Origin of the sequence: Candidatus Microthrix subdominans (assembly GCA_016719385.1) — a bacterium.
Classification (GTDB): Bacteria; Actinomycetota; Acidimicrobiia; order Acidimicrobiales; family Microtrichaceae; genus Microthrix; species Microthrix subdominans.
Window position 1 is genome coordinate 230687 of record JADJZA010000007.1, and the last position, 57671, is coordinate 288357.

The 57671-nt window shown below is 68.3% G+C and carries 50 protein-coding genes and 1 pseudogene (2 of these 51 running past the window's edge); 36 read left to right on the forward strand and 15 right to left on the reverse strand.

The genetic code is table 11. The annotated features are described in order from the left end of the window. From guaA to IPN02_11215, 6 genes are all read left to right on the forward strand, one after another. Window positions 1-790: the 3' portion of a glutamine-hydrolyzing GMP synthase gene (gene guaA / locus IPN02_11190; GenBank protein ID MBK9297373.1), read on the forward strand. Its footprint begins 788 nt before the window's first position; the window shows 790 of its 1578 coding nt (coding positions 789-1578); its start codon lies beyond the left edge, outside the window; the stop codon is at window positions 788-790. A gap of 258 nt (window positions 791-1048) precedes the next feature. Further along, on the forward strand, window positions 1049-2296 hold the full coding sequence (locus IPN02_11195) for a C40 family peptidase (protein ID MBK9297374.1): 1248 nt from the start codon (window positions 1049-1051) through the stop codon (window positions 2294-2296). Window positions 2297-2610: 314 nt separating this feature from the next. Then, on the forward strand, window positions 2611-4107 hold the full coding sequence (locus IPN02_11200; GenBank protein ID MBK9297375.1) for a C40 family peptidase: 1497 nt from the start codon (window positions 2611-2613) through the stop codon (window positions 4105-4107). A gap of 190 nt (window positions 4108-4297) precedes the next feature. Continuing rightward, window positions 4298-6628 (forward strand): DNA helicase PcrA, encoded by a 2331-nt coding sequence (gene pcrA / locus IPN02_11205; GenBank protein MBK9297376.1) that lies wholly within the window; start codon window positions 4298-4300, stop codon window positions 6626-6628. Further along, a complete protein-coding gene (locus IPN02_11210) occupies window positions 6625-8196 on the forward strand; it encodes an AMP-binding protein (GenBank protein ID MBK9297377.1) in 1572 nt (523 codons plus the stop codon). The genes pcrA and IPN02_11210 overlap by 4 nt, the downstream gene beginning before the upstream one ends. A 68-nt stretch (window positions 8197-8264) precedes the next feature. After that, the gene (locus tag IPN02_11215; protein MBK9297378.1) at window positions 8265-9203 is read left to right on the forward strand and encodes an LLM class F420-dependent oxidoreductase; all 939 of its coding nucleotides are present in this window, start codon (window positions 8265-8267) and stop codon (window positions 9201-9203) included. Window positions 9204-9206: 3 nt separating this feature from the next. Here the strand turns inward: IPN02_11215 and IPN02_11220 are convergent, their stop codons facing one another. Further along, a complete protein-coding gene (locus IPN02_11220) occupies window positions 9207-9758 on the reverse strand; it encodes a hypothetical protein (protein ID MBK9297379.1) in 552 nt (183 codons plus the stop codon). A gap of 179 nt (window positions 9759-9937) precedes the next feature. Between IPN02_11220 and IPN02_11225 the strand changes: the two genes are divergently transcribed. Next, complete coding sequence (locus tag IPN02_11225) at window positions 9938-10714, forward strand: alanyl-tRNA editing protein (GenBank protein ID MBK9297380.1); 777 nt, start codon at window positions 9938-9940, stop codon at window positions 10712-10714. Between the two features lie 97 nt (window positions 10715-10811). Here IPN02_11225 and IPN02_11230 read toward each other — a convergent pair whose 3' ends face one another. Both IPN02_11230 and IPN02_11235 read right to left on the reverse strand, forming a co-directional pair. Next, a complete protein-coding gene (locus IPN02_11230; protein ID MBK9297381.1) occupies window positions 10812-11585 on the reverse strand; it encodes an SDR family NAD(P)-dependent oxidoreductase in 774 nt (257 codons plus the stop codon). 321 nt (window positions 11586-11906) lie between these two features. Continuing rightward, on the reverse strand, window positions 11907-12848 hold the full coding sequence (locus IPN02_11235; GenBank protein MBK9297382.1) for a type IV toxin-antitoxin system AbiEi family antitoxin domain-containing protein: 942 nt from the start codon (window positions 12846-12848) through the stop codon (window positions 11907-11909). Between the two features lie 303 nt (window positions 12849-13151). On the opposite strand from IPN02_11235, the gene sucC reads away from it, so the two are divergent. The 3 genes from sucC to IPN02_11250 all read left to right on the forward strand — a co-directional run bounded on the left by sucC (window position 13152) and on the right by IPN02_11250 (window position 15909). Beyond that, window positions 13152-14297: an ADP-forming succinate--CoA ligase subunit beta gene (sucC, locus tag IPN02_11240; GenBank protein ID MBK9297383.1), complete on the forward strand. Its 1146-nt coding sequence runs from the start codon at window positions 13152-13154 to the stop codon at window positions 14295-14297. 23 nt (window positions 14298-14320) lie between these two features. Beyond that, window positions 14321-15217, forward strand: coding sequence for a succinate--CoA ligase subunit alpha (gene sucD / locus IPN02_11245; GenBank protein MBK9297384.1), 897 nt, complete (start codon window positions 14321-14323; stop codon window positions 15215-15217). A 122-nt stretch (window positions 15218-15339) separates the two neighbouring features. Continuing rightward, window positions 15340-15909, forward strand: coding sequence for a phosphoribosylglycinamide formyltransferase (locus IPN02_11250; protein MBK9297385.1), 570 nt, complete (start codon window positions 15340-15342; stop codon window positions 15907-15909). Between the two features lie 23 nt (window positions 15910-15932). Here the strand turns inward: IPN02_11250 and IPN02_11255 are convergent, their stop codons facing one another. Further along, the gene (locus IPN02_11255) at window positions 15933-18539 is read right to left on the reverse strand and encodes an acyltransferase (GenBank protein MBK9297386.1); all 2607 of its coding nucleotides are present in this window, start codon (window positions 18537-18539) and stop codon (window positions 15933-15935) included. Between the two features lie 942 nt (window positions 18540-19481). On the opposite strand from IPN02_11255, the gene purH reads away from it, so the two are divergent. The 12 genes from purH to IPN02_11315 all read left to right on the forward strand — a co-directional run bounded on the left by purH (window position 19482) and on the right by IPN02_11315 (window position 33361). Beyond that, on the forward strand, window positions 19482-21032 hold the full coding sequence (gene purH / locus IPN02_11260) for a bifunctional phosphoribosylaminoimidazolecarboxamide formyltransferase/IMP cyclohydrolase (GenBank protein ID MBK9297387.1): 1551 nt from the start codon (window positions 19482-19484) through the stop codon (window positions 21030-21032). A gap of 32 nt (window positions 21033-21064) precedes the next feature. Further along, on the forward strand, window positions 21065-21946 hold the full coding sequence (locus IPN02_11265) for a bifunctional 5,10-methylenetetrahydrofolate dehydrogenase/5,10-methenyltetrahydrofolate cyclohydrolase (GenBank protein MBK9297388.1): 882 nt from the start codon (window positions 21065-21067) through the stop codon (window positions 21944-21946). Window positions 21947-22085: 139 nt separating this feature from the next. After that, window positions 22086-22973, forward strand: coding sequence for a methylenetetrahydrofolate reductase (locus IPN02_11270; protein ID MBK9297389.1), 888 nt, complete (start codon window positions 22086-22088; stop codon window positions 22971-22973). A 19-nt stretch (window positions 22974-22992) separates the two neighbouring features. Beyond that, window positions 22993-23481 (forward strand): DUF4262 domain-containing protein, encoded by a 489-nt coding sequence (locus tag IPN02_11275; GenBank protein ID MBK9297390.1) that lies wholly within the window; start codon window positions 22993-22995, stop codon window positions 23479-23481. A 77-nt stretch (window positions 23482-23558) separates the two neighbouring features. Then, the gene (locus IPN02_11280; protein ID MBK9297391.1) at window positions 23559-24479 is read left to right on the forward strand and encodes a DUF2236 domain-containing protein; all 921 of its coding nucleotides are present in this window, start codon (window positions 23559-23561) and stop codon (window positions 24477-24479) included. Window positions 24480-24608: 129 nt separating this feature from the next. Then, window positions 24609-26039, forward strand: a complete 1431-nt coding sequence (locus tag IPN02_11285) for an aldehyde dehydrogenase family protein (GenBank protein MBK9297392.1) — start codon at window positions 24609-24611, stop codon at window positions 26037-26039. 133 nt (window positions 26040-26172) lie between these two features. Continuing rightward, window positions 26173-27969, forward strand: a complete 1797-nt coding sequence (locus IPN02_11290; protein ID MBK9297393.1) for an ABC transporter ATP-binding protein — start codon at window positions 26173-26175, stop codon at window positions 27967-27969. Continuing rightward, window positions 27966-29783: an ABC transporter ATP-binding protein gene (locus IPN02_11295; GenBank protein ID MBK9297394.1), complete on the forward strand. Its 1818-nt coding sequence runs from the start codon at window positions 27966-27968 to the stop codon at window positions 29781-29783. Before IPN02_11290 ends, IPN02_11295 begins: the two co-directional genes overlap by 4 nt. 222 nt (window positions 29784-30005) lie before the next feature. Further along, window positions 30006-30998, forward strand: coding sequence for a malate dehydrogenase (locus tag IPN02_11300; protein ID MBK9297395.1), 993 nt, complete (start codon window positions 30006-30008; stop codon window positions 30996-30998). A gap of 95 nt (window positions 30999-31093) precedes the next feature. Then, window positions 31094-31465, forward strand: coding sequence for an SCP2 sterol-binding domain-containing protein (locus IPN02_11305; GenBank protein MBK9297396.1), 372 nt, complete (start codon window positions 31094-31096; stop codon window positions 31463-31465). A gap of 54 nt (window positions 31466-31519) precedes the next feature. Continuing rightward, a complete protein-coding gene (locus tag IPN02_11310; protein MBK9297397.1) occupies window positions 31520-32374 on the forward strand; it encodes an Fpg/Nei family DNA glycosylase in 855 nt (284 codons plus the stop codon). Between the two features lie 63 nt (window positions 32375-32437). Further along, a complete protein-coding gene (locus tag IPN02_11315) occupies window positions 32438-33361 on the forward strand; it encodes a hypothetical protein (GenBank protein ID MBK9297398.1) in 924 nt (307 codons plus the stop codon). Window positions 33362-33391: 30 nt separating this feature from the next. Here the strand turns inward: IPN02_11315 and IPN02_11320 are convergent, their stop codons facing one another. Beyond that, window positions 33392-33748 carry a hypothetical protein gene (locus IPN02_11320; protein MBK9297399.1) on the reverse strand — a complete coding sequence of 119 codons (357 nt, stop codon included), beginning with the start codon at window positions 33746-33748 and terminating at the stop codon, window positions 33392-33394. On the opposite strand from IPN02_11320, the gene IPN02_11325 reads away from it, so the two are divergent. Continuing rightward, window positions 33735-33911 (forward strand): hypothetical protein, encoded by a 177-nt coding sequence (locus IPN02_11325; GenBank protein ID MBK9297400.1) that lies wholly within the window; start codon window positions 33735-33737, stop codon window positions 33909-33911. The two genes, IPN02_11320 and IPN02_11325, sit on opposite strands and share 14 nt — an antisense overlap. Before the next feature lie 327 nt (window positions 33912-34238). Then, window positions 34239-35321, forward strand: coding sequence for a hypothetical protein (locus tag IPN02_11330; protein ID MBK9297401.1), 1083 nt, complete (start codon window positions 34239-34241; stop codon window positions 35319-35321). Window positions 35322-35424: 103 nt separating this feature from the next. On the opposite strand, the gene IPN02_11335 is transcribed toward IPN02_11330, so the two are convergent. From IPN02_11335 to IPN02_11355, 5 genes are all read right to left on the reverse strand, one after another. Next, window positions 35425-36204: a succinate dehydrogenase/fumarate reductase iron-sulfur subunit gene (locus tag IPN02_11335; GenBank protein ID MBK9297402.1), complete on the reverse strand. Its 780-nt coding sequence runs from the start codon at window positions 36202-36204 to the stop codon at window positions 35425-35427. A 47-nt stretch (window positions 36205-36251) separates the two neighbouring features. Next, window positions 36252-38180 (reverse strand): fumarate reductase/succinate dehydrogenase flavoprotein subunit, encoded by a 1929-nt coding sequence (locus IPN02_11340; protein ID MBK9297403.1) that lies wholly within the window; start codon window positions 38178-38180, stop codon window positions 36252-36254. Between the two features lie 16 nt (window positions 38181-38196). Beyond that, entirely contained in the window at window positions 38197-38955 is a 759-nt protein-coding gene (locus tag IPN02_11345; GenBank protein MBK9297404.1) for a succinate dehydrogenase cytochrome b subunit, read from the reverse strand. Between the two features lie 86 nt (window positions 38956-39041). After that, window positions 39042-39914, reverse strand: a complete 873-nt coding sequence (locus IPN02_11350) for a hypothetical protein (GenBank protein ID MBK9297405.1) — start codon at window positions 39912-39914, stop codon at window positions 39042-39044. 13 nt (window positions 39915-39927) lie between these two features. After that, a complete protein-coding gene (locus IPN02_11355) occupies window positions 39928-40500 on the reverse strand; it encodes a murein L,D-transpeptidase (protein ID MBK9297406.1) in 573 nt (190 codons plus the stop codon). A 296-nt stretch (window positions 40501-40796) separates the two neighbouring features. On the opposite strand from IPN02_11355, the gene IPN02_11360 reads away from it, so the two are divergent. The 3 genes from IPN02_11360 (at window position 40797) to IPN02_11370 (ending at window position 44892) form a co-directional block, all read left to right on the forward strand. Beyond that, a complete protein-coding gene (locus IPN02_11360; protein MBK9297407.1) occupies window positions 40797-42296 on the forward strand; it encodes a sigma 54-interacting transcriptional regulator in 1500 nt (499 codons plus the stop codon). 10 nt (window positions 42297-42306) lie between these two features. Further along, window positions 42307-44322: a hypothetical protein gene (locus IPN02_11365; GenBank protein MBK9297408.1), complete on the forward strand. Its 2016-nt coding sequence runs from the start codon at window positions 42307-42309 to the stop codon at window positions 44320-44322. Window positions 44323-44604: 282 nt separating this feature from the next. Continuing rightward, window positions 44605-44892, forward strand: coding sequence for a WhiB family transcriptional regulator (locus IPN02_11370; protein MBK9297409.1), 288 nt, complete (start codon window positions 44605-44607; stop codon window positions 44890-44892). Here the strand turns inward: IPN02_11370 and IPN02_11375 are convergent. Further along, entirely contained in the window at window positions 44889-45575 is a 687-nt protein-coding gene (locus tag IPN02_11375) for a hypothetical protein (protein MBK9297410.1), read from the reverse strand. The two genes, IPN02_11370 and IPN02_11375, sit on opposite strands and share 4 nt — an antisense overlap. A 15-nt stretch (window positions 45576-45590) precedes the next feature. Between IPN02_11375 and IPN02_11380 the strand changes: the two genes are divergently transcribed. Further along, window positions 45591-45806, forward strand: a complete 216-nt coding sequence (locus tag IPN02_11380; protein ID MBK9297411.1) for a twin-arginine translocase TatA/TatE family subunit — start codon at window positions 45591-45593, stop codon at window positions 45804-45806. A 161-nt stretch (window positions 45807-45967) separates the two neighbouring features. On the opposite strand, the gene IPN02_11385 is transcribed toward IPN02_11380, so the two are convergent. Continuing rightward, entirely contained in the window at window positions 45968-46198 is a 231-nt protein-coding gene (locus IPN02_11385; GenBank protein ID MBK9297412.1) for a WhiB family transcriptional regulator, read from the reverse strand. A 183-nt stretch (window positions 46199-46381) separates the two neighbouring features. Here IPN02_11385 and IPN02_11390 point away from each other — a divergent pair, with 183 nt between their 5' ends. The 4 genes from IPN02_11390 to IPN02_11405 all read left to right on the forward strand — a co-directional run bounded on the left by IPN02_11390 (window position 46382) and on the right by IPN02_11405 (window position 51591). Beyond that, entirely contained in the window at window positions 46382-47686 is a 1305-nt protein-coding gene (locus tag IPN02_11390) for a trypsin-like peptidase domain-containing protein (GenBank protein ID MBK9297413.1), read from the forward strand. Between the two features lie 121 nt (window positions 47687-47807). Then, window positions 47808-48089: a hypothetical protein gene (locus tag IPN02_11395; GenBank protein MBK9297414.1), complete on the forward strand. Its 282-nt coding sequence runs from the start codon at window positions 47808-47810 to the stop codon at window positions 48087-48089. Between the two features lie 23 nt (window positions 48090-48112). Next, on the forward strand, window positions 48113-50215 hold the full coding sequence (gene ppk1 / locus IPN02_11400) for a polyphosphate kinase 1 (GenBank protein ID MBK9297415.1): 2103 nt from the start codon (window positions 48113-48115) through the stop codon (window positions 50213-50215). Beyond that, complete coding sequence (locus IPN02_11405; GenBank protein MBK9297416.1) at window positions 50215-51591, forward strand: hypothetical protein; 1377 nt, start codon at window positions 50215-50217, stop codon at window positions 51589-51591. Before ppk1 ends, IPN02_11405 begins: the two co-directional genes overlap by 1 nt. Here IPN02_11405 and IPN02_11410 read toward each other — a convergent pair. Continuing rightward, a complete protein-coding gene (locus IPN02_11410) occupies window positions 51572-52081 on the reverse strand; it encodes a carbonic anhydrase (GenBank protein MBK9297417.1) in 510 nt (169 codons plus the stop codon). The two genes, IPN02_11405 and IPN02_11410, sit on opposite strands and share 20 nt — an antisense overlap. 80 nt (window positions 52082-52161) lie before the next feature. Continuing rightward, window positions 52162-53634: a zinc-dependent metalloprotease gene (locus IPN02_11415; protein ID MBK9297418.1), complete on the reverse strand. Its 1473-nt coding sequence runs from the start codon at window positions 53632-53634 to the stop codon at window positions 52162-52164. Between the two features lie 18 nt (window positions 53635-53652). Here IPN02_11415 and IPN02_11420 point away from each other — a divergent pair, with 18 nt between their 5' ends. After that, window positions 53653-54804, forward strand: a complete 1152-nt coding sequence (locus tag IPN02_11420) for an NAD(P)-dependent oxidoreductase (GenBank protein MBK9297419.1) — start codon at window positions 53653-53655, stop codon at window positions 54802-54804. Here IPN02_11420 and IPN02_11425 read toward each other — a convergent pair. Continuing rightward, complete coding sequence (locus IPN02_11425; GenBank protein ID MBK9297420.1) at window positions 54779-55933, reverse strand: hypothetical protein; 1155 nt, start codon at window positions 55931-55933, stop codon at window positions 54779-54781. The two genes, IPN02_11420 and IPN02_11425, sit on opposite strands and share 26 nt — an antisense overlap. Window positions 55934-56045: 112 nt before the next feature. On the opposite strand from IPN02_11425, the gene IPN02_11430 reads away from it, so the two are divergent. The 3 genes and pseudogenes from IPN02_11430 to IPN02_11440 all read left to right on the forward strand — a co-directional run. After that, the gene (locus tag IPN02_11430; protein ID MBK9297421.1) at window positions 56046-56558 is read left to right on the forward strand and encodes a molybdenum cofactor biosynthesis protein MoaE; all 513 of its coding nucleotides are present in this window, start codon (window positions 56046-56048) and stop codon (window positions 56556-56558) included. Next, a complete protein-coding gene (locus IPN02_11435) occupies window positions 56555-56755 on the forward strand; it encodes a hypothetical protein (GenBank protein ID MBK9297422.1) in 201 nt (66 codons plus the stop codon). The genes IPN02_11430 and IPN02_11435 overlap by 4 nt, the downstream gene beginning before the upstream one ends. 174 nt (window positions 56756-56929) lie before the next feature. Beyond that, window positions 56930-57671 (forward strand): annotated as a pseudogene (locus IPN02_11440) (rod shape-determining protein) (it continues 242 nt past the right edge of the window).

Below are 57671 nucleotides of genomic sequence, written 5' to 3' on the forward strand. Positions count from 1 at the left end.
CAACGGGCTGATGCGGGAGGGCGAAGGTGAGCAGGTCGTCGAGACCTTCCGTCGCCATCAGGGCATGGAGCTGATCCATGCCAAGGCGGGGGAGCGCTTCCTCGAGCGGCTGGCCGGGGTGATCGACCCCGAGGCCAAGCGCAAGGCGATCGGCGAGCTGTTCATCCGGGTCTTCGAAGAGGCGCGCGGCGGTGTCGTCGACGCCAGGTTCCTCGTTCAGGGCACCCTGTATCCCGACGTGATCGAGTCGGGCTCGGCCACCGCCGCCACGATCAAGAGCCATCACAACGTGGGCGGCCTCCCGGACGATCTCGACTTCGACCTGGTCGAGCCGCTGCGCAGCCTGTTCAAGGACGAGGTGCGTGAGCTGGGACGGGAACTCGGATTACCCGACGAGATCGTCTGGCGCCAACCGTTCCCGGGACCGGGCCTGGGTGTCCGCATCGTGGGCGAAGTGACGCCCGAGCGGGTCTCACTCGTCCGGGCCGCCGATGCCATCGTGCGGGAGGAACTGCGCATCGCCGGGCTGGAGCGCGAGATCTGGCAGGCGTTCGCCGTGTTGCTCGGCGACGTGAACAGCGTGGGCGTCATGGGCGACGAACGAACCTACGGCAGCCCGATCATCGTGCGAGCGGTCACATCAGAGGACGCGATGACCGCCGACTGGGCCCGGATCCCTGCCGAGGTGCTCGACCGGATCTCCGGTCGGATCATCGCCGAGGTGCCCGGGATCAACCGGGTCGCCTACGACATCACCTCCAAGCCGCCGGCCACGATCGAGTGGGAGTGAGTCGGGCGGCCCAAGCGCCGCGGAAAGCCCCGGGATCGGGCAGCTGGTCGGCCATCGGCTGTGAGCCGGTCGCATGACCGTTGTGTCGCCCGTATGACGTTTCTCACCGATTCACCCGAATCTCGCAACGTGGTTGTAACAAACAGCAACGTTTGGTAATCTTTGTAGCTCATGCGCTGGAACCCCCCTCCCCATGGCCAGATCTCTGCACGCATCCCCTCAGCACCTCGCTTCTCGACGCGACGTGCGATGGCCGGCATGTTGGCAGCGATCACGGTCCCCGTCATCCCCCTCCTCGCCTCCGGGTCGGTGGGAGCGCAGGATTCCTCGGATCTGGCCGCTCAGGTCGACCGGATTCAGGCCCGCCGCGCCGAGCTTGACGACAAGCTGTCGATCCTCGATGAAGAGGCCAACCAGGCCAAGCTGAAGTTGGCCGACCTCGAGAAGCGGGCCGCCACAAACCAGGCCGATGTGGACTCGGCCAAGGGTGAGATGGCCGGCGCCAGCAAGGACGTGCGCTCCTACGCGATCAAGACCTTCACCGCCAGCCCGGGCACCGAGATGATGGGCGGCGAGGTCGACCCCAACTCGGCCCTCGTGCGTCGCACGCTGCTCCAAACCGCTCGCGGTAACCGCGAGGAGGCGATCGACCAGGTGCGCGCTGCGCGCAGCGACCTCGCCACCAAGCAGAGCTATCTCGATGACACCTCAGAGGAGATCGCGGCCCAGAAGGCCAAGGCCGACAAGGCTCGTGAGGAGACCAAGCAAACCGAGTCCACGCTGGCCAAGGAAGAGCAGCAGGTGAAGGGCGCCCTCAAGGAGGCGCTTGAGCGCGAAGAGGCCGCCCGTCAGGCTGCGGCCAGAGCCGAGGCAGAGCGTCGTCAGGCCGAGGCGGAGGCCAAGGCCAAGGCCGAGGCGGCGGCCCAAGCCGAAGCCTCCGCTGCGGCTGCTGTCCAGCGGCAGGCCGTTCGCGCCGCGGATTCGGGTGGGTCCTCCGGCCCGTCCGGTGGGTCGTCCGGCGCAACCGGTGGATCCTCCAGCGCAGCAGCCCCCTCGTCGGGTGGATCCTCCGGCCGCTCCAGCGCAGCGCGTGCGCCGGCGCCCGCCCCGGCCGCCGTCGCCCCCTCTGCTCCGGCGCCCCCGCCGAGCCCCCCGTCCGGCGGTGGAAGTGCCGTCGCAGCGGCCCTCTCCATGCGCGGCACGCCCTACCGTTGGGGCGGCGAAAGTCCCGGTGGCTTCGACTGTTCCGGGCTCGTCGTCTGGGCCTTCCGACAGGCCGGCCGTGGTGGCCTGCCCCACTCCTCGGGAGCGCTGGTCGGCATGGGTCGGCGCATCAGCGTCGGTGAACTGGTGCCGGGTGACCTGGTGGCCTACGGCTCGCCGGTACACCACATCGGCATCTACATCGGTGGCGGCCAGTACGTCCACGCACCCCGCACCGGCGACGTGGTCAAGGTTGCTTCGATCTACCGGAGCAACGGTGCGCCCATTGCGGTTCGCATCTGATCGACGCTAGGACCCGGTGCTGCCTCTGGCCGAGAGCCGAAGCGACTGACGTCCCGAACCCGATCTGCGCCGACCTGAACTCGATCTGCCCGACCTGAGCGGTCGGAATCGGTGTGGCCTCCCCGACCGTTCCCGAGCCGAGTTTCCGTCATGCGCTCAGCGATCACGTGGCGCTGTTCACGCCACCTCCTGGTTCATTCTCCGATGGAACGGACCGGGTGTCGGGGCCCGGACCGTAGCTGGCCGGATGTGTCAACTGCGGCACATTTCGACACCTACTTGTAACAATCGTCATCGTCTGGCAAGCTAGGCGGATGCGGCGGAACGCTCCCCTTCCCCGGTCGCGGGTGAACTCACCCGATCGTCCCTCCCTCAAACGTGTGCTGACCGTCTTGGCGGCCACCCTGATGGCCTCGTCCGTGGTCATCGTTGCCACGCCGGCTTCGGCACAGGGCAACGACTCACGGGAGCTGGCCGCCCAGGTGGACCGCATCGTCGCCCGGCGTGCCGATCTGGGCGAGAAGATTTCGGTTTTGGAGGAGCGGGCCAACTTGGCGAAGGCCGAACTGGTCGACATCGAGGCTCGGTCCAAGGTGACCGAAGCGGATGTGTCCTCGGCTGAGAAGTCGATGAAGGACGCCCAGGGTCAGGTGAAGCGTTACGCAGTGCGGGCCTTCACCGGTGGCCTGGGGACGGGCAATGCCTCGGCCCAGGACAACCCGACAGATGCGATCCGCTCGCGCACGTTGTTGGCGACGGCCCAGGGCAACCGCGAACAGGCGGTTGAAGAGGTGCGAGCCGCCCGGTCCGACCTCTCCTCCAAGCAGGAGCTTCTCGACGAGACCGCCGTTGCCAAGGCGACGGCCCGCGAGCGCATCGAGTCGTCGCGTGCGGAGATGAAGACGGTCGAGGGGGAACTCGCTGCCAGCGAGGCTCAGGTGAAGGGCGACCTGGCCGAAGCGTTGGAACGCGAGGAACGCCAGCGCTTCGAAGCCGAGCGGGCCGAGGCCGAGCGGCGACAGGCCGAGGCGGAAGCCCAGGCTCAGGCCGAGTCGCAGGCAGAGGCGGACGCACAGGTCCAGGCCCAGGCCGAAACCGCCGCCGGAGCAGGGGAGACAGCGGCTGGCGAGAGCGCCGAGACCGAGGATGGCGAGTCGGCGGCCTCATCGTCGGGTGACGGTTCTGGGTCCGCCGCCGATACGTCGCCTGCGCCCACGCCGACGGCGAAAGCCAAGGCCAAGCCCAAGGCGGGATCGGCCGCCAAGGCATCACCGACGTCCAAGTCCAGCGCCCCGAAGCGAGCGGGAGCGGCAAGGGCTGTGGCCCCGGCGCCGAAGCCGACGGCTGCCCCGACCACTCGGGCACCGCGTCCGACGACCACGCGTCCGACGGCCCCGCCCCCCACCACGCCCAGGCCGGTAGCACCGCCACCGCCGCCACCACCGCCACCACCGCCCTCGTCCTCGGGGCAGCGGGCCGTGCAGGCTGCGCTCTCGATGAGGGGCACGCCCTACCGGTGGGGCGGCCAATCGCCCGGCGGCTTCGACTGCTCCGGTCTGGTGCTCTGGGCGTACGCCCAAGCAGGTCGCGGTGGCCTACCCCACTCGTCCCGCATGCAGGTGGCGATGGGCCGCCGCATCAGCGTCGGCGAGCTGGTGCCGGGCGATCTGGTCGCCTACGGCTCGCCGGTGCACCACATCGGCATCTACATCGGTGGCGGCCAATACGTGCACGCACCCCGCACCGGTGACGTGGTCAAGGTCGCCTCGATCTACCGCTTCAACGGTACCCCGATCGCCGTGCGTATCTGAGCGGAGCCCGACCTGCCCGGCAAACCGCCGGCAACCGTGGAGTGTGGAGTGCGCTGGGGGTGGCTTCGGGCTCCCGGCATCGCCGGCAACCGGGGGAGTGTGGAGTGTGCTCGGGGGTGCCTCCGGGCTCCCGGCTTCGGTGGCGGTCTCGTCGGTGAGTTGTCGGTCGGTCGCCATAGGATGGGCGGGTATGTCACCCCACCTCCTCGACGGCCTCAACCCAGCCCAACGGGAGGCGGTGCTGCACGGTGAGGGGCCACTGCTGGTCGTGGCGGGGGCCGGCTCGGGCAAGACCCGGGTGCTCACCCACCGCATCGCCCGGCTGATCGAGCAGGACAACGTGTCGCCGTTCGAGATCCTGGCGATCACGTTCACCAACAAAGCGGCCGACGAGATGCGCTACCGGGTGGGCGCGCTCGTTGGGCCGGTCGCCCAGAAGATGTGGGTGTCGACCTTTCACTCCGCCTGCGTCCGCATCCTGCGACGCGACGGCAGTCGGCTGGGATATCCGAGCTCGTTCACGATCTACGACCAGGCCGACGCCACCCGGCTGATCGGCTACGTCCTTCGCGACCTCAACATCGACACCAAACGGATGCCCGCCCGTTCGGTCCAGTCCCAGATCTCGCTGGCGAAGAACGAGCTGCGCACGCCCGAACAAATGGCCGAGGAAGCCGGCCACATCATGGAGCGCAAGGTCGCCGACGTGTACGCCGAATACCAGACGCGTCTGCGGGCTGCCGGCGCGATGGATTTCGACGACCTCCTCGGCGTGACCGTCGAGCTGCTGCGCACCGAGCCCGACGTGCTCGAGCAGTATCAGCGACGGTTCCGCTACCTGATGGTCGACGAGTACCAGGACACCAACCGGGTGCAGAACGAGCTGGTGATCCTCTTGGCGGGCGCCCACCACAACGTGTGCGTGGTCGGCGACTCCGATCAGTCGATCTACGCCTTTCGGGGTGCCGACCTGCGCAACATCTTGGAGTTCGAGTCGGCCTTCCCCGACGTCACCCAGATCGTGCTGGACCAGAACTACCGCTCCACTCAGAAAATTCTCGACGCTGCCAACGCGGTGATCGCCAACAACATGTCTCGCCGCCCGAAGGATCTGTGGACCGACGAGTCGGGGGGTGCCCAGATCGTGCGCTACGTCGGTGACGACGAGGGCGACGAAGCCCGCTACGTCGCCCAGGAAATCGCCCGCCTGGTCGACTCGGGCACGGTGAACTACCCCGACGTTGCCGTCTTCTACCGTGCCAACGCCCAGAGCCGCGTGCTCGAGGAGGCGTTGTTTCGCCAGGGGGTGCCCTACCGGGTGCTCGGCGGGACGCGGTTCTACGATCGACGTGAGATCAAAGACGCGCTGGCGTACGTGCAGACGATTGTCAACCCGGCCGACGAGGTGTCGGCCAAGCGCATCGTCAACGTGCCCAAGCGGGGCATCGGGGACACGACGATCGGTCGGGTCGACGCCTACGCACGGGCCCATTCGCTGAGCTTCGTCGAGGCGCTTCGCCACGCGGACGCCGCCGGGGTGTCGTCCCGGGCGCAGCGGGGTGTCGAACGGTTTCTGGAGATCATCGATGGCTTGGCGCCGACCGGCGACGGCGACGGCGACGGCGACGGCACGGGCACCGGGGGTGGGGGGTTGGCACCGGCTCCGCTGCTCGAAGACCTGCTCGAGCGCACCGGCTATATCGCCGAGCTGGAGGCCGAGCACACGATCGAGTCGGAGGGGCGCCTCGAGAACCTGGCCGAGCTGGTCGGCGTCGCCGCGGAGTACGACTCGATGCCCGAGTTCTTGGAGCAGGTCAGCCTGGTTGCCGACACCGACAACCTGCCCGACGAGGACGATCCCACCGCCGGGGAGATGGTCATGATGACGCTGCACTCGGCCAAAGGGCTCGAGTATCCGGTCGTCTTCCTCATCGGCATGGAGGAGGGCGTCTTTCCTCACATGCGCTCGATTGGCGAGCCGGCCCAGCTCGAGGAGGAACGTCGTCTGGCCTATGTCGGGATCACACGGGCGCGCGAGCGTCTGTACCTCACCAACGCCTGGAGTCGAACGTTGCACGGAGCCACCAACTACAACCCCCCGAGCCGGTTTGTGGGCGAGATCCCCGAAGAACTGATCGAGGATGCCGAGGGATCCTCGACCCGTGGTTCCCGCCGTCCAGGCACGTCGGGCAGCTGGTCCGGAGGTGGGCGGACCTCCCTCGCCGGCAGGGACGCGCGGCGAGAACGGGCCTCATCGTCGGGGGTGGTGGGGGTGCGCTCCATCGGCGTGGGTGCCGGATCGGGGTTGGGTCCACGAGCGGGCGCCGACGAAGGCCCCCGGTTGGGCGACGATTCGGGTTTGCGGGTGGGCGACGATGTGCTGCACGCCACCTTCGGTGAGGGGGTCATCCTCGACATCGAAGGCCGGGGAGACAGGGCGGAGGCGACGATCCGCTTTCCCAGCGAAGGCGAAAAGCGCCTGCTGTTGTCGTGGGCCCCGCTGGAAAAGGTGGGGCGATGATCGGGCCGATCATTCGTATGGGGCGCCGTCAGGCCGCGCGTGTCGCCATGGTTCGCTCCAGGCAAACGCTGGGCTCGCTCCTGGCACGGGCCGCGGCCGTCCACGGTGGCTCGGTGCTGGTCGACCAGGCCGCCGAAGCCCGCACGGGCGTTCCGGCGACCAAGCTGACCGTGGCCGGCGCCGCCAAGTTGGTTGACCGTTGGGCGGCGGCGCTGGTCGAGGACGACAAGATCAGCTCCGGCGACCGGGTGGTGCTGGCGATGCCCAACTCGGTCGAGCTGTTCCTGGCCACCCTGGCGGTGTCCCGGGCCGGTGCCATCCCGGCGCCGGTCAACGATGCGATGCGCGACGACGAGATCGCCCACGTCGTCCTGGACGCCAACGCGCCGCTCGTGATCCGCGGTGTGGACGAACTCGACGTGCTGGCCGAGCACCTCGGCGTGAGCGCCGGCCTCGGCGAGGACCGTGGCGCTGACGAGCGGGTGGCGGCGCTGTTCTACACCTCCGGCACGACCGGCAGCCCCAAGGGAGCTGCCCTCACCCACCGGGCGTTGGTCGGCGAGCTGAGCCGCCTGGCAGCTTTACCCGGCGGCCTGCTGATCTGCGAGTTGCTCATCGCTCTCCCGGTGGCCCACATCTTTGGCTTCGCAGCCCTGGCGGCGGCGGCCTCGGCCGGGGTGCCCGTGCGGTTCCGCCCCCGTTTCAGGCCGACCGAATGCCTCGACGACATCGAGGAGCGCCGCTCTGCGGCCTTCGCCGGCGTGCCGACGATGTACCGCATGCTCGAGGAGGCGGGGGCCGACATGCGCGACCTGTCGTCGATCCGTTTCTGGGTGTCGGGTGCCGACGTGATGCCGCCGGAGTTGGCGCACCGGTTCAAGCGTCGGGGCGCCGCCTTTGCCTTGCCGGGTCTGGGTTCGATCGGCGAGGCGACGTTCGCCGAGGGCTATGGCATGGTCGAGACGGGCGGGGGTGCGGCGGCCAAGTTGTCGCCGCCGTTCGTGCCCTTTGGCCTGGGTGACCAGCTGGGTATCCCGATGCCCGGCTATCGCTTCCGGGTGGTCGACGATGATGGGGACGAGGTGCGGGTCGGTGCAGTGGGCCAGCTGTTGTTGCGTGGCCCGGGCGTGCTCGAGGGCTATTGGAACGACAGTGCCGCCACCGAGGCGGTGCTCGACGCCGGTGGTTGGCTGTCGACCGGGGACCTTGTGCGGCGGGGGCCGATGGGGACCTTCTCGTTCCAGGGCCGGGCCAAGGTGGTCATCAAGTCGGGCGGTTTCTCGGTGTATCCCCCCGAGGTGGAGCGGGTGTTCGAACAGCATCCCGACGTTGTCGAGGCCGGGGTGGTCGGGCTTCCCGATGACACCTTGGGCGAGGTCCCGGTCGTGGGCCTGCGGATGGCGAAAGGTGCCACGTCGACCCCCGATGAGCTTCTGTCGTGGGTGGGGGAGCGGCTGTCGACCTACAAGGTCCCCCGTCGGGTGTACTTCGTCGACGATCTGCCCCGCACCGGTACCAACAAGTTGCAGCGGGACGAGCTGATCGAGCGCTTGTTGGATCTCGACTGATCGACCCTGGTCCGAGGTCGGGCGTGCCGGCCGTCGCAGCCAGGAGATGGTCACGGTACGTTGCAGACATGGAACTCCGCATTTTCACCGAGCCTCAGCAGGGCGCCTCCTACGACGACCTTCTCGGGGTGGCGATCCGGGCGGAGCGCCTGGGTTTTGGGGCCTTCTTTCGAAGCGACCACTACGTGGCGATGGGCGACGGCTCGGGTCTGCCGGGCCCCAGCGACGCCTGGATCACGCTGGCCGGCCTCGCACGCGACACCTCGACGATCCGGTTGGGCACGCTGGTCACCTCGGCCACGTTTCGCCTGCCCGGCCCGTTGGCGATCTCGGTCGCCGGGGTGGACGCCATGTCGGGCGGTCGGGTGGAGTTGGGCCTGGGCAGCGGCTGGTTCGAGGACGAGCACGACGCGTACGGCATCCCATTTCCGTCGCTCGGTGAGCGCTTCGACCGGTTGACCGAGCAGCTGGAGATCATCACCGGTTTGTGGGCCACCCCAGCGGGGGAGACCTTCGACTTCCATGGCGACCACTATGCGCTGACCGGATCCCCGGCGCTTCCCAAACCGTGGCAGAGCCCACCGCCGGTGATCGTCGGCGGTGCAGGGCCGAAGCGCACACCCAACCTGGCTGCACGCTTCGCGGCCGAGTACAACACCCCGTTTCTGGGCCTCGACGACGTGGTCGCGGCCAACGAGCGGGTCGACCGAGCCTGCGAGAGCCTCGGGCGTGACCCGTCAACCCTGGTGCGCTCGGCCGCCCTGGTCGTGTGCGTCGGTGGTGACGAGGGCGAGTTCGAACGCCGCGCCCAGTCGATCGGACGTGAGCCCGGCGAGCTCCGCGAGAACGGCGTGGCGGGGTTGCCCGCCGAGGCGGTTGAAACCCTGGGTCGCTTCGCCGGGGCGGGAATCGAGCGGGTGTACCTGCAGGTGCTCGACCTGTCCGACCTCGATCATCTCGACCTGATCGCCGCCGAGTTCCCCTCCGGGGTCACGCCCCCGAAGTAGGGCTCAGGGTGCGGTGGTCGTGGTGGCCTCGTCGCCGGAATCATCACCCAGCTTGACGAACAGGATGCCGTCATCGGAGACCTCCCACGGAAGCTGCTTCAGCCCGGCTCCGTTCATCGGGAACGTCGCGTCGTCGCAGCGTTCGCCGGACGAGTCCTCGGACACCGACCCCTCGTCCGGGTTCTCGGAGACGAACACCTGGGCATCGCGGTCCCAGCGGAGGTAGCAGCCGTCGGGGGCACCCGGCGCCCTGGCCTCGAAGATCGCCCAGCCAACCTCGGGCTCGGGGCCCTCGTGGCTGACCATGATGGGGCGGTCCTGGCCTCGGCCCGACACGTCGGGAAGGAGAAACGGGCCCGTCTTGGCGATCACCTGTGCCCGCTCTGCAGCGGGGCCCAGCGCAAACTCGTCGGTGCCCAGGCTGACCGTGGCCGGTTCGCCGCTGCCGCCCTGCCCGAACAACACGAGGACCAATGCCAGTCCGGCGCCGACCATCAACAGAGCGATTCCGGCCGTTCTGAACTGGTTGGACGTGCTGCGCTGCTCGACCGGCATGTTGCTCCCAACGTTCGGCGGGCGGGTTCGGGCGGCCCAGTCTGCCCGCTGGTGCCCTGCCGCGGAACTCGGCAGTGGAACTCGGCAGTGGAACTCGACAGAGGTGGGAGCTCGATGGGCCGTCGCAGCGTGCGCTCCGTCTGCAAGGGTGGCGGTGCCGTCGACATTACTGAGGACAGATGACCGAACGCTCACACCAGGACGCCATCGCAACCGATCAGCTGTACCTGCGCGACGCTTATCAGCGCACGATGGATGCGGAGGTGGTTGCGGTCGACCACGACCGCGTGGCACTCGACCGCACTGTGTTCTACGCCACCGGTGGTGGTCAGCCCCACGACACCGGGATCCTCGCGGCCGATGGTGCCACCTATTCGGTCACCGACGTCCGCAAGGACGGGCCGTTCGTGTGGCACACCCTGGAGCCGAGAGGTGAGGAGGAGAAGGCCGGGAGCGTCGATGGCCCACCGGTGCCGACCGTCGGCTCGGCCGTGACGGGCACGCTCGACTGGGACCGGCGACACGCGTTGATGCGCACCCACACCATGTTGCACGTCATGGGCGGCGTCGTCTGGAACCGCTGGCAGGTGCCGGCCACGGGAGGCAACATGGAACCGTTGGCGGCGCGCATGGACTTCGAGTTCGGTCCTTTGCCCGATGGTTTTCGCGACGAGTTGACCGACGCGGTCAACGCCGAGCTGGCCGCCGATCGCCCCATCGAGGTGAGCTTTCTCGACCGCTCCGCGGCAGACGTCGACCCGGCGCTGATCCGCACCAAGGTCAACCTCATCCCCACCTCGGTTACCCGGGTGCGCGTGGTGGACATCGTCGGGCTCGACCGGCAGGCCGACGGTGGCACCCACGTGGCCTCCACCGCCGAGGTGGGACGCTTCGAAATTACCAAGACCGAATCGAAGGGCAAAGGCAACAAGCGACTGCGTCTCAAGGTGCTGTGACGCTCCCGCTGGGCGCTGTTGTGCGGGCCGACCTGACTGGTTCATCCGGCGCTGTCACTCCCGCTGGGGCGCTGCAGCGCTGGCCGAGCCAACAGGATTACCTGGTGCCGTTGCGCATCTCCTTGGTCCCGACCCGCCGCTGGATGACCTCGGACAGGCCCGGGGCCACGGTGGCCAACGTGGCGACTGCTCGCAACTCGGTCGGGGCCACGAATATCTCGGCCGGGTTGGTTCGTATGGCCTTCTCCACCGCCTGAGCGACGTCGACGGGTGACTTGGTGCGTACGCCCCTCGGGAGTTCGACATCGTTGTTGGCGAACATGCCGGCGTCGCGGATGAAGCCGGGTTCGACCACGGTGACACCGATGCCGTACTCCTCCAGGTCCTGGCGTAGCGACAGCCCGAAGCCCCTCAGGCCGAACTTCGTGGCGTTGTACAGGCAGGTGTCGGGGGTGGGGGCGATGCCTGACAGCGACCCGATCAGCACGAGCTGTCCCGGGCGACCGGCGGCAATGCAGGCCTGGGCGAAGGCTCCGCTCAGCACCATCGGCGCTCGCAGGTTGACGTCGATCGCGCCGTCGATCGCCTTGACGCTCAGCTCGGAGCCGCTCGCTTCGCCGCCCACTCCGGCGTTGGCGATCACGACGTCGAACTCGCCGACCATCTTGGCCAGCCGCTGCACATCGCTGCGCTTGGACAGGTCGGCCTCCACCACGGTGCCTCGGGTCTCGTCGGCCAGCGAGTCCAGAGCTGGGCGATTGCGAGCGGTCAGCGTCAATTGAGCGCCGTAGCGGCCCAGGCGTCGAGCGATCGCCTGCCCCAGCCCGCCGCTGGCTCCGGTGAGCAGTACTCGGCTACCGGTTAGTTCCATGGGCGTTCCTGGCTTGTGTGGTGAGCGGAGGGTTGGGGTCGATCGGCCCGTAACCGGAGCTCTGGGTGGAGCGTTCGAGACGCCGAGGCGTGACATCCGCCGGTAAGGCGGGCTGGTTTCTCCGACTGTATCCGCCGTCTCGGAGCCTTGGCTCGCTCTGATGCTGTTCGCCCGGCCCGCCGTAGAGGGGCTCGGGCGGCCTGGGTTCTGGAGGGCTCGGACCCGGGACGTGGCTGATTGGGGGCCCAGGGCTTGGGGCTCGTGTCTTCGAGCTGAGCAACCCAGGTGCCCAGGAGGGGTGTCAGGTTTTGCGAGGAGCCGTCAGGCGGCGGTGGCGCCGGCGAGCAAGCTGCGCACCTGGGCCACCAGGCGTTCGGGATGCTCGGTGTAGTCCCACCATGTGAACAGCAGCACCTTCACGCCGAGCAATTCGAGGCGGTTGCGCGCCCGCCGGTCCCCGATGAACGTGGCACGATCCCGGTGGTGGGCAAGGGAGTCCAGACCGATCGCCAGCACGCCGGGGTACGCCAGGTCCACCATCTGGATGAGTCCGTCGTCGTCCCAGAACTGATGCTCGAGCAGCGGCTCGGGCAGACCCGCACCAACCAACAGGTCGGCCACCATGCGGCTGAAGTCGCTCATCGGTACCCGCTGGTCCTCCGCATACTCCCCCAGTACCTCGCCGAGGACGGTCCGCCCGGCGGTCCCGGGAGGGGTCTCGTGATGAAACCGGGCCAGCGACGTCAGCGAGGCATGGTGCTCGCGGATGAGCTGATCGACAACCGCTCGAAGCCGGGCCCGGGGCAACATCGAAGCAAGCTGGCCGACGAGCACCTCGGGGCCGACGACGCCGATTTGGTCTCTCGTCGTGTGCTCGCCACGATCCCAGCGTCGGCTTCGTCGCACCTTCACGCCCTCGGGCCGGACCCGCCGTTCGAACGGCACCAGTACCTCCGGCTTCGACGCCTGGAATCCCTCCAGCTTCCAGAGCACCGCCGCCGACCGGTGGGAGGCAACGCCCCCGGTGGCTCGGGTGGCCCAGTCGATCCGGTGGGTCCAGGTCAGCGGCCGGTCGGCCATGGCGTACCAGCCACGCCCCACCCGCAGCAGGCCGCCAGCCGAGGCGCGCTGACGGAGGGCGTCGCCGCTGATGCCGAACCGCTCAGCGTCCGCAGCGCTGAACACCCGGTACTGCCGGGCGAGGGCGACCCAGCGTCGGTCGCGGGTCGCCGTCTCAAGGTTCGGACTCGATGCAGTCGCCACTTCTGCATGGTGGGGCAGCGGGCTCCGTTCGCCCACGGGTTGCCGCACCCGTTGACGGAGGTGTGGAGCAGAGGTGTGGAGGTGTGCCGATGAAACTCACCGGCACACCTCCACACCTTCGCTCCACACCTTGTCGCAGTTTCGGGGTTGAGCGTGACCTTGTCGCAGTTTCGGGGTTGAGCGTCACCTTGTCGCAGTTTCGGGGTTGAGGGTCACCTTGTCGCAGTTTCGGGGTGGGCCCCGGAGGGGACCGGAACGCGGGCCGTGTTGCCTTTCATGAGGCCTTCCTGGGAGGCTCGGGCCGTGGACCTCTTCGAATACCAGGGCAAACAGTTCTTCGGCTCGTTCGACATTCCGGTGTCGGCGGGCGAGGCGGTCACCACCGTCGACGATGCCGTGGCGGCAGCCGAACGGCTGAACACCTACCCGGTGGTCGTTAAGGCACAGGTGCAGGTGGGCGGCCGTGGCAAGGCCGGCGGCATCAAGTTGGCCAACGACGCCGACGAGGTCCGCACCTATGCCTCCGACATCATCGGCATGGACATCAAGGGCCACACCGTCAACGTCGTGTGGATCGAGGTGGCCTCGGACATCGCCGAGGAGTACTACGCCAGCTTCACCCTCGACCGTGCCAAGAAGGCCCACCTGGGCATGCTCTCCGCCGAGGGCGGCGTCGAGATCGAAACGGTTGCCGAAGAGAACCCCGATGCCATCGCCAAGATCTGGATCGACCCGGTCGACGGCCTGGACGAGGCGACCATCCGGGACTGGGTGGCTGCCGCCAACCTCAACCCGGACGCCACCGAGGGCGCGGTCGACATCCTCGCCAAGTTGTACACCGCCTATGTCGACGGCGACGCCGACCTGGTGGAGATCAACCCGCTGATCCTCAAGCCCACCGGCGAGGTGCATGCACTCGACGCCAAAGTCACCCTTGACGGCAACGCCGACTTCCGCCACGAGTGGGATGCCTACGCCGCCACCCAGGAGCGCGACGAGCGCGAAGAGGCCGCCCACCAGGCCGGCCTGGAGTACGTCGGCCTCGAGGGGTCGGTGGGCATCATCGCCAACGGCGCAGGTCTGGCGATGAGCACGCTGGACGTCGTCAACCAGGCTGGCGGAAAACCCGCCAACTTTCTGGACGTCGGGGGCGGAGCCGATGCCGACAAGTTCGTCGCGGCGCTGACGATCCTCGACAACGACCCCCGGGTGAAGTCGATCTTCATCAACATCTTCGGCGGCATCACCCGCGGCGAGGAGGTGGCCAATGGCATCATCGAGGCAGCCGGCCGCATCGACCTCTCCCATCCGATGGTGATCCGCCTCGACGGCACCAACGCTGACGAGGGTCGCGAGCTGCTCAAGCCACACCTGAGCGACAAGTTGCAGATGGAACCCACCATGCTGTCCGCCGCCGCCAAGGCCGTCGAGCTCGCCGCCAGCGCCTGAGCTACTGGAGACCTGAACCCACCATGAGCATTTTCGTCGATTCCAACACCAAGGTCGTCTACCAGGGTCTGACCGGTTCAACCGGTCGGTACTACGGCCTGCTGAACCGTGACTACGGCACCAACGTCGTCGCCGGCACCAACCCCAAGAAGGCGGGCACCGACGTCGATGGCATCCCCATCTTCGCCACGGTGGCCGACGCCGTCGCTGCGACCGGCGCCGATACCTCGTGCATCTTCATCCCGGCCCCCGGCGTGAAGAACGCCGTGATGGAGGCCGCCGAGGGTGGCGTCAAGCTGATCATCGTCATCACCGAGGGCGTCCCCGCCCAGGACGAGGCGTGGTTCTACAACAAGTTGAAGCGCGACTACCCGGACGTGCGCCTGCTGGGCCCCAACTGCCCGGGCATCATCAGCCCCGGCCAGGCCAACATCGGCATCACCGCCGGTCACATCGCCAAGGCGCCGGTCGACGGCGAGATCTCGGTGGGCATCGTCAGCCGCTCCGGCACGCTCACCTATCAGGCGCTGTACGAGCTGCAGCAGCAGAACATCGGCGTCACCACCTGCGTGGGTATCGGTGGCGACCCCGTGCCCGGCACCAGCTTCATCGACTGCCTGGAGGCCTTCGAGGCCGACCCGCAGACCTCGGCCGTCATGATGATCGGCGAGATCGGTGGCTCCGCCGAGGAAGAAGCGGCCGAGTACATCGCCGAGCACATGACTAAGCCGGTGGCCGCCTATGTTGCTGGCCAGACCGCTCCCGCCGGAAAGAAGATGGGCCACGCAGGCGCCATCGTCTCCGGAGGCAAGGGCACCGCAGCCGCCAAGATGGAGGCTCTTGAGGCCGCTGGCGTCAAGGTGGGGGCCAACCCGACCGAATGCGGCGAGCTGATGGTCGAGATCGTGAAGAACCTCTAGCTCGCCGTGAGCGTCGGGTTTCATCGTGGGACCCGCCACGGCGGGAACGATCGAGTCACGGTGGGACCTGTGGCCGCCGAGCCGGAAGGCTCGCGCCCGAGCGCGGGTGCGCGCTGATGAGGCTGGGTGTGATGGTGTCGGGGTCGGGCACGCTGCTCGACGCGATGGTCGAATCCGGGCTTGAGGTTGCGGCCGTCCTCGTCGATCGTCACTGCCTTGCAGAGGGGGTGGCACTTCGCCACGGATTGCCGCTTCAGGTGATCGAGCGCACCGACTTCTCCGCCGACTTCGACCGTGAGGCGTTCACCCGTCGGGTCGTCGCCACCTGGGATGAGCTGGAGCTCGATCTGCTGGCAATGGCCGGCTGGGGGACGGTGCTCGCCGGCTCGGCGTTCGAGGCCCGCCCCGGCCACATCATCAACACCCACCCAGCCTTGCTGCCGTCATTCAAGGGCTGGCACGCGGTGCCCGCCGCACTCGACGCCGGCGTGAAGGTCACCGGCTGCACCGTGCACGTGGCCACCGTGGCGGTGGACGAGGGGCCGATCCTGGCCCAGGAGGCCGTGCGGGTGTTGCCCGACGACGACGAGGCCAGCCTGCACGAGCGCATCAAGGCGGTGGAGCGCCGGATCTATCCCCGGGTGCTCGCCGACATCCTGCGGCGCGGCTACGTGCTCGACCCGAGCGTCTGACCGCCGCCCCGGATGGGTGGGGTTCAGTTGTCTGCGTCGGCGGCGGCTTCATCGGCCGCCGCTTCGGGATTGACCGTCGGCGCCTCGGGCCCGAGGCCCCGCTCCTTGGCGATCCGCTGCAGTTCCTCGCTGAGAAAGGCCCCTGCCAGCGGCGAGCTGTCCGGCGTGAAGTGCCCCCCGTCCGGCCGAAGCCGAACGCCGTCGATCTCCTCGGTGCAGTCGGTGCCATCGCAGATCCACCCCGCCAGGTCGATCAACTCGGCGTCCTCGCTGCGCGAGGCGACGAGTTCGGCGATGATCTCGTTGAGGGCGACCTCGCGCCGCCGAGTGTCGTCGAGGTTCTTCTCGATTGAGGCGGCGTTGGTCGACTCGACGTTGGGGATCACGGTGGTGAGAACGACGAGCGAGCCGTCCTGAGAGAGGGCATCGATCATCTGGCCGTAGTACTTCTCGATCCGCTGGCGCATTTCGTCGGAATCGAAGGGAATGTTGCGTCCGTCGACCTCCCGATCCAAAATCATCCACTGGCTCACCGGCACGAGCACGATGTCGGGAGCGAACTCCTCGACGTAGGTCGGCCAGCGTTGGGCCCAGTCGGGGCACTCGGTGGTCACCGTGCCCGGCAGTCCTTGGCGTCGACCGGGTGCGGGGTCGGGGAAACAGCTGAACTCGGCCTTGTTCCACAGCAGAAAGGGGGTGCTGCGAGCGTCGGTCGCGCCGAAGAAGTTGGAACCGATCGACCAGGCGACCGAGTCGCCGAACAGCAGGACCCTCAGCTGGTCGCCCATCGCCTCCTGGGTGAGGTGGCGCCTGACCGAGCGCCGGGCGACGCCGGCCAGCGCGCCGCCGAAGGCCTCGGGGTTGGGGCTGATCAGGTTGAACTCACCCTCGGCGGGGTTCAGCCGGGCCGTGTCGACGCACTGCACCTGCCCACACCACAGGCTCCCGAGTTGGACGTGCTCGACGTCGCCGCCGCTGCGGGTGGCCACCTGCTGGGCGGCCTCCCGGCTGCGCTCGACGGCGAACGCGTCGAAGGAGGTGGGGTCGTTGATCGGGGGCGCGGTCAGCAGCACGACGGTGCGGCCGCCCTCGGCGGTCGGCCCGGCACCCAACTGGCGCACCAGGCGTTCCATGCTCTCGGTGTAGGCCCGCTCGTTCTTGGCAGAGTCGAAAACATCGATTGGGGTGTTGGTGTCGTCGAAGGGTTCCCAGTTGCGGACGCCGACGACGACCACGTCGGGATCGTTCTGCCTGACGAGCGCCTCCCAGCGGTCCCGCCAGCCCTCGCACAGCGTGGCGGCATCGTCGCACCCGCTGCCAGCGAGGGTGACCTCCTGCTGCTCGGGGCCGTCACCGTCAGCGTCGCCCCAGTCGGCGGGCAACGACCGTGCCAGCTCGTCGCCCAACACCAGCGTGCTCAGCTGGGCGGGGGGCTCGACCGACTTGACGGCCTCGACGGGCGGGGCGGCGGCCTCCTGATCGCTGGCGTAGGCCTCCTCGAGGGTCTGCTCGGCGCCGGTCGTGCCGGCGATCAGGGCGATGGCGATAAGGACAGGGGTCACCGCGATGCCGACGAGTTCGAGCCTGACCGGCATGCGCCGTTCCCGGATGGGGACCTCGATCAGCAGCAGGCTGAGCATTGCCGCACCGACCGAGAGACCGAAGCGGAGGACGTTCAAGGCCGGCAGGCTGAGGCCGGTGCGCTGCGGGGTGAGCGCCAAGATGATCGGCCAGTGCCACAGGTACAGCCCGTAGGAGATGCGCCCAAAGAACCGAAAGGGGCGCAGGGAGAGCGCCCGGTCGAGGGAGGATCGCTGGCCGGCCATGGCGGCCACGATCACCGTGGCGCTCAGCACGGCGATGACGAGGAAGCCGCCTTGATAGAGCAGCGCCGGGGGCACGTCGGCCATAGCGGCGACGAGGAACACCGCTGCGGCGCCCCATCCGACCGGCACCAGCCACTTGGGTGGTGACGAAAGGAGGCGCTTGCCCAGCCCGTCGTAGAGGGCGGCGAGCGCCACGCCGATCAGCAAACCCTGCACCCGGGTGTCGGTGCGGAAGTACAGGCTGAAGTTGTCGGGTGTGTACAGCAAGGCCATCAGGCCGGCCGATGCGGCTGCGCCGACCGCACCGACCAGCCAGAGCGGCACGTCGTAGCGTTGCCCACGGGTGAGCGCCCCGGACGCCCTGGATCTCCAGCTGAACAAGGCGACCGTGATCACCGGCCACACCAGGTAGAACTGCTCCTCGATCGCCAGCGACCAGTAGTGCTCGAGTGGGCTCTTGGCGGCGAACTGGTCGAAGTAGCTGGTCGTGTCGAAGGCCCGGGCCCAGTTGGTGACGTAGAACAGCGAGGCCAGGCCCTGGCTGCGGATGTCGTCGAGCTGTTCGGATTCGGCGAAGAGCACGGCGAATCCGGCCACGGCGAACAGGACCAGCAGCATCGCCGGCAACAGGCGTCGGGCCCGCCGGATCCAGAACTGCTTCAGATCGATGCGCCCGTGCGTCGTCCACTCCTGCACGAGCAGCGTGGTGATGAGGAATCCGGAGAGCACGAAGAAGATGTCGACCCCGAGATAGCCACCCTTCATCCAAGGGAGGTCGAGGTGGAACAGCACGACGATGAGCACGGCGATGCCGCGGATCCCGTCGAGACAGTTGCGGTGGCGAAGCCTGGGTGGTGCGTCGGGGTCGGGAGGCGGGGCCGACGATGGTGGCGCTTCCCCCGATGGTGCTGGCAGGTCGTCGCAGGTCGGTGCCTCGGGAGCGCCAGAGGGGTGTGGGACCGCCGTGTGTGACGTGGCCGGGTTCGGGGGCGCGCAACCACGGTCGTGCCGAGCGGGGACATCGTTCGCTGATGCGGGCGGTGAGGTCATGGCCAGTTTTGGCGCGCCTCATCGGACTGCGCGCCGCCAGCACGCTAGTGGGCGGTGGGTTGACAGCGGGATCGGTGGGATCCCGCTGTCAACCCACCAACTCAGGGCGCCAGCACGGCGATCATCCACAACAATCCCAGGATCGCGGCTGCAGCCAGCGACGCAATCCTGACCGTTGAGGCTATTCCATCGGTAACCCGGTTCATGATGCTCCCTCCCTCAGCCCGATGGGCGCCGTCGCCGGCCGGTGGGGAGCTGGAGTGCGAGTTCCAGCGGCCAGCGACGGCACCCTGCGGGTCGTGTCCTGCATGGGCAGTCGAGACGTCGCTGGCTCGACTGGGGTTCAGTATCGGGTTGGTTTGAAGGGGAGTCAAGTGCATTTCGTCCGAAGGGGATCGATTGTCTGAAGTGATTTCTCCTGACCGGCCGTTCCGGGCCCTAGGCGGAGGACCGTTCCGTGCGTAGGGTGCTGGTTGCACGTGCGATGAGAAGTCTCATTCCTCGTGTTCTGCACACTGCGACGGTTCCCGGGGTGCGAGCCCGGGGACCGTCGCGTTGCCGGCCGAAGAGACGGGTTGAGGTGTTCGTACCCCCACCCTCAATCGCCACCGCTGGGTGGCTGCTGCTGGGGCCGGTAGGGTCGAACCAAGCGTCGGCGCCAGCTCTGGAGCGTCGTCCCGACCCCTCGGAGTGAACATGGCGGATCGTCGCCGAGCCCTGCTGTCCGTGTACGACAAGACCGGTGTGGTTGAGCTGGCTCGTGCGCTCAGCGACGCCGGATGGGACCTGTTGTCGTCCGGCGGTACCGCGGCGGCGCTGGCCGAGGCCGGCGTCGAGGTGCAGCCGCTGGCCGAGCTGACCGGATTCGGTGAGATGCTCTCCCATCGGGTGGTCACGCTGCACCCGGCGGTGCACGGCGCCCTGCTCGCCGACCGCGATGACCCATCGCACCTGGCCGACCTGGATGCCCACGGCATCGACCCGATCGATCTGGTCGTGGTCAACCTGTACCCGTTCGACAGCGACCCGAGCATCGAGTTGATCGACATCGGCGGCCCGACGATGGTGCGGGCTGCCGCAAAGAACCATGCTCACGTCGGCGTGGTCGTCGACCCGTCCGATTACGCAACGGTGGCCGAGGAGGTCGGTCGGGGCGGCGGGTTGTCCCAGGACACCCGGCGAAGCCTGGCCGTGCGGGCCTTCGAGGTCATCGCCGACTATGACCGCCAGATCGCCGACTGGATGGTCGACGGATTGCCGAGCGAGACCGAGGGCGCACCGGCCACAACCGTTGATGCGGGGCCCGACGTGCTTCCGACACGGCTGACGCTCGATGCCACCCGAGCCGAGGTGCTGCGCTACGGCGAGAATCCCCACCAGGTGGGCGCCCGGTACCGCACCGGCGACGGCGGGTGCTGGGATCGAGCCCAACAGCATCAGGGCAAGGCGATGTCCTATCTCAACGTCTACGACGCCGATGCCGCCTGGCGCCTGGTGTGGAGCCTGGGCGACCGGCCTGCCGCCGTGGTGATCAAGCACGCCAACCCCTGCGGTGCTGCGGTGGCCGATGATCTGGTGACCGCCTACCGGCGGGCCCACGAGGGGGACCCCACCTCGGCCTTTGGCGGAATCGTTGCGGTCAACGGCGAGTTCACCGCCGAGCTGGCCGAGCAACTGTCGCCGGTGTTCACCGAGGTGCTGATCGCCCCGTCCTATTCCCCGGAGGCGATCGAGCTGCTCGCCCGCAAGAAGAACCTTCGCGTGATCGAGGCCGAGCGCCCGACCGAGCCAGAGCTGTCGGTGCGTACCATCGCCGGCGGGCTGCTGGTGCAGACGTCCGACCCCGGCGGCTTCGACCGGGATGAAACCACGGTGGTAACCGAGCGTCAGCCTGAGCCGTCCGAGTGGGTCGACCTCGAGCTGGCCTGGAAGCTGGCGGCCCGCGTGACGTCCAACTGCATCGTGTTGGTGAAGGACACGATGGCGGTGGGGATCGGGGCAGGACAACAAAACCGTCGCGACGCCGGCCGGATTGCCGCCGAGAAGGCCGCCGGGCGGGCGGTCGGCGGCGCCTGCGCCTCCGACGCGTTCTTCCCGTTCCGCGACGGGCTGGACGCCGCCGCCGAGGCAGGCGCAACCTGCGTGGTTCAGCCGGGCGGGTCGGTGCGCGACGACGAGGTGATCGCGGCGGCCAACGAGGCCAACATGGCGATGGTCTTCACCGGGGTCCGTCACTTTCGCCACTGAGCCGAGCCCGGGGCAACGGTTAGCGTTGCCCCATGGCCGCAATCACGTTGGATGGACAAGCGCTCGCCGACCGCATTAAGTCGGAGCTGGCCCAGCGCGTGGCCGACCTTGCCCGACCCGGCGTCCTGTCGCCCACGGGACGGCCTCCTGGGTTGGGGACGGTCCTCGTCGGTGATGACGGCCCCAGCGCCCGCTACGTGGCGGGGAAACACCAGGACTGTGCCGACATCGCCATGACGTCGGTTCACCGGCCCCTCCCGGCCGATGCCACGCAGGCGCAGCTGGAGGCGACGATCGCCGAGATGAACGCCGACGAACGGGTCGATGCCTTCATCGTCCAGTACCCCGTCCCCGCCGGGCTCAACTTCGAAGCGGCGATGCTGGCGATGGATCCGTCAAAGGATGCCGACGGTCTGCATCCGGTGAACCTGGGCAAGTTGGTGATGGGCGAGCGGGCGCCGCTGCCGTGCACCCCCCATGGCATCCTCAAGCTGTTGGCCGCCTACGGGGTCGAGCTGGCCGGTCGACACATGGTGATCGTCGGTCGCGGCCTGACGATCGGCAGGCCGTTGGCGCTGCTCGCAGCGTTGAAGCGCCCGGACGCCAACGCCGCTGTCACCGTCGTCCATACCGGGGTCGGCGATCTGGCCTCCTACACACGCCAGGCCGACGTGATCGTTGCCGCCGCCGGCGCCCCGGGCGTGATTACCGCCGACATGGTGCGCCCGGGAGCGGCCGTGGTGGCGGCAGGGGTGACGATGGACGGCCGCAGGGTGGTCTCCGACGTCGCCGACGAGGTCGCTGAGGTTGCCGGTTGGCTGTCGCCGCGTCTGGGAGGCGTGGGGCCGATGACCAGGGCGATGCTGCTGGCCAACACGGTCGAGGCCGCAGCGATGAGGGCCGGGTCGGCCTGAGCCGCCGGGGACCGGCCGGATTGACGTGGGGGTGAAGTACCCTTTGACGATGGCCTCAGGCAGTTCTTCCGTAACGAGTGCGTCGGGCTCCGACGCCGTGCCCCGGGCGATCCCGGCACGGCCCAAGCGTGCCGATCCCATGCACCGGGACGCACGCATCGACGACCTGCTCGCCGAAGGCCCGACCCTGTCACTCGAGTTTTTCCCTCCAAAGACCGATCGCGGTGTCGCCAACCTGCTCGAAACGATCGATGCCCTCGAGGATCTCGACCCCGACTTCGTGTCGGTCACCTACGGCGCCGGCGGGTCGACCAGAGACCGCACCCGCGACCTGGTGGTCACCGCCAACCGCGATCGGAACTTCCCCGTCATGGCCCACCTCACCTGCGTGGGGCACACCCGGGCCGAGCTCAGAGAGCTGCTCGAGGACTACGCCGCCAGCGGAGTGCGCAACATCTTGGCCCTCGCGGGAGATCCGCCGGCCGACGGCAGCCCGGCCGAGGGCGATTTTCAGTACGCCACCGAGCTGATCGAGCTGATCCGAGAGGTGGGCGACTTCTCGGTGGGCGTGGCCGCCCACCCGGAGACGCACCCGCGGTCGCCGGACCGTGCCAGTGACCGCGAGCACCTGGCCGCCAAGCTCGAGGTCGCCGACTTCGCCATCACCCAGTTCTTCTTCAGCGCGTCGGACTACTTCGACATGGTCGACGAGCTCGATGCCCTGGGCGTGAGCACGCCGATCGTTCCCGGGGTGATCCCGGTGACCAACCCGGCCTCGGTCGCCCGCTTCGCAGACATGGCCAATGCGGCGCGCCCGGCCGAACTCTGGGCCCGGTACGAGGCGGTCGCAGAAGACCCTGAGGCCCTGATGGCCACCGCAATCGAGGCCGCTGCGTCGCTGGCGACCGAGCTGCTCGAGGGTGGCGCCCCGGGCGTGCACCTTTATGCGCTCAACCGCGCCGAGGCCCCGCTGGGCGTCGGCGCCCGTCTCGGTTGGCGGGTGAGACAGCGCCTGGACGTCTCGTGATCCGCGGGGCGGTCCGTCGATGAGCGGCGACCCCATGCCCGATCGCAACCTCGACCTCCGGGACAAGCTGGCCTGGATGGTGGAGACCCAGGGCTACGCGGTCGAGCCGGTGAAGCCGATCAACGAGCCCGGCGTCGCCCACCCCGGATACACCTTCACCGTCGGCTTCGAGGCCACCTGGGGTCACCCGGAGGTCGTCATCTGGGGCCTGGCACCCTCGGCGGCGCGCGGGCTGCTCGACCTGGTGGCAGCCCAGGTGGCGGCAGGCATCGAGCTGCCGGTGGGAGCGGTCTTCGTTGGCCTGTTGGAGAACGACCTGCGCTCGGCCCTGCTCGCCGTCGACGTCGAACTCGGCGACGAGCGCTTTCCCGGCGCAGCGGTTTTTTATTCCGAACGGCCCTTCCGCATGCTGCAGTTCGTCTGGCCCGATCGGGCTGGGATGCTGCCGTGGGAAGAGGGCTACGACGAGCGCTTGCGCCTGGCCCACCCGGTGATCGGGCACTGGTGAGTGCCGGGCTGGGGTCGTGGGGTGCAGCGCCCCTGGGCATGGGGCCACTGGTTGACGGAATGACGCGAGGCGCTGGAGTGGCCGCCCGTTGGCTGACCCAACCCGCTCGCGGTGCGGTCGAGAGCCAGCTGCGTCAGGCCTTCGATTCCAACCGGTTTCCACTGGAGCGTTACGACCATCCACCAGGTGACCCCGGCTGGTTCGGTCCGGACAGCGTCACCTGGTGGGCTCACGCCGACCTGTCGATGGTGGTGGGCGGTTTTGGCTCGCTGATGTTGCAGGCGCTGCACCCGTTGGCGATGGCCGGGGTGGCGGAGCACTCCGACTTCAAGGAGCGTCCGTTCGAGCGGCTGTCGCGCACCGCCAGCTTTGTGGTCGCCACCACCTACGGCGACAGCGAGACCGCCGAGAAGCTGTGTCGCGTCGTTCGCCGTACCCATCGGCACATCACCGGCGTGGCGCCCGACGGGCGCCCCTACGACGCCAACGATCCGGCCCTGCTGCGCTGGGTGCACGTTGCGGAGGTGTCGATGTTCGTCGCTGCCAACGCCCACTTCGGGCGCCGGGTGATGACCGCAGCCGAGGTCGATTGTTACTACGACGAGATGGCGGTGGTCGCCGAGGCGCTCGGTGCCACCCGGGTGCCCCGTAGCGCCGCCGAGGTGGCCAGCTACTTCGTCGAGGTGCAACCCGAGCTGCGAGCCGGTGAGCAGGCCGAGGACACACTTCGGTTCCTGGCCAGTCCTCCCGAGGGCGACCGCTTGGCCCGCAGCGTGTCTGGCATGTTCAGCGCCGCAGCGTGGGGGTTGCTCCCCGCTTGGGGCTACGGGTTGTATCGCCGTCCGGGACCGGGCCCGGTCGAGCGCGCCACCGTTGCCGCGTCCACCCGGGCCATCCTCGCTGCGCTGGCGGCGGTCACCGGCGAGAACCCGGTGGTCCAGCAGGCGGCCGCACGGGCCCGAGCCACCCCGGCATCACACCAACTGTCCTCCACGTAGTGGCCACGGGCTCGGGGCCCGATGCGGCAGAGCTGCCAGCGTGCTGGGCCAATCGGCGCCACGCCCGGTAACGTGACCGGTCCAGTCGATGAGTGCGGGGCGCCGCGCCCCGCCGATCAAGGGGGCACTATGAAGCGCTACGAGCAGTTCTACATTGGGGGCGAGTGGGTCACGCCTGCGGGCACGGCGACCGAGGACGTTGTCAACCCGGCCACCGAAGAGATCATCGGCAGCGTTCCGATGGGTACCCCCGAGGACGTCGACCGCGCCGTGGCGGCAGCCCGTCAGGCATTTCCGTCGTGGTCGACCACGTCGGTCGACGTGCGGGCCAAGTACCTGCGCGACATCGGCGCCGCCCTCACCGCCCGCTACGACGAGCTGGTCGACACGATCTCGGCCGAGGTGGGCTCGCCCAAGGCGTTTGCCCAGATGGTGCAGGCCGGCCTGGCCGTCGGCGATTGGAACACCTACGCCGATCAGATCGAGGCCTTCGAGTGGGAGAAGGAGCTGGGCAACTCCCTCGTGGTGCGCGAGCCGATCGGTGTCGTCGCCGCCATCACCCCCTGGAACTACCCGCTGTATCTGATCGTCTGCAAGGTGGCCCCGGCCCTCGCCGCCGGGTGCACCGTCGTGCTCAAGCCATCCGAAGTGACGCCCTTCAACGCCTTCCTGCTCACCGAGGTGCTCGACGAGGTGGGCCTGCCCGCCGGCGTGTTCAACCTGGTGACCGGCACCGGCCCCGAGGTGGGCGGTGCCATGACAGCTCACCCCGACGTCGACATGGTCAGCTTCACCGGCTCGGGTCGGGCGGGTAAGGAGGTGTCCAAGTCGGCCGCCGACACGGTGAAGCGGGTCGAGCTCGAGTTGGGCGGCAAGTCGGCCAACATCGTGCTCGATGACGCCGACCCGGCCACCGTGGCCTTCGGTTCGGTGTTCGCCTGCATGCTCAACTCCGGTCAGACCTGCTCGGCACTGACCCGCCTGCTCGTGCCCGCCGACATGCACGACGAGATCGTCGACGCCGTCGTGGCGGAGGTGGCCCAGGCCAAGCTGGTCGACCCGACCGCCGACGAGCCCGACCTGTTCCACGCCTTCGGTCCGCTGGTGTCGGCCGCGCAGCGCGACAGGGTGCGCGACTACATCCAGAAGGGCATCGACGAGGGCGCCGACCTGGTGATCGGAGGCCCGGAGCAGCCCGAGGACCAGCCGCGCGGCTTCTACGTGAAGCCGACCGTGTTTGCCAACGTCGACCCCGACTCCACCATCGCCCAGGAGGAGATCTTTGGGCCGGTGCTGGCGGTGATTCCCTACACGGACGAGGACGATGCGATCCGCATCGCCAACAACACGATCTACGGCCTGGCCGGCGGCGTGCAGTCCGCCGACGTCGAGCGGGCTAAGTCGGTGGCCCGACGCATGCGCACCGGGCAGGTGGACATTAACGGTGGCGGCTTCAACGCAGCGGCCCCCTTTGGCGGTTATGGCCAGTCCGGCAACGGTCGCGAGCGGGGTGAGTGGGGCATCGACGGGTATCTCGAGACCAAGTCGATCCAGCTGTGACCCAGCGGTTGCCGCGGTGAGCGGAGGGTCGCCGGCCCCTCTCTCGCCAGATATGGGGCCGGCGGCCGATTCACCGCCCGAGGGCGCCGGCCTGGCGCGGTCGGGGCTGCGGTTGGTCGGCCGATTCGCCCGGATGGAACCGTGGCCGTTTGCGCTGGCCCTGTTCGGCGGCACCGCCTGGGCCGCCACCGTCGTGGGGTCAACCATCGTGATCGGCCAGGTGAACGACAAGGCGATCGTGCCGGTGCTGGCGGGGGAGAAAGGCCGCGGGGTGGCGCTGTGGGCGGCGCTGGCACTCCTGGCGGTCGGGGTGCTGCGCGGCGGCTCGGTGGTGCTGCGCCGCTGGTACGGCTCGGTGACCGAGGCACGGGTGCAGGCAGAGCTGCGGCGCCAGGTGGCCGACCGCGTGCTGGCCATGCCGCTGTCCGAGCATCGCAAACGTCCGACCGGCCAGCTGTTGGCGCTGGCCGACAGCGACGTCACCTTCTCTACTTGGGCGCTCATGCCGGTGCCACTCACGTTCGGGCTGGTGGCGCTGCTCGTGTTCTCGGTGATCAGCCTGTTGGTCGCCGACTGGACCTTTGCGCTGATCGCAGCGGTGCTGTTTCCCCTGTTGGTGTTGGTGAGCCGCTGGTTTTCGGCTCGCATGGTCGACCCGGCCACGCGATCCCAGGAGCAGGTGGCCCGGGTGTCGGGTATTGCCCACGAGAGCTTCGAGGGCGCCATGGTCGTCAAAACGCTGGGTCGAGAGGTTGCCGAATCGGGGCGCTTCGACGACGCCGCCGGTGCATTGCGCACCCAGCGGCTGCGGTTGGCCGCGCTGTCGTCGTCGTACCACCCGCTCGTCGATGCCCTGCCGCTGTTGGGCATGGTGGCGCTGATCGTCGTCGGCGGGTACCGCGTGCAGGCGGGCGCCGTCACCACGGGCGACGTGCTCGCTGCGGTCACCCTGTTCGGGTGGCTCAACTTTCCGGTGCGGGTGGCTGGGTTTTTGTTCGAGTCGATGCCGCGTTCGCTGGTGTCGATGGGGCGGATCGAGTCGCTTCTCGCCGTCGAGGATGGTGCCGATGCCGCCGCCGGCACCTGGGCTGGCGCTTACCCGCCGGAGTCGCTGCCCGGCTCACACCCCGACCGGCGGGTCGACCGGTTGCCCGCCGGGGCGCCGTCGGTCCGCTTCGAGGGCGTGAGCTTCGGCTTCGAGCCGGGACCCGACGTGCTCACCGACGTCGACCTCGAGGTCGCCTCCGGGGAGGTCGTCGCGCTGGTCGGAGCGACCGGAGCGGGCAAGTCCACGCTGTGCGAGCTGTTGGTGCGCCTCGACGAGCCGACCGCCGGGCGCATCGTTCTCGGCGGTGTCCCGCTGGACGACCTCACGCCCTCCGAGCTCCGCTCGACGGTGGCGCTGGTGTTTCAGGAGAGCTTCCTGTTTGCCACGTCGCTGCGCGACAACGTGGTGCTGGGGCGCGACCTGGACGATCGCGAGGTGCTCGACGTACTCGAGCGGGCTCGCGCGCGCCGCTTCGTCGAAGAGTTGCCCGATGGCCTCGAAACGATGATGGGGGAGCGGGGCGTCACCCTGAGCGGTGGGCAACGCCAGCGTGTCGCCCTCGCCAGGGCCTTGGTGCGCCGACCCCGGGTGCTGGTGCTCGACGATGCAACCTCGGCGGTGGATCCGGTGGTCGAGGCCGAGATCCTGGGTGGTCTCCGAGGTGGCGGCCATCGGGCCGACGCCGGCGTTATGACGGTGCTGGTCGTTGCGCACCGCCTATCGACGATCGCCTTGGCCGATCGCGTCGCCTTCATGGAGGCCGGCCGTATCGTGGCGGTCGGAACCCACACCCAGTTGCTCGATCACCCGGGCTATGAGGCGCTCGTCACCGCGTACGAGCGCGACGAGGTCGCGGTCGCCCCGGCAGGGGAGCTCCGATGAGTGATGCGGTCGCCCAGCTGGACGTCGACCCGTTCTCGGACGACCTTGTCGAGCGGCCGGGCGCGATGGCCCTACTGCGCGCTGGCGTGGCGGCGACGCCGGAGCTGCGGGCCGGTTTGGGCACGGCGATCGCCCTCTCGGTCGCCAACGCAGCTTGGCGACTGGTCGTGCCGATCGCCCTTCAGCAGGTGCTCGACCATGGCCTCAGCGGGTCGGGCGGCGTCGACATTCCGTTCGTGTTGTGGGCGAGTGCGGCTGCGGCCGTGGTCGTGGTCGTACTGACCGTCGTCGTGCAGCGTTTGACCATGGCCATGGCCCGAGTGGCTGAAGACGTGCTCTATGCACTGCGCACACGGACGTTTGCCCACGTGCACCGGCTGTCGATCGCCGCCCACGGCGAGTCGAAGACCGGCGTGCTGGTCAGCCGGGTCACCTCCGACATCGAAACCCTCGCCCAGTTCGCCACCTGGGGGGCGGTCAACTGGACCGTGTCGTCAGGCGTGCTCGTCGTCTCGCTGATCACGATGTTCATCTACTCGTGGCAGCTGGGCGTGCTGACGGTTGTCGTGCTCGCCCCAGTGGTGCCGATCATGATCGTCGTGCAGCGGCGCCAGCTCATCGCCTACGACACGTTGCGCAACCGGGTCGGTGACACGCTCGGGCGCATCGCCGAGACCGTGTCCGGCGTGCGCGTCATCCGGGCCTATCACCACTCCGAGAACGCCCGCGGCGACCTGCATGGTGCCATCGGCGAGCAACTGGCCGCGCAGCTGCGCGCCCGCTTCTTCTTCTCGATCATGTTCCCGATGTCGGACCTCTTCGGTGGGCTGCTGCTGGCGGTCATCGCCGGTGCGGGGTTGTACTTCGCCGGGTCGTGGGGCCTCACCGCCGGTGTGATCGTCGCCTGCCTGCTGCTGGCCAACCAGCTGGCCCAGCCGATCGCCGAGATCGGCGAGGTGCTCGACCAGACCCAGACAGCGCTGGCCGGTTGGGGCAAGATCCTCGGCCTGTTGGACCAGCCGATCGACGTCATCGAGCCCACCGCCGGGTTGGCGCTGCCCGAGGGCGCCCTCGGAGTCGCTGTGAACAACGTGACCTTTTCGTACCTGCCGGGCCAGCCGGTGCTGCACGACGTCTCGCTCGAGATTCCGGCCGGAACGACCGTAGCGATCGTCGGCGAGACCGGCTCGGGCAAGACCACCCTGTCCAAGTTGTTGTGTCGGCTGGCCGACCCGCAACTCGGTGGAGTGTTCCTCGGCGGTATCGACCTGCGCGACGTCGATCCCGCATCCCGGCACCGGGCGATCCGGCTCGTTCCCCAGGACGGGTTTCTCTTCGACGACACCGTGGCCGCCAACGTGGCGCTGGGGCGTCCCGGTGCCACCCGATCCGACGTCGAGGCGGCGTTCGCCGCCCTTGGCCTGACCGAGTGGGTGGCCCAGCTGCCCGACGGCGCCGAGACCGCCGTGGGCGAGCGCGGCGGTGCGCTGTCGGTGGGTGAACGCCAACTGGTCGCCTTGGCGCGGGCCCAGTTGGCCGATCCTGGGTTGTTGTTGTTGGACGAGGCGACCTCCAACGTCGACCCGGAAACCGAGCGGGTACTGGGCCGGGCCCTGGCCAGCCTGTCCAAAGGTCGGACGACGATCTCGGTGGCCCATCGCCTGTCGACCGCCGAGGCGGCCGAGCTGGTGGTCGTCTTCGACGCCGGCAGGATCGTCGAACTGGGAGCCCACGCCGAGCTGGCCGTCGCCGGCGGCGTCTATGAGCGCCTCTACGACAGCTGGGTCGGCAACACCCGATCGGGTACTGCGTAGCGCCTTCGGCCCTGACCCCTGTGCCGGTTCGGCTGGTCCTCGCTTCGCTGCGTCGCCGGGCCGGCGGCGCTTGAGGTGACTCGCTGCGCTCGCAACCTCGCCGCCGTCCGGTACAAAGGAGCGCCTTCGGCGTCGGCCGCTGCCTCGCCGTTCGGGTGGCGCCGGGTAGCGCCGGTAGGCTCGGCCGTCCATCCAAACGAAGCGACAAGCAGGAGCCTCACCGTGTCGACCAACGCCCCAGTTCGAGTAGCAGTCACCGGCGCGGCCGGGCAGATCGGGTACTCGTTGCTCTTCCGGATCGCATCCGGGGCCATGCTGGGCCCCGACCAGCCGGTGGCGTTGAACATGTTGGAGATCACCCCGGCCCTCGGCGCGCTCGAGGGCGTGGCGATGGAGCTGGATGACTGTGCCTTTCCGCTGCTGAGCGAGATGGTCCGCACCGATGACGCCGACGTGGCCTTCGGCGATGCCGACGTCGCGCTGCTCGTCGGCGCCATGCCCCGCAAAGCGGGCATGGAGCGCGGCGACCTGCTGGCGGCCAACGGCGGCATCTTCGGCCCGCAGGGCCAGGCGATCGGGCGTTCGGCCAAGGCCGACATCAAGGTGCTCGTCGTCGGCAACCCGGCCAACACGAACGCCCTGATCGCCCAGTCGGCCGCCGTCGGCATGGATCCCCGCCGCTTCACGGCGATGACCCGCCTCGATCACAACCGGGCGATGGCCCAGCTGTCGGCCAAAACCTCAACGCCGGTCACCGATATCGCCAAGCTGACGATCTGGGGCAACCACTCGAGCACCCAGTACCCCGACTTGAGCAACGCCACGGTTGGCGGCAAGTCCGCCCTTGAGACGATCGGCGATCAGGCATGGGTGGCCAACGAGTTCATCCCGACCGTCGCCAAGCGCGGCGCGGCGATCATCGATGCACGCGGCGCTTCCTCGGCCGCCTCGGCCGCCAGCGCGGCGATCGATCACATCCGCACCTGGACGATGGGCACCGATGACGGCAACTGGACCTCGATGGCCGTGCCCTCTGACGGCAGCTACGGAGTGGACGAGGGGCTGATCTCCTCGTTCCCGGTCACCTGCGCCGACGGCGACTACTCGATCGTTCAGGGTCTGGAGATCGACGACTTCTCCCGTGAGCGCATTGACGCTTCGGTCGCCGAGCTTCGTGAGGAGCGCGACGCCGTCGCCGAACTCGGTCTGCTCTAGAACATCGCCCGAGCGGCAGGTCGACGTGCGGCCCCCGGCACGTTGTACCCCACGGTCTGCGGTTTGCTTGGGCCGGCGCCGGGTACCCTGCCCCTATGACCGACGATCTGCCCTCCGACGAGCAGCTGTTGGCGCTGCTCGAGGCTGCCGATGTCCAGAGCCACCTGGCCGCCGGGGCATCGGACACCGACGGGTTGGCCGTCCAATACCGCATTGAACCCGGCGACCGACAGTGGTGGTGGAGCACCCGCAAGGGCTCGCCATCCACCGGCATCGGCCGGCTCGACGATCCCGATGTGGTCGTCACCTGCGACCCGGCGACGGCGCGAGGACTGCTCGATGGCACGCTGGAGGTGTCGCGTGCATTTCTGCTCGGCAGGCTGCGGGTCGACGGCGAGCTGGGCTTGGCGCTTCCCCAGGCGGCTGCGCACCGACCGGCGGCCACGCCTCCAGGGCGGCGAGGCTGAGCACGGTGAGCGCCCGGAAGCTCCAGCGCCGGTCCATCGTTCCCGGGTGCGTCCGTGCCTGAGCTTCCCGAGCTGGAGGCCCACGCCGGGAGATTGCGCGACGGTTGGGCGGGGCACACGCTGAGCGGGTTCCGGCCGTTCAGCTTCGCCGTGATGAAGACGGTGATACCCGATCCCAACGAGGGGGTCGGCCGTCCGCTGAGCACGGTGGGGCGGCGCGGAAAGTATCTGATCGCCAACTTCGACGGCGTGGTGTTCGTCGTCCACCTGATGCAGGGAGGGCGGTTGCGGGCGACGGCGCCGGCCAGCGGCCCCAAGGCGCCCCGGGGCGCGCTGGCCCGGTGGGGCTTCGACGGGGCGGACGACTGGACCTTGACCGAGGCCGGCAAGGAACGCCGGGTGGGGGTGTGGGTGTTCGACCGCCGCAACGGGCCCTCGACCGCCGAGGCGGAGCTGTTCGCCGACCTGGGGCCCGACGCCGACACGTTGGACGCCCGCGGGCTGGGCGAGCGCCTGCGAAGCCGGTCCGGTCGGCTGCACAACGTGCTCCGCGACCAACGGGTGGTGGCGGGCCTCGGCCGACGGCTGGCGAACGACCTGTGCCACGTTGCCCGGCTGTCGCCGTTTGCCCCCACCGGCAGGCTGACCGACGACGAGGTGAAGCGGGTGCACCTCGCGCTCGGCGACCTGCTCCAGCGCGATCTCGCCTTCGAGGTCACCCAAGCGGAGCTGGTCAACACGGCGAAGCGGCCCACCAACGTGCACCGTCGCGCCGGTGAGCCGTGCCCGACGTGCGGGGAGCCGATCCGCGAGGTCGCCTACCGGTCCTATGTGGTCAACTACTGCCCGACCTGCCAAACCGATGGCAGGATCCTGGCCGACAACACGACCAGCAAGTTCTTGAAGTAGGCGATCTTTCACCAAACGACTGCGCCCGATGCGGGTGCGGCACCGACGTCCGAGGGGGACACTATGGCAGCGGTCGACGCCACCGACGAGGCCCGACACGTTCACAGCGACGAAGAACTGTGGAACGAGTCGTATTACTACGACTTCTTTGCTCCGGACGGCAGCTTGGGCGGCTACCTGCGCATCGGTTTCATCCCCAACCTGAACCGAGTTTGGTACTGGGCGTGCGCGGTGGGCCCCGATCGGCAGCTGGTCACCGTCGTCGACAACGAGGTGCCGCTTCCCACCGATCCGCGGTCACTCGAGCTGCGCACCGATGCGCTGTGGGCCGACCACACGGTCGAGGATCCGTTGGTTCACGCCACATGCAACCTGGAGGCGTTTGGTTTGCGGGTGGATGATCCGGCGGAGATGTACCGCCCCGAACCCAGGGGCGAGCGGGTGGCCTTCGGGTTTGAGCTCGACTGGGAGACCAACGGCGAGGCCTACATGTGGCCGCCGATCACGCCCCGTTACGAGATCCCCTGCACGGTCCATGGTCGCGTGCTGATCGGATCCGAGGAGTTCGAGGTGGATGGCTTCGGCCAGCGCGATCACTCCTGGGGGGCCTCGCGGGACTGGTGGGCCAACACCTGGTGCTGGAACGCCGGTCGCCTCGAGGACAACACCCGCTTTCACTCCACCGGGGCCCTCATCCCCGACAGCGATTTTGGGGTCGGGTACGTGATCGACCCCGATGACCAACTGGTCGAGGTCGACAGCGTGCGGGTGGCAACCGAGATGGGACGGGAAGGGCTGCCCGAGTCGGCCGAGCTGGCGGTGGGCGAACTTGAACTCGATGTCGAACCGCTGGCGTTCTCCCCGGTGCTCCTCACCCACCCTGACGGCCGCGAGGACAGGTTTCCCCGTGCGCTGGCGCGGTTTACCTCAGCCGACGAGCGGCAGGGCTACGGCTGGATCGAGTGGAATCAGCCACCGGCCGGTTGAGCTTCCCCGAGCGCTGGGCGCCGGGGGGTGTCAGCCGACGCCGCACACCTCCGAGAGGCGTGTGGTGAGGTTGTCCAAGGCGTCGGTGTACGCCTTGTTGGCGGCGGCACCCGGGTTGATCTGGCCACCTTCGGCGGTGTCCCGGGCAACCTGGGCAACGATGTCGATGTCCTTGGTCGAGGCTGGTCCGAATGCTTTCTTGAGGGTGGTGACATCCTGGTCGATGTTGTCGATCGATGACACCCCGAGCGCCCCGAGGCTGAGCCTCGTCAGCGCAGCGCCGGCGTCGACGCACCCGCCCAGCCCATCGGGGATCGTCAGGTCGACCCCTTCGGGCAGGGTGAGCTCGGTTCCGTCGGGCAGGGTGATTCCGGTGGGGATGGTCATGCCGGTCGGTGCGCTGGTGGAGGAGGCCACACTCCCGTCGACACCGCCGGAGGGTTCAGTGGTGGTCGAACTGGTGGATGACGTGGTGGTGGTCGAATCACCCCCGGTCGCCTCCGTGGTGCGCGTCGGTTGCGACGAGGTGGTCGTCGTATCCCCTGCCTGAGAGAGGTCGTTGCCGCATCCCGCCATCAAGGCGAGAGCTGCCACGGCGAGGCCGACCCCCAAACGGGTTCGTAGCGGGAGAGTGGGTTTGGTTGCGTTCACGGTGCTCCTCGTCGCTGGGGTCGCGAAGGTCAACCGTAATTCGTCGCCGCGCCGAGACGCCGTGACGGGTGAGCGCCGGGTCGGCCGGCGACTCGCTGATTGGGGGCTGCGGGCGATCACGGGCCGCTAAGGTGATTTCACATCCGAGTGGGGAACTTTCGATTCCCGGGGGCTCAGGTGACGATCACCCGATCGACGGCCCGCTCGTGTCGCAGGGGAGAAGCTCATGGTGAATCGGGGACGAATCCTGGCAGCGGTTTCGATGGCCGGGGTGGTCATGCTGGGTGCCGGGGCGTGCGGCAACGACACCGACGCAAAGTCGGAGTCGACACCGACGACGCCGACGACGCTGACCACCGACACGACTGGGGCCTCCAACGAGTCGGCGGACACCACGACGACTGCGGTGTCGGGAGCGACCGACGAGGTCTCGGGCACGGGCTATTACGGCGGCTTTAGCTTCGAGCTCTCCGAATCGGAGGTCGTTGTCGAGGAGGGTGTCGATGCGGAGTTGTCGATCAGCGTCGACGTGAAGAACCTGCGCGAGTCGGGTTCTCAGGTGTTCAGCCCGCCGGTGTCGATCGAGGACGATGCAGGCACGGGCGTGAGCGGATCGGCCGACAGCGATTCGATTCCCGGAGGCTCATCGGGCAAGGCGACCTTTGTCTTCAGCTCCAGCGACGGCTTCGACGACCTTGAGGGGTGGACGCTGCTCGTGGGCGACAGCGGGGAGGCTCGTGTGGAGCTTCCGCTGGACGGGAGCGATCAGGTCAGCCGGACTCCGGTGGAGCTCGAGCCGAGCGACGCCGAACTGAGCGTCGACGACGTGGACATCACGTTCGTCTCCCTCGAAGCCCAGTGGAGCGACTCCGATGGCTACCAGGTGGGCAAGGATGAAGTTGCCGTCATGCTCGAAGCGTCGGCAACCAACAACACCGACAGCCAAACCTGTGTGCGCGACGCAGTGAGCTTTGTCAGTCCGGACGGCGACACGACCGCTGCCTACGGGGTTGGTGACTGTGAGCCGGCGGGTGAATCATCGAAAGGGCTCATGTTCAGCGCGGTGATCGAGCAACCCGAGGCCGGAGAGTGGACGCTGAAGGTCGTCGGTGAATGGGGAACCGACGGGGCAGAAGCGAGCGGCGAGGTCACCTTCGAGCTCACTGAGGAGGACCTCTCCGGCACGATGGGCAGCGATTCCGGTGAGGATGAGTCGGACACCTCGGGGTCCTCGACCACGACCGCCAAGGACGATGAGGCAACCTCCACCACCGAGGGCGGCGAGAAGTCAACGACCACCGAGGGCTGAGCCCCCCCGGAGCGATAATGAGCCTGCCGGCTGAACCGAGCTGGCCGGCGTCACCGACCTTGCCGAATGAACCGACCTTGCCGGCTGACCCAAGCTTGGCGCTCTAACCGACCTTGCGCTCGCCGAGGCGGCGGCGGTTGGTCCACTGCGCCTTGACGTAGTCACGGTTCATCATGGCGATGAAGTCGATCGAGATCTCCTTGGGGCACGCCTCGCCGCACTCGCCGTAGTTGCGGCACGAGCCGAAGTACTCGTCCATCTTCTCGACCATGGCGATCGAGCGGTCCCAGCGTTCTGCCTGGCCCTGGGGCAGCAGGTTGAGGTGCTGCATCTTGGCCGACGTGAACAGGCTGGCGGCCGAGTTGGGGCAGGCGGCGACGCAGGCGCCACAGCCGATGCATGCGGCGGCGTCCATGGCCGCCTCGGCCGCATCCTTGGCGATGGGGATCAGGTTGGCGTCAGGCGTGCCGCCGGTGGTGACGTCGATGTAGCCGCCGGCCTCGACGATCCGGTCGAACGTCGCCCGGTTGACCATCAGGTCTTTGATGACGGGGAAGGCCGCCGAGCGGAACGGCTCGATGATGATCTCGTCACCGTCGGTGAACTGGCGCATGTGCAGCTGGCAGGTGGCGGTCGCCTTCTGCGGGCCGTGCGCCTGACCATTGATCATGACGCCGCACGTGCCGCAGATGCCCTCGCGGCAGTCGTGGTCGAACACGATGGGTTCCTGATCGTGGTCGATCAGGTCCTCGTTGACGTAGTCGAGCATCTCGAGGAACGAGGCGTCGTCGGCCACCTTGGTGGTGTACGTCGCAAACTCGCCGGTGCTCTCGGGGCCTGCTTGGCGCCATACCTTGAGGGTGAGGTTGAGCATTTCGGTCATCGTCGGGGTCCGTTCTCGGTGCTCAGTGACCGGTCGTCGGTAAGCATCTACTTGTAGGAGCGCTGGGAGGGCGTCACGTCTTCGAAGACGAGCGGTTCCTTGTTCAGCACGGTGTCCTGGGCGATGTTCGGGCCGCCGTACTCCCAGGCAGAGACGTATTGGAAGTTGACGTCGTCGCGGAGCGCCTCGCCCTCGGGCGTCTGGGATTCCTCCCGGAAGTGGCCGCCGCAGCTTTCAACGCGATCGAGTGCGTCCTTGGCCTGCAGTTCCGCCAACTCCATGAAGTCGATCACCCGCAATGCCTTCTCCAGGCTCTGGTTGACCCCCTCGGCGGTGCCGAGGATCTTCACGTTGTTCCAGAACTCCTCGCGCAGTGCGGGGATCTCGGCCAGCGCCTTCTCCAGGCCGGCCTCGTTGCGGCTCATGCCGATGTAGTCCCAGACCAGCTTGCCCAGCTCGCGGTGATAGTGATCGACAGACTTGGTGCCGTTGGTCGACATCAGGTGATCGATGCGGCCCTGCAACTCGGCCTCGGCCCGGTCGAACGCGGGGTCGTCGGTGGACAGCGGGTCGCTGCCCAGCTTGGGGGCCAGGTAGTTGGCCACCGTGGGCGGGGCGACGAAGTAGCCGTCGGACAGGCCCTGCATGAGGGCGGAGGCCCCCAGCCGATTGGCGCCGTGGTCGGAGAAGTTGGCCTCGCCCAGCGCAAACAGCCCGGGGATGGTGGTCTCCAGGTTGTAGTCCACCCACAGGCCACCCATCGTGTAGTGGGTGGCGGGGTAGATGCGCATCGGAACCTCGTAGGGGTTCTCGCCGGTGATGCGCTCGTACATCTCAAAGAGGTTGCCGTAGCGCTCGGCGATGAGGTCCTTGCCCAGGCGCTCGATGGCGCTGGCGAAGTCGAGGTACACGCCGTTGTGCAGCGGGCCGACGCCGCGGCCACTGTCGACAGCCGTCTTGGCGTTGCGAGAGGCGATGTCCCGGGGCACCAGGTTGCCGAACGCCGGGTACTTGCGCTCGAGGTAGTAGTCGCGCCGCTCCTCCGGGATCTGCGCCGGGGGCGTGTCGACGTCGTCGACCGACTCCGGCACCCAGATGCGGCCGTCGTTGCGCAGCGACTCCGACATGAGGGTGAGCTTGGACTGGAACTCATCCGACGGCGGGATGCAGGTGGGGTGGATCTGGGTGTAGCAGGGGTTGGCGAACGCTGCGCCCCGCTTGTGGGCACGCCAGGCCGCCGTTGCGTTGGAGTTCATGGCGTTGGTCGAGAGGAAGTACGTGTTGGAGTAGCCGCCGGTGGCCAGCACGACCGCATGGGCCGAGTGCCGGGTCAGCTCACCGGAGATCAGGTCCCGGGCGATGATGCCCGCCGCAGTGCCCTCGTCGTCGAGGACGAGATCGAGCATCTCGGTGCGGTTGTGCAGGGTGCACGTGCCCGCCTCGATTTGATGGGCCAGGGCCTGATAGGCGCCGAGTAGCAGTTGCTGACCGGTCTGACCGCGGGCGTAAAAGGTGCGGCTCACCTGTGCGCCGCCGAAAGAGCGGTTGGCCAGCAGGCCGCCGTACTCGCGGGCGAAGGGCACTCCCTGGGCGACGCACTGGTCGATGATGTTCGACGACACCTGGGCCAGCCGGTAGGTGTTGGCCTCGCGGCTACGGAAGTCGCCGCCCTTGATCGTGTCGTAATACAGCCGGTACACCGAGTCGCCGTCGGCCTGGTAGTTCTTGGAGGCGTTGATGCCGCCCTGTGCTGCGATCGAGTGCGCACGGCGGGGGCTGTCGTGGAAGGTGAAGACCTGCACGTCGTAGCCGAGTGCGCCCAGCGTTGCGGCGCAGGCGCCGCCGGCTAGCCCGGTGCCCACCACGATCACCTTGAACTTGCGGCGGTTGCTGGGGTTCACCAGCTTCATGTTGAAGAGGTGGTTGTCCCACTTGTCGGCCAGCGGGCCTTCGGGGATTTTCGCGTCGAGCGAGATGGTCATGTGGCTCTCCCTACGAGACGATGCCGGTCATGGCGGCCAGCGGCATGATGGTGTTGCCCACGCCGATCAGCACGGCCAGGCCGATGGCGAAATAGCGCCGGGCGACGTTGTACTTGGGGCTGTTGAGGCCGAGGCTCTGAAACATCGACCAGGCACCGTGGTAGAGGTGCACGGCCAGCAGCAGGTTGGCGACGATGTAGAAGATCGCCACCGGCGGGCGGCTCATCGACGCAACGAAGTTTTCGTACGGCATGCCCCGTTGCCAGCCGTTTCCGGCGGCGCCGCCGACGCCCCAGGTGAGGTCGGCCAGGTGGAACAGGAGGTAGAACAACACGATGGTGCCGGAGACGGCCATGGTGCGGTTGGCGTAGTTGACCGCTACGAACTGGCGCTTGGACTCGTAGTGGACCGGGCGGGCCCGCTTGTTGATCACGACCAGGCGATAGGCAGCCAGGATGTGGACGAGGAAGGCGCCGATCAGCCCGAGGCGCATGATCCACAGAAACACGGTCCTTGGGAGGATCGGATACAACAGTTCCCTCAGGAACTCGCCGTAATGGTTGATCGCCTCGGCCCCGAGGAACATCTTCCAGTTGCCGATCATGTGAAAGACGATGAAGCCGATCAACATGACGCCGGACAGGGCCATCGCCCACTTCATGCCGACCGTCGTGTCGAGGAAGCGAATGGGCCAGGGAAGGTTGCGGCGCGTGGGGCGCTGCGACTCGGGTTCCTGGGCTCCTGGTCGACCTTGGACCACCTGCGCCATGGATTGGGCCTCCGGTTGCGTCGGTCAAGCCGACTCGAATGTGTGAACGAGCAAGACGGTGGCGGAGCCAGACGTCGGTGGCCAACCTACTCGTCGGGGATCGAGAGCGACCAGAAGGCCACACCCGCTGCGTCGTCGGTCAGCACGTAGCGCCACGCCGTCGGAGGTCGCGAGTTGTCCTCGGCCCCGGCGATCAGGGTCAGCTCGAGCGACAACGACCCTTCCAGCGGCCGAACGAGGGGCAGGGTGGCGATCGTGGCCGACCCGGCCGTGGGGACGGGCCCGGAGAATGTCCACGAGTGGACACGTTCTGCCCACCGCACCGTGGCGACCACCCGTGCTGTGTCGGCGTCCGCGCCCGTGTCGCCGTCCATCCAGTCCCGGCACAACCACAGGTTGACGGCAAACCCGCGGCCGGGGCGCAGGTGCGGTGGCGGGGGCTCGGGGAGGACGGTGACCGGTGCCCAGGCCGGATCGCTGGGCTGCTCGGGCCAGGGCGCGCTGAACCCACGCCCGGGCCGTCCCGCCATCCGCCGTACGGTCGCGATCACGTTGGACGGCACGGGCTCCTGGGGTGGAACTCGGTTGGTCGCCCCGGTCGTCGGCGCTGCTGTGTCGTCGGCGCTGGTCGACCGCACCCATGCCAGCGTCGTGGGCCACCGTCGGTGGCGCCGGGCCAGCAGCGCCGCCGCAGCTCCAGGTGCCAGATCGGGCCAAGAGGAGACCCCGGTGCCTGCCAACCGTTCCAGGAACGACCGTCGGCGGTACCGGTGCTCCTCGTCCATTACCCGCAGCCCTGCCGAGGTGGCCGCATTCCTGACGATCGTCGGAATGGCGCCCGAGGGGGCGCGCACCGCGTTGGCGCCGAGGTCGACCGCCCGCCGGGCCACGGTCTGGGCCTGCGCAGTCGTGGCAACGCTCAGGTCGTCGGCGTCGAGTTCGACGCAGCGCAGATACACCGCCTCAGTGTCGTCAGTAGACCCACACCGTTGTGCCGATGCGGCCCCAAGCTGTGCCCCAGAGGAAGTCGATCTCCGGGTTGGTCAGCCGTACGCATCCGTGGCTGGCGGCGTAGGCGGGAACCGACGGCGAGCCGTGGAGGGCGATGCCACCGTTGAAATACTTCGGACGCCACAGCTTGCCGAGCGGTGAGACTCGTAGGCCGTTGATTTGACGGAAAATGCGGTATTTGCCACGGGGCGTGCGGTGGCTGGCATCGCCGGTCGACGCATTGAACACGGAATGGACGTAGCCACCGTCGACCAGCAGCACGACCTGGCGGGCCAGGTCGACCTCGATCACCCGGCCCGAGCGGCTGCGGGCGTTGGGACGACCGACCAGGTTGATGTGGCGCAGGGTTTGGGGTCCGGCGACCCCGTCTCGCCCTAGACCGTAGAACTTCTGGAACGCCATGACGGCGTGGTAGGTGTTGGACCCGTAGGAGCCGTCGGCCGACACAAAAAAGCCGAGTTGGCCAAGTCGGGATTGCATCGACTTGACCGCAGCGCCTCTCGAGCCGCTGCGCAGCGTCTGGCCGGTGGGCACGGGGGTGGTGTTGCAACCGCACGAGGCGCCCAGCGTCGCCATGACCAGCATGGCGATGAGGAGACGGGTCCTGCCGGTGGTCCGTCGCTTCATCGAATTAGACGCTGAATGTGTAGCCACGATCACTCTCCGTGAGGTTCCGCTCGGTGTGCTGTGATTTCGTTCTGAGATTGCTAACAGATTTTAGGCGAAATTGCACTCATCGGCATGGCGGCTTGATCGCTCTCTGCCGGTCGGTCCGGCCAAGGCCGACCCTTTTCTCCGTCTTCGTCCGGACGCGGGCTCGTCCTCGGCCCATCGCGGGATACCTTGCCCGGGTGACCGCACACGATTCCCCCTCCGAGACCACGGCCGCATCGGCCGACGCAGATCACCGGGTTCCAACACCTCCTGACACCCTGCCGGCCACGCTGGGTGAGCTGTTGGCCTCTGGCTGGACGTCTCGCAGCGTGGTCGATGAACTGCGGGCCAATGCCATCGCCAAGCTTCGTTCGGGCGAGACGTTGGTGCCCGGCGTGATCGGCTACGACGACACGGTGCTGCCGCAGCTCACCAACGCGCTGCTGGCCGGTCATGATCTGATCCTGCTCGGGGAGCGCGGTCAGGCCAAGACCCGCATCATCCGGGCACTCGTCGAGCTGCTCGACGAATGGCTCCCCGCCGTGGCGGGCTCCGAACTTGCCGACGACCCGACCGCCCCGATCAGCCCCGGTGCGATCGCCGCCGTGGCCGAGGGGGGCGACGACACCCCGCTGGAGTGGTTGCACCGCTCGCAGCGGTACGCCGAGAAGCTGGCGACGCCCGACACCTCGATTGCGGACCTGATCGGGGAGGTCGACCCGATCAAGGTGGCCGAAGGTCGGCACCTCGACGATGAGGGCACCATTCACTTCGGCTTGGTGCCTCGCGCCAACCGCGGCATCTTCGCCATGAACGAGCTGCCGGATCTGTCCGAACGCATCCAGGTGGGCCTGTTGAACATCCTCGAGGAGCGAGACGTACAAATCCGTGGCTACCGGATCCGGCTGCCGGTCGACGTCATGTTGGTCGCCTCGGCCAACCCGGAGGACTACACCAACCGCGGTCGGCTGATCACCCCGCTCAAGGACCGCTTCGGTGCCCAGATCCGCACCCACTACCCACTCGAGGTGGCCACCGAGGTGGAGATTCTCGACCAGGAAGTCACCGTGCCTCAGGTCGAGGGCGTGTCGATCGGGATGCCGCGACCGATGGCCGATGTGGTGGCCACATTCTCCCATCTGGCCCGGCAGAGCTCACAGATCTCGCAGCGATCCGGCGTGTCGGTGCGCCTCAGCGTGACCAACGCCGAGACGATGACCGCCAACGCGGTGCGACGCGCCCTGCGCCTTGGCGAGAGCGAGGCCGCTCCCAGGGTGTGCGATCTCGAATCCCTGCCCGCCTCGACGATGGGCAAGCTCGAGATCGAGAGCCTGGAGGAGGGCCGAGAGGGCCAGATCGTGGGCCAGCTTATGAACCACGCCGTGCTGGCCGTGTTCCGCGAGCTGGTCAGCCCCGGGGATCTAGGACGGGTTGTCGACGAAATCGAACAGCACGGCGCCGTCGAGGTTGGCGACGACGTGACCTTGGTCGAGTTCACCGAGCTGCTCTCCGGGGCCCCGGAGCTCACCAAGGTGGCCTCATCGGTGGCGGGCGACGCCGCGACGGCGGCCGAGTTGGCTTCCGCCGCCGAGCTGGTGCTCGAAGGCCTGCACCTGTCCAAGCGGCTCAATAAGGACGCGATGGGCGCCGCCACCACCTACTCGGGCCGCCGCTGATGGGCATCTCGTGACCTCTCGGCTGCGGTACTCACCATGGGACGGCACCCAGGTGGTCTTCGACGTCGATGCCCTCGACGTCATGGAGGAACTGACCGACGACCTGCTGTACTCCGGCGACGTCAACGCTGCCCTTCGTCGCCTGCTGCAGGAGGGCATGACCGATCGTGACGGCCGACGCCTGGAGGGCCTGACCGACCTGATCGAACGCCTTCGGGAGCGGCGCGAGGAGCTGCTGGCCAACTCCGACCTCGGCTCGGCGGTCGAGGGCATCGGTCAGGAGCTGACCGAGATCACCGACATGGAGCGGGCCGAGATGGACTGCCAGGAGGCAGCGGCGCGGGCCTCGGGCGACGAGGAGTGGGCCCGGTCGGCCCAGGAGTCCTTCACCAACAAGCGTTTTGACCTCGACCTGATGCCGCCGGACCTGGCCGGGCAGATGAAGGCGCTCGATCGTTACGACTTCACCTCCGACGAGGCCGCCGAGCGCTTCGAGGCGCTCACCGAGAGGCTTCGGGGCCAGCTGCTCGACCAGGCGTTTAATCAGATGTCGGGGGCGATGGCAAACCTCAGCCCCGAGGAACTCGCTCGCAACCGCGACATGATGGCCGAGCTGAACTCGATGCTCGAGGCCCGCTCCGAGGGGCGCGAGCCCGACTTCGAGGGTTTCATGGAGCGGTTCGGCGACATGTTTCCCGAAAACCCCCAGGACCTGGACGAGCTGCTTGAAGCGCTGGCCCGTCGCATGGCCGCCACCCAGGCCCTGATGAACTCGCTGTCGCCCGAGCAACGCGCTGAGCTGGCGGCGCTGTCCGAGCAGATCATGTCCGACTTGGGTCTCAACTTCGAGATGTCCCGCCTGGCCGACAACCTGCGTCAGATGTTCCCGGACGCCGGCTGGTCGGCCCGCTACGACACCTCCGGGTTCGATCCGCTCGATCTGGCCCAGGCGTCAGAGCTGATGAGCGAGCTGGGCGACCTCGACTCGTTGCAGGGCTTGCTGCGCTCCGCGGCCACGCCGGGAGCGCTTGGCGAGGTCGATCTCGACCGGCTGTCCGAGCTGATGGGCCCCGAGGCCGCGGAGCAGGTCGAGCGGCTGGCCGAGCTGACCCGCCAGCTGCAGGAGGCGGGCCTGATCGACACCAAGGAAGGCCGCCTCGAGCTGACCCCGGCCGGTCTGCGGCGGCTGGGCCAGAATGCCCTGGCCCAGGTGTTCCGTCAGCTGCGCAACGATCAGCTCGGCACCCACGATCATCCAGATATCGGGGTTGGCCACGAGCCGGCCTACGTCACCCGCCCGTGGGAGTGGGGCGACCCGTTTCGGGTGGACCTGCACGCCACGGTCCGCAATGCCGTGCTGAGGGAGGCCGCCGAGGGCCGGCGACCGACCGGTCGGGTATCGCTGTCTCCCGACGATTTCGAGATCGCCGAAACCGAGCACCAGGTGCGGGCCGCCACCGTCTTGATGCTCGACCTGTCGTTGTCGATGCCGATGCGGGACTACTTCCTGCCGGCCAAGCGGGTGGCGATGGCGCTGCACGGGCTGATCACCATGCAGTTTCCCCGCGACTACTTGGGCATCGTCGGGTTCTCCGAGGTCGCCCGGGTGCTGCGAGCGGACCAATTGCCCGAGGCCAGCTGGGACTACGTCTACGGCACCAACATGGCCCACGGCTTCCAGCTGGCCCGCGAGCTGCTGGCCCATGAGCAGGGCACCAAACAGATCCTGATGGTGACCGACGGCGAACCAACCGCTCACATCGGGCCCTCCGGCGAGCCCCAGTTTCAATATCCCCCCAGCCAGGCGACGATCGACGCCACATTGACCGAGGTTGGCCGGTGCACCCGTGCGGGCATCCGCATCAACACCTTCATGCTCGAACCCGATGGGGGCCTGGCGCGCTTCGTCGAGCGGCTCACCCAGATCAACGGCGGTCGGGCGTTCTTCGCCGACCCCCAGAACCTTGGCGAGTTCGTACTCGTCGACTTCGTCGAACAGCGCCGCAAGCTGCTCCGCCAGCGCTGAGGCGAAGCTTCCGGTCCCGATCCGCGTCCTCGACCCGGGTCTTTCGACTCGGACGTTTCGGTCGACGGATGTGCAGATTTTCAGCCGAAGAATCAACTCGGCGTTGCAAAGAGGGGCCCGCAGCGGTCAGAATAAATCACACTGCTGTAATTACAAGCGTGTCTCGCTGGAGGTTGGTGCGAAGGCGCCGAGCGATGACGGAGCCTCAGGGAGGCATCGTCGGTCGCATCGGAGCCGGTGCCCCACCGCTGGGGGGAGAGGCAGGCTGGAGGCCCCGAACCAATGGATGACGACGCGACCGACGAGACTGAGGAGGCCAGCTGGCAGCTGGAAGCCAACTGTCTCGGTGTAGACCCTGATTTGTTCTTTCCGGAACGGGGGGCCTCCACCAAGGAGGCCAAGGCGGTGTGCAAAGGCTGCGTGGTGCGGGAGGACTGCCTGGAGTTTGCCCTGCAGAACGGGGAGAAGTTCGGAATCTGGGGTGGGTTGAGCGAGCGCGAACGGCGTCGCATCCGACGCCAGCGTGCACTGGAACGCGCGGCCAAGCGGGACGATTCCCAAACCGCCTAGCTCGTTGAGCCGGGGGTGGCGACCAGCTCGGACGGTGTGACGATCAGGTGCATCGGCACGTCCCAGCGCTGCACTTCGAGATGCTCGACCAGTTGGAACTGGTGAGCGACCCCGACCAGAAGCGGGGTGCTGGCGTTGGGGCGGTCGCCGGCCGTCCCACCCAAACCGGCGAGTAGGCGGTCGTACCAACCACCCCCGCTGCCCAAGCGGTTGCCGGCGGGATCGAAGGCCACGCCGGGCACGAGGATCAGCCCGTGGTCGCTCGGCTCCACCTCGGTTGCGTCTGCGACGGGGTAGCGCAGCGTTCCCCAAGCTGTCGCCAGGGGGGCACCGGGATTCCAGCCCAGCATCCGGGGGCGGGCCGCCGGATGGCCAGGCAGGGTCAGGCCGTTCGGCCCGTCCATCAACGTGGGGCCACCCCCGGGGTGGGGACCGACCACCTGAGGCGGGCGCACGTCGGGCTCGCCTCGGACCGGCCAGTACAGGCCGATCGGTCCGGCTTGGGCCGCTCGCCGCACCCGCAGGTCGTCGGCCAGGCGGCCCAAGATGCTTGACGAGGCGACGCTGACCGCCGCCTCGGACAACGCTCGGCGTCGTCCCAGAAGACGGGCCCGGAGGGCTTGTGTTTCCGTCTCTGGAGGCACCCCGGCGGGAGGCTCCGATGCCGCTCGGCGCTGATTCATGGGTACCATGGTCGCATGGGTAATGAATGGATATTCGTGATTTTGATTGCGCTGGTGGTCATCGGCGGCTCTCAGATCCCCAAGTTGGCTCGCAACCTGGGCCGCGCACAGAACGAGTTCAAGGCCGGCTTGGAGGAGGGCAAGGCTTCAACGCCCCCGCCGGATCCGGCTCAGCCCACCCAGGCACCAACCCCTCCTGCCGCAAAGCGGGACGAGCCGACGGTCGACTGAACTTCACGACGCCCCGAGCTGTGCAGCTTGGGACGGTGAGCAGTTGCGAAGCGCTCGGATGGGCGCGGCCCTGTCGGCAGCGGAGGTCTCACGCTGCCGACGGCCAACATTGGGGGGTGGTCAGGGGTGGGGGTTTGGTGCGTGGATGAGGGGTCAGGCGCTCAGCCGACCGAAACCGGGCTGGTCACGGAACGGCGCTTGAGTATGCGGCGGCGCTCACGCTCGGACGTGCCACCCCAAACTCCGTGGTCGACCCGGTTGACCAAGGCGTACTCCAAGCACACCTCTCGAACCGGGCAGTCGACGCACACCTTTTTGGCGACTTCGACACCGACACCATCGCTGGGGAAGAACAGGCCGGGCGGTTGCTCGACGCAGTTGCCTTCGTCCATCCATTCGCTATCCATCATGGACTTCATGCCTCCTACAACTAGCAGCCCAGGGTTTTGTTCCCAAACGTCGCCGCTGAGAGCGCACTTGGTCTGAGAGCGGGCACAGACAGGCCGAGCGGGGCCACTCCGATCGGGTGGGGGCGGTTGGTAGGGACGGGCCGCAGCCTGCATGCTGGGGGTCTCATGGAATCCGAGAGTGTTCACCCCGGGGCTGGCGGCCTGACGTCTTCGGGCAACGAGGCAGGGCGCGACGGGTCCCCCCTTCCCCATTTCTCGCCCGCCGGAACGCCTCCTCGACCCGGAGCAACCGAGGCCGAGGCCAAGTCGCCCCCCATCTTTGTCGGGGCTCCGTTGGGCGGCTCGCCCGCCGCTCCCTCGGGTGGCGAACCGCAGGGCTCCGACCGGCGGGGCGGCGGCGCCGGTCACTGGCGAAGCGCCGTGATCGGTGGGGTCGTCGGCGCATTGGTGACCTCGATGGTTGTCGGTGCGTTGCTGGTGTTGGCGCCGCGCCGGGAGATCACCGAGATCCGGCCGAGCGACGAGCTGCGGCGCGAGGCCCTCGACATCGGAACCCTGCTCGAGCTGGTTCGCCCCAGCGTCGTGGCGGTCAACACCGGTGAGCAGACCGGCGACGGGATGTTTGCCAGCGCAGGTTCGGGTGTCGTGCTGTCGGATGAGGGCCTGGTGCTCACCAACGCCCACGTCGTCTCGGGTGCGCAGTCGATCAGCGTCGACCTGTTCGACGGGCGCACCCGCCCGGCCAAGCTGGTCGGGAGTTTCCCCGAGCGCGATGTTGCGGTGATCCAGCTGCAGGACCTTGAGAAGCCGGTCGTTCCCGTCGAGCTGGGGCGCTCCTCCGACCTCAAGGTGGGCGACCAGGTTGTGGCGATCGGCAACGCCCTCGGCCTCGGGGAGGATCCCAGCGTCACCTCCGGCATCGTGTCGGCCACCGGCCGCAGCATCCCGGGCCCAAGCGGTCAGCTCGTCGACCTGATCCAGACCGACGCCGCGATCAACCCCGGGAACTCCGGTGGACCGTTGGTCGACGTTTCGGGCCGTCTGGTCGGCATCAACACCGCATTCGCAGCCAACAGCCAGAACATCAGCTTCGCCCTGGAGATCGACTCGGTGATGCCCTTCGTCGAGGACATCGAATCCGGCGACAGCCCGGTGACGGCGGACAGCCCATTCCTGGGCGTCCGCACCCAGGACGTCGAGGCCCTGCCCGCCGACGTGAAGACCAACTTCGACGTCCAGGTTGACGCCGGCGCCTTCGTCGCCAGCGTCGTGCCCGACTCCGGCGCTGCGGACGGAGGACTGCAGAAGGGCGACGTCATCGTCGAGATCGACGGTCGAACCGTGACCTCGTCCCAACAGGTCGGCGACCTGGTGGCGGCATCGAAGCCCGGTACCGAGCTGTCCGTCGTCTTCCTGCGATCGGGCGCCCGCCAGAGCATCGATGCCACCGTCGGACGGGTGGGCGGCTGAACAGCGGCTGAAAGCGTCGCTTGGGCGACGTGGTGCGAGAGTACGGCGTGAGCCGAGAAGCACCTATCATGGCGTCGACGCAGCCTGCGACGCAGGCCGATCTCGATCTCTGGAGCCAGCCATCGCCTACGAAGAGCCACTCTACGACCCCGACTCTCCGCCCCGGGCCGACGTGACGATCGTCTACGGGGGCCCGGTGGCACCCCACTGGGACATCCGTACGGTCTCTGGCGACCGCTCCGTCGCCGACGCGTTCGCCGCTCGCGTCAACGCACGTCTGATGCTGCTGCCCGCCCACGACCCACAGTTTCGTCGCAACCGGGAACGGGTCAACAAGGACGCCGAACGCGAACACATCCGACTCACGTGGGACCTCGGCTACGACGAGGGCGACGACCGCTGAGCGCCGAAGGGGGAGGCGATGCCATGAGTGGGGAGTCATTGGGGGCGGCCAGCGAATTGGGCCCAGCCCGCTTCAGTAATCGTGAGCTGTCGTGGCTGGACTTCAACTCGCGCGTCCTCGCCCTGGCCGAGGACCCCGACACGCCGCTGCTGGAGCAGGCCAAGTTTCTCGCTATCTTCACGTCCAACGGCGACGAGTTTTTCCAGGTTCGTGTGGCGGGCCTGATGGAGCAGGTGGAATCGGGTGTCACCAGCCGGTCCGACGACGGCCGCACGCCGGCCCAACAGCTGCGTGAGATCTACAAGCGCGCCTCGGAGTCGGCCGACAGGGCAGACGAGGTGTTCCTCTCGGGCCTGGTGCCCGCGCTGGCCGACCGCGGCATCCACTTCATCAAGTGGCGGGAGCTGCCCCCCAGCGACCAGGACTGGCTTCGGGACGTCTTCAACGAGCGCATCTTCCCGGTGCTCACCCCCCTGGCGGTCGATCCCTCCCATCCGTTTCCCTACATCTCCAACCTCTCGCTCAACCTGGGCGTGCGCCTGAGGGATCCGCTGACCGAAGAGGTGCGCTTCGCCCGTCTCAAGGTGCCCCGCCTACTCGACCGGTTCCTGGCGCTGCCCGAAGGCGACCGGTTTGTCCCGCTTGAGCAGGTGATCGCCGCCCATCTGGATCGGCTGTTTCCCGGCATGTCGGTGGTCGACTCCACCATCTTCCGGGTGACAAGAAATACCGACCTCATGTTGGAAGAGGACGAGGCCGATGACCTGCTGGCGGCCGTGCAGTCCGAAGTGCGCCGGCGGCGCTTTGGCGGTGCGGTGCGTCTCGAGGTTGATGACCACGCCTCTGAGGAGATGGTCGAGTTTCTCATCGAGGAGTTGGACCTGGGGCCCGAAAATGTGTTCCGGCGTCGGGTGCCCCTCGACCTGACCGGGCTGTTCACCATCCGCGCCCTCGACCTGCCCGATGCCACCTATCCCGAGTTCAACGGGATCACCCAGCCGCGCCTGGCGTCGGGGCCGGAGACGGTACCTGCCGACTTCTTCGCCACCCTTCGCAAGGGTGACGTGCTCGTGCACCACCCTTACGACAGCTTTTCGAGCAGCGTCGAGGAGTTCATCCGGCAGGCGGCACGCGACCCCGACGTTCAGGCGATCAAGCTGACCCTGTACCGCACGTCCGGTGATTCCCAGATCATCGAGGCGCTGATCCGCGCCGCCGAGCAGGGCAAGGCAGTGGCGGCCCTCGTCGAGCTGAAGGCCCGCTTCGATGAGGAGAACAACATCGTGTGGGCCAAGCGCCTGGAGAAGGTCGGCGTCCACGTCGTCTACGGCATGGTCGGCCTGAAGACCCACACCAAGGTGGCCCTCGTCGTCCGCCAGGAAGGCGATCGGGTGCGTCGTTACTGCCATGTGGGCACCGGCAACTACAACTCGAAGACCGCCCGCATCTACGAGGACTTTGGTCTGCTGACCGCTGACGAAGTGATCGGAGCCGACGCCTCGTCGTTGTTCAACTACCTCACCGGGTACGCACGGGACGTGCAGTACCACCGGCTGCTGGTCGCCCCCCATCACCTGCGTAGCGCGCTGAGCGCTCGCATTCGGGGGGAGATCGAAGCACCGGAGGGCACCGGCCACATCGTGATGAAGATGAACAGCCTGGTCGACGGCGACATGATCGATCAGCTCTACGCCGCCTCCCAGGCCGGGGTTCGCGTCCAGTTGATCGTCCGGGGGATCTGTTGTCTGCGCGCCGGGGTCGAGGGCCTTTCGGAGAACATCGAGGTTCGCTCGATCGTCGGGCGATACCTGGAGCACTCGCGCGTCTACCACTTCGCCAACGGCGACGGGCACGGCCGCAGCGCCACCTACTTCGGTTCGGCCGACCTCATGCCCCGCAACCTGGACCGCAGGGTGGAGGCGGTCACGCCGGTGCTCGATGAGGACCTGAGCGCCCGCATCGCCGACATCCTGGCGATTCAGCTGGCCGACGACACGCTGGCGTGGACCCTCACCGACCGAACCTGGCAGCGGGTCAACCCGCCCGGTTCCGGTCCCGGTGAGGTCGACACCCACGTCGTGTTGGAGGAGGAGGCCAACAAGCGGGCCGCCCTCAACGTGATGTAGTGGACCCGAGTGCCGGCGGCCGGCCCCACACGTGGGATGGGCCGCTCCCCGTGCCCGGCCCGCAGGGCCCGGTGGTGCGCTGGAACGACCCGTTCCCTCGTTTGGCCGTTGCCCATGCGCTGTCGACGGCCGGAGACGCGATCGTCGCCATCGCACTGGCCAACACGTTGTTTTTCCAGGTGGACCCGACCGACGCCCGCGGGCGGGTGCTGTTGTACCTGTTGTTCACCATGGCGCCCTTTGCGCTGGTCGGACCGTTCATCGGCCCGGCGATGGACCGCGTGCCCGGTGGCCACCGATTGGTGATCCTCGCCTCGGCGGTTGGACGAATGGGCCTGGCCCTGGCGATGATCCCCAACGTCGACGGCGGCCTGTTGTTGTTCCCCGAAGCCTTCCTCGTGTTGGTGCTGGGCAAGACCTACCAGGTAGGCAAGGCGGCGCTGGTGCCCAGCGCTGTCAGCAGCGACAGCGAGTTGGTCGAGGCCAACTCCAAGCTCCAACTGCTGTCCGGGCTGGCCGGGGCGGCGGCCGCCATTCCGGCAGGCCTGGCCACGTTGGTGGGGCCCGGCGCTGTGTTGGCGTTGGCCGGCATCGTATTCCTGGCAGCGTCGCTCGCTGCTATCCGGATTCCCGACCCCAGGCGACCGGTCGAGCGAACCGATCCAGACGTGGCCGCCGAGCTCAACAACCTGCCGGTGCAAACCTCGGCGGCGGCGATGTCCTGGCTGCGTTGGGTGGTGGGCTTCGTGACGTTCCTCCTGGCGTTTGGTCTTCGTCGCCCGCCCGATGCCCCGCCGCCGGGCACGGTGGTCGGGAGGGTGGCGGCGGCATCCCGCTCGGAGTACGTCGCGGCGGCAAGCGACGGGCCGTACCCCACCTGGTTCTTCGCGGCGGTGGTCGTCGCTGCGGTCGTCGGAGGGCTGGCCGGCTCTGCCTCCGCCCCTCGGATGAGGGCGCGGGCGAGCGAGGGCACGATCCTGGCCGCCTCGATGGGGGTGATCGTTCTCAGCGCCCTGGCCGCGCTGGTGCTGCCCGGGTTGGCGGGCATGGTGTCGCTGTCATTCGGGGTGGCCGCCGGTGCCAGCGTGGGTAAACAGGCCTTCGATGCGCTGGTTCAAGCGGGGGCGCCCGACGTCGACCGCGGTCGGGTCTTCGCCCGGTTCGAGAGCCAGTTTCAGCTGGTGTGGGTGCTCGGCGCTGCGGTCGCCGTGTTTCTTCGCCTGGGCATCACGGCCGGGTCGGCCTTCGTGCTCGTCGGCGGGGTGGGCGCCATGGTGCTGTACCTGATCGCAGCGTCGAGGGTGGATCCGAGGCTGCGCCCGCCGCCGGCGTTCGCCCGTCCGCTCGGCGGGTTGTTCAGCCAGCGACCTCGTTGAGGCGTCCGGTGGTGACGTCGTAGACGAACCCGGACACGTGGTCCTTGTAGGGGATGAACGGGCTGCTGGCCAGCCGGGCCATGCTCTGAGCCACGTCGGCGTAGGGGTCAACGAACGACTCGAGGGCCCACCACGGCTTGATGCCGAGCTCGGCCTCCAGTTCGGCCTTGAAGGCGTCCTCGGTCACGGTCTGCAGCCCGCAGTCGGTGTGGTGCACCAGGATGACCTCGCGGGTCCCCAGCTTTCGCTGTGACAGGCACAGCGAGCGGATGACGTCGTCGGTGATCACACCGCCTGCATTGCGGATGATGTGGGATTCGCCGTTGGCCAACCCGAGCAGGGCAAAGATGTCCATGCGGGAGTCCATGCACGCAATCACCACGACCCGGCGGGTGGGCTCCACCCCAAGCTCGGGCTCGTGGAAGTTGGCGGCGTACTCGGCGTTGCCGGCCAGAATGTCGCTGTAATTTGGGGTGAAATCGGCGCTCATGTGCGCTCCCGTCGGGTCGTCGGATGGCTCGTCCGGTCGGCGGGAAAACCGCGTCGCCCGATCAGAGACGTGTTGGTCCCTCAGAGGTCCGGAAAGTCCGGAACATCCAAGGAGTCCGAGTCTGGCTCCGGACCGCCATCCGGCTCCACTCCGAGCCGCGCCAACCACAGGCCGGGTGCCTCGAGCTCGTTCGGGGTGGGAATCGCTTCGGGGTCGGTCACCAGACGGGTCAGCACGTCGGCGTCGGCCCGTTCGAGCACGCCCCGCACGAACACACGGCCCCGATCCATGACGTCCTGGGTGAGCTCGAGGCCGAAAAGGCGCTCGACGAAGCGGCTGGCCGGATCGACGCTGACCCGTCGCCGGCGAAGGGCCTCGGCCACGCGGCTGGAGCCGGGCATGAGCCGTTCGGCGACGGTGTCGGTGACCCAGCCCGACCAGCCTTCGAGGGCGGCGACTGCGGCATCGATCCGCGGCCGCAGTGCCTCCTGCTCGGGTGAACGCAGCGAACCGAGCAGGCGTTCCGGGCTGATCGCCAGGTTGTTGGGGTCGAACTGGTTCGGGTCGAAGTCGCTCCCCAGCGGATCGGAGTCGTCCTGGCCGAGCATGGACCTGATGGCGTCGGTGGACAGGTCGGTCGGTGAGGCGTCGACGTAGGCCCCGAGCAGGGCTTCGAGCTGCGGTCCGAAAGCGGCCCGACTCAACGCCGCATGCAGGGCCAGTTCCTGGGTGGTGATCCACAACACCAGGTCGTCGCGCTCCAACTCCCACTCGGTGGCGAAGCTGTCCAGGTTGGACGCGATCAGGTTGACCTCGTCGGTGTGTCGGGGCAGTGGCAGGTCGTAGGAGCCGAAGCTGCGGATCGCCAGCTGACCGACCGTGCCCGACGCCATCATCGTGTACAGCATCGACCCCATGATCGGGCCCATCGCCATGAAGGCGCCGAACATGGCCGGATCCACGCCGTCGGGGAGGTCCTCGGCGCTGGGTGGTCCCTCGGCTGCCGCCTGGTCGAGTTGGCCCTGTGCCAGGGTGCTCAGCGCATTGGACAAACGCCGAAGTAGCGGACCGTGGGCCTTCAGCGTCGTCTCGGCCCATTGGCTGCGGTTGACCGCGCTCACCTCGACTCCGGCGAGGGACAGGCCGGTGATCTCGGTCACGTGCAGCTCGGCCACTCGGGCCAGCGTTTCGATGCGGATGCGCTCGGCCGGGTCGATGTTGGCCTCGGGCTGACCCTCGGTGGCGATCGATGCGGCGAGCTTGGCCAGATGAGCGGTGTCGGGCTCACCGTCCCCTCCGACCGAACCCAGGCTGGAGAGCAGGCTGTTCAACATGGCGTTGAGGTCCATGCCCTCCATGCCCTCCATCCCACCCATACCTCCCATGCCCGGAATCGACCCCATCCCACCCATGGGGCCCATGCCGGGAATCGACCCCATCCCACCGATGGGGCCCGGATCGCCCGTCCCGCCGGGTTCGACCGGTCCACCCGGACGGTCGTCGGGATCATCGGCATCATCGTCGAAGGGGTCGAATGGATCGTTTGAGGCCACGCGGGCATGGTAGGCGCCATGGAGCCAAATTCCGAGGCGTCGCCGTCCGGATCCTCGCATCGCCACGGACCGGGTGCCGCGTCGGATCGGGTGGTCCTCGTTGGCGGGGACTGTCCGTTGGGCATCGCCCTGCTCGACGCGTGGGAGGCGGCCGGGATCGCCGCCACCGTGATCGGCCGCGTTCTCGACGGCGCCCCGACGACGCTCGCTGATCACCCGGTGATCCACGTCGGCCGCCACGGCGCCGTCGCCGCAGCGCTGGCCGGCGCAGACGAGTTGGTGATCCTGGCCGCCTCCGGCGTCCGCGACGTGGATGGCTCGGGTATCGGGTTGGTTGACGAGGGGCTGGTCGCCGCGGTGTTGCGTTCCGCCGCCGAGCGGCCTCCGGCGCATGTCACCGTCGTGTCGAGCGCCCTCGGCTACGACCGGCGGCGCCGCAGCGTTCCGTCGGCGCGCAGTACCGAAGTCGATCCGTTCGGGTTGCCGTTGGCGCTTCGACACCTGCCCGCTGCGCTCGCCGGTCGCGTGAGGGCCGAACGGTCGGCGACGTCGTGGGGTGATCGCCATCGCGTGCCGGTCGCCGCCCTGCGGCCGGTGCTGTGCGCGTCGCTCTCGGCGCGCGGCTGGTACGACCGATCCGGCTGGCGGGTTCGCCGGGTGCGCCCATCGCCATGGCCCACCGTGCAATACGTGCACGTCAGGGACGTCGTAGCCGCCGTGGAAACCGTGCGTGAGGGCCGTCGCCGGGGCACCTACAACGTCGCCCCCGACGATCTGCTCGACGGGCCGACGATCGCCGAGCTGGCCGACCGACACGTCGGCATCGGCGCCCCGAGCTGGGTGCTGGTCGCCCTCGACCAGATTCGCTGGTCGACCTGGTGGTCGCCGACCCCGCCCTCCCTGGTCCAAGTGGTGAGCAGCGATCTTGCAGTCGACGCGTCTGGACTCAAGGCGTTGGGTTGGTCGGCATCCCACTCGAGCGCCGAAGCGTTTCTCGTCGCTCATGCTCCAGCCTGGTGGCCCTCGCTGAGCGCTCGGCGTCGCCAGGACCTCGTGTTGGGTGGAAGCGCAACGATCCTGGTGGCCATCGTCGGCGGTGTGGGCTGGGCGGTGACCAGTCGTTGGCGGCGCCGGGTTCGCCGTCCTACTCCAGCTTCACCGCAACGGTGATCGCCCTGCCCGAACGCTGGCAGCGCACCTTGACGGTGTCGCCCTCGAGGTAGAACGCCGCCACCGCCTGGGCCTCGTCGCCGCTGACGACCGGATGGCCACCGACGGCGACCACCTGATCCCGTTCCCGAAGGGTGCCGTCACCCCAGGCCTTGGCCACCGTCGGGTGGTCACCGTCGTCGGAGAGCTGGGCCGGCAGGTCACCCGCCGGGAGCGGTTGAGGGCGCAGGCGAGCGCCGAGGGACCGAAGCACCGGCCAGGGCACTGCCATCGTCCGATCGTCGCTGGTCCTCGTCGTCAGGCCCAGGAGGCGTCCTCGGTCGGTCAGCTCCGTCCCAGGAGGCACGTTGCGCTGGCCGAGGTCGGCCACCAGTATCCGACCCCAGTCGCTGGGCACCCACTCGGACGTGAGTCCGTTCATGTCGGGGGTGCCCGTCGGCAGTGCCCAATCGCCGGATTCCCTGGCCTGGCCCGTGGCGGCCAGGGTCGTCGGCCCCACGGTGGCGGCGCCGTCGGGGTCATCGGCGGCGTCGACCTGGTAGGCCGCCAGCGCCAGCCGCCGGTCGGCCGATCGCAGCGTGACCGGTGCCCGCCGTCCATCGGCGATCAGCGTCGCCTGCTCGGGCGGATCGTCCATGGCGACGATGGCCACTCCGGCGGCGTCGACCATGACGCCGGTCGCCCGACGAGAACCGGCGACGATCGACGGCTGCGATTCGGCGGCGGTTTCGCCACCGAGGGTGGGGGTTGGCCCGTCGTCGGCGTCGGCGGTGCCGCCGGAGGCCAATGCGATCAGGCCGCCGACCGAGGCGATCACCGCTGCGACGCCGGCGGCGATCACGGCCGAGGTCGGGATGCGGCTGACCCGGGGGCTGGTGGCGCCCTGGCGGGCACTGCCCGGGGTTGGAGCCGGTGTGGGCTGGAGGCCGGCGGTTCGTTCGGCAGCTCGCATGCGGGCCAGTTCGCTCGGGTGACGCCACAGCCGATCGTCGGGGTGAACCGGGACCTCTCCGGTCCCATCCGCCTTCCCTCCGGGCGCGGCGGAGGCGGAGCCTGGCTCGCCGCCCGAGCTGTGGTCGGTTCCGGGCGGAGTCTCCTCAGGCTCGTCCGGTGGGATCCCGCTGGGCATCCGGCCACGATATCGACGCACTGCCGGCGAGGGGCCGCGGGCGTGGACCGTCGGGCGAACCGGCTCGGCGACTGCCGAACGGTCTGGGAGGGCCGGCAGTAGGATGGCCCGGGTGAGACGCAGCGAGGACACATGGCTCGATCTCCTCGACGAGCAATTGCCCATCGAGGAGGTTCGACGTTGGGCCATCCGCGACGATTGCGGAGCTGTTGTCGTGTTTTGTGGGACCACTCGGGATCACGCCGGTGACCTCACCGGCGTGACCGCACTTCACTATGAGGCCTACGAGGCCCACGTGGTTCCCCGCCTGGAAGCGCTGGTGGCCGAGACCCGCAGCGCGTGGCCGGCCATCGTTGCGGTGGCGGCGCTGCACCGGACCGGCAAGGTTGCGTTGGGCGAGGAGGCCGTGGTGGTGGCAGTCTCGTCGCCCCACCGTGCCGAGGCATTCGCCGCTGCGGCCCATCTCATCGACCGGTTGAAGGCGACGGTGCCCATCTGGAAGCAAGAGGTGTCAACTGCGGGTCGGCGATGGAGCCCGATCGCAGCACAGATCGAGGAAGCCCCGATGACGATGGTCAGCCACCCCGGCACACAGCAACCCACCGATGCGGGGCCGTACCGATGAGCCCTGCATTGTTTCTCGTCATCGGTTTGGTGCTCAGCGTGATCGGATCGCTGGTCGCCTGGTTGTTCCTCCGAGACCGGCCGGCCTCCACCGATGCGATGGCCGACTTTCGTCGCACGATGTCGGCGCTCGACCCCAACGGCCCCAAACAACCACGCGATCGCAACGGGTCGAAAGGTTCCTCACGGAAGCGCTGAACGGCCCGATGACCGCCTCGTCCTGAGGCGGTTGTGGTGCATACGTGCCTCACCGGCGCGTCATGGGGCACGATAGAGCCCTCGGAAACATGAGTCCTCGGTGACGAGGCCTGAACACTTCGGGCAACCCCGACCCATCCCACCGGCCGAACGCCGACTTGAGAGGACAACCCACTGGCACGCGACCTGGCCATCGACCTCGGTACCGCCAACACCTTGGTGTACGCGCGGGGTGAGGGGATTGTCCTCAACGAGCCTTCGGTGATCGCCATCAACAGCCGCACCAAGGACGTGTTGGCGATGGGGCGCGAGGCCTGGCACATGATCGGGCGTACCCCTGCTCACATCGTTGCGGTTAGGCCCCTGCGCAAGGGCGCGATCACCGACTTCGAGGTGACCCAGGAGATGATCCGTCTGCTGTTGAAGCGGGTCGGTGTCTCTCGGTTCAATCGACCGCGCGTGGTGATCTGCGTGCCGTCGGCGATCACCCCGGTCGAGCGCCGCGCGGTCATCGATGCCACCAGGCGGGCGGGAGCGGCCGACGCCCAACTGATCGAGCAGCCGATGGCTGCTGCGATCGGTGCCGGGCTACCCATCAACGAGCCGATCGCCAACATGGTGGTCGACATCGGCGGAGGTACCTCGGAGACAGCGCTCATCTCGATGGGCGGCATCGTGGCGATTCAGGCGGTGCGGGTCGGGTCCTTCGACCTCGACGCCGCCCTGATCACCTGGATCCGTCGCGAGTACGGCATTGCGGTGGGCGAGCAGACGGCGGAGGAGATCAAGATCACGATCGGCTCGGCCTATCCCACCGAGGAGGAATTCCAGGCGGAGGTGCGGGGTCGGGAGCTGATGTCCGGCCTGCCCAAGACCGTGCTGATCAGCCCGGAAGAGGTGCGCGACGCGCTGGCCG

Bases quoted from the DNA above. Each gene is read 5' to 3' on its own strand.
- purH (MBK9297387.1), top strand. From the start codon at position 19,482: ATGGCGGATCGTCGCCGAGCCCTGCTGTCCGTGTACGACAAGACCGGT.
- IPN02_11320 (MBK9297399.1), bottom strand. From the start codon at position 33,748: ATGACCATCCCCACCGGAATCACCCTGCCCGACGGAACCGAGCTCACC.
- IPN02_11385 (MBK9297412.1), bottom strand. From the start codon at position 46,198: ATGGACGAAGGCAACTGCGTCGAGCAACCGCCCGGCCTGTTCTTCCCC.
- IPN02_11410 (MBK9297417.1), bottom strand. From the start codon at position 52,081: ATGAGCGCCGATTTCACCCCAAATTACAGCGACATTCTGGCCGGCAAC.
- ppk1 (MBK9297415.1), top strand. From the start codon at position 48,113: ATGAGTGGGGAGTCATTGGGGGCGGCCAGCGAATTGGGCCCAGCCCGC.
- IPN02_11330 (MBK9297401.1), top strand. From the start codon at position 34,239: ATGGTGAATCGGGGACGAATCCTGGCAGCGGTTTCGATGGCCGGGGTG.
- pcrA (MBK9297376.1), top strand. From the start codon at position 4,298: ATGTCACCCCACCTCCTCGACGGCCTCAACCCAGCCCAACGGGAGGCG.
- IPN02_11390 (MBK9297413.1), top strand. From the start codon at position 46,382: ATGGAATCCGAGAGTGTTCACCCCGGGGCTGGCGGCCTGACGTCTTCG.
- IPN02_11230 (MBK9297381.1), bottom strand. From the start codon at position 11,585: ATGGAACTAACCGGTAGCCGAGTACTGCTCACCGGAGCCAGCGGCGGG.
- IPN02_11215 (MBK9297378.1), top strand. From the start codon at position 8,265: ATGGAACTCCGCATTTTCACCGAGCCTCAGCAGGGCGCCTCCTACGAC.
- IPN02_11265 (MBK9297388.1), top strand. From the start codon at position 21,065: ATGGCCGCAATCACGTTGGATGGACAAGCGCTCGCCGACCGCATTAAG.
- IPN02_11195 (MBK9297374.1), top strand. From the start codon at position 1,049: ATGTTGGCAGCGATCACGGTCCCCGTCATCCCCCTCCTCGCCTCCGGG.
- IPN02_11295 (MBK9297394.1), top strand. From the start codon at position 27,966: ATGAGTGATGCGGTCGCCCAGCTGGACGTCGACCCGTTCTCGGACGAC.
- IPN02_11420 (MBK9297419.1), top strand. From the start codon at position 53,653: ATGGAGCCAAATTCCGAGGCGTCGCCGTCCGGATCCTCGCATCGCCAC.
- IPN02_11345 (MBK9297404.1), bottom strand. From the start codon at position 38,955: ATGGCGCAGGTGGTCCAAGGTCGACCAGGAGCCCAGGAACCCGAGTCG.
- IPN02_11425 (MBK9297420.1), bottom strand. From the start codon at position 55,933: ATGCCCAGCGGGATCCCACCGGACGAGCCTGAGGAGACTCCGCCCGGA.
- IPN02_11210 (MBK9297377.1), top strand. From the start codon at position 6,625: ATGATCGGGCCGATCATTCGTATGGGGCGCCGTCAGGCCGCGCGTGTC.
- IPN02_11270 (MBK9297389.1), top strand. From the start codon at position 22,086: ATGCACCGGGACGCACGCATCGACGACCTGCTCGCCGAAGGCCCGACC.
- IPN02_11380 (MBK9297411.1), top strand. From the start codon at position 45,591: ATGGGTAATGAATGGATATTCGTGATTTTGATTGCGCTGGTGGTCATC.
- IPN02_11335 (MBK9297402.1), bottom strand. From the start codon at position 36,204: ATGACCGAAATGCTCAACCTCACCCTCAAGGTATGGCGCCAAGCAGGC.
- IPN02_11285 (MBK9297392.1), top strand. From the start codon at position 24,609: ATGAAGCGCTACGAGCAGTTCTACATTGGGGGCGAGTGGGTCACGCCT.
- IPN02_11220 (MBK9297379.1), bottom strand. From the start codon at position 9,758: ATGCCGGTCGAGCAGCGCAGCACGTCCAACCAGTTCAGAACGGCCGGA.
- IPN02_11305 (MBK9297396.1), top strand. From the start codon at position 31,094: ATGACCGACGATCTGCCCTCCGACGAGCAGCTGTTGGCGCTGCTCGAG.
- IPN02_11435 (MBK9297422.1), top strand. From the start codon at position 56,555: ATGAGCCCTGCATTGTTTCTCGTCATCGGTTTGGTGCTCAGCGTGATC.
- IPN02_11225 (MBK9297380.1), top strand. From the start codon at position 9,938: ATGACCGAACGCTCACACCAGGACGCCATCGCAACCGATCAGCTGTAC.
- IPN02_11315 (MBK9297398.1), top strand. From the start codon at position 32,438: ATGGCAGCGGTCGACGCCACCGACGAGGCCCGACACGTTCACAGCGAC.
- IPN02_11375 (MBK9297410.1), bottom strand. From the start codon at position 45,575: ATGAATCAGCGCCGAGCGGCATCGGAGCCTCCCGCCGGGGTGCCTCCA.
- IPN02_11275 (MBK9297390.1), top strand. From the start codon at position 22,993: ATGAGCGGCGACCCCATGCCCGATCGCAACCTCGACCTCCGGGACAAG.
- IPN02_11290 (MBK9297393.1), top strand. From the start codon at position 26,173: ATGGAACCGTGGCCGTTTGCGCTGGCCCTGTTCGGCGGCACCGCCTGG.
- IPN02_11370 (MBK9297409.1), top strand. From the start codon at position 44,605: ATGGATGACGACGCGACCGACGAGACTGAGGAGGCCAGCTGGCAGCTG.
- sucD (MBK9297384.1), top strand. From the start codon at position 14,321: ATGAGCATTTTCGTCGATTCCAACACCAAGGTCGTCTACCAGGGTCTG.
- IPN02_11200 (MBK9297375.1), top strand. From the start codon at position 2,611: ATGCGGCGGAACGCTCCCCTTCCCCGGTCGCGGGTGAACTCACCCGAT.